Consider the following 56,100-nt stretch of genomic DNA (forward strand, 5'->3'; position numbering starts at 1 on the left):
GCATACGGCAGGCCGCCATCGCCGGCTGACGGCGCGGCGGCTGCCACGCTGGCATCACTGGCCGCCGGCGTGGCTTCGGCGGCAACAGTGGGGCGCGGCGCGCGGCGCGGCGGCGGCGGCGGTGCCGCGGGCTTGGGCGCCGCGCCGAACAGGCGCTGGTACCAGCCGCGCACGGTGCCGGTGAGCGTGTCCCAGAATCCCGTCTGCTCCTGTTCGACGAAGCGCACGTTGGCGTCGATCACGCGGGCGCGCAGCGAGCGCTGGAAGAAATCGCCCACCATGGGCAGTGCGCTGTGCGCGCCCTGCCCCCAGTAGTCGCTGCGCAGCGTCACGCGGCTGTCGTTGAAGCCGACCCAGGCGCCCGCCACCAGTTGCGGGTGCATCAGGATGAACCAGCCGTCGGCGTTGTCCTGCGTGGTGCCGGTCTTGCCCGCCACGTCGGCGCGGATGCCAAAGCGCGTGCGGATGCTGCTGCCGGTGCCGCGATCGATCACGCCGCGCATGACATCGAGCAGCGTCTGCACGGTGGCGACCGGCAGCGCCTGCTCGGGCGAAGCGTGGCGGAAGGTCTCGAGCACTTCGCCCTTGCGGTCTTCGATGCGGGTGACCATCACCGGCTCTAGATAGGCGCCCTGGTTGGCGATGGTGCCGTAGGCCGCGACCATTTCCTTGAGCGTGACGGGGCTGGTACCGAGCGCCAGCGACGGCACGGTTTCGAGCCGGCTTTGCCGCACGCCCATGGCGCGCGCGAGCCTGGCCACCTTGTCCGGCCCGACGGTCTGCATCAGTTGCGCGGTGATGGTGTTCTTGGAGTACACCAGGCCGTCGCGCAGGCTCATGGCGCGCCCGCTCGGCGGGCCGTCGTCGGAGGGCCGCCACACTTCGCCGCCGGCCAGCGGGATTGCCACGGCCTGGTCGACAAAGGTGTCGTCGGGGCTGGCGCCCTGCTGGAAGGCTGCGCCGTAGACGAAGGGCTTGAAGGTGGAGCCCGGCTGGCGCTGGGCCTGCTGCACGTGGTCGAAGGCGTCCTGGCTGAAATCGCGGCTGCCCACCCAGGCCTTGATCTCGCCGCTGCGCGGGTCCAGCGCCAGGAAACCGGCCTGGACGCGGGTCTTGGTCTGGCGCAGCGCCTGCATGAACGCGCTGTCCGCCAACAGGGTCTTCATGGCCGCGTCGGCGGGCTGCCCGGCCTCGCGCGCGGCGCGGTATTCCGGCGTTTCGCGCACGAAGGCCTGCACCAGCTCGCGGTTGGCGGCCCAGCCCGAGCGGGGCGCCCAGGCGGCATCGGCGATGCCCTGCAGCTGGTTGCCCTGGCGCGTCACGGCCTGGCTGGCCAGCGCCTGCAGGCGCGAATCGATGGTGGTGCGCACCACCAGCCCGTCGGTATAGATGTTGTAGTCGTTGCGGTCGGCCCAGTTGATCAGCCATTTGCGCAGCTGCTGGGCGAAGTGCGGGGCCGGGCCGGGCGGCTCGGTCTGCCGTTCGAAATCGATGCGCAGCGGCCGCTTCTTCAGCTGCTCGAACCGGGCCGGCTCCAGCTTCTCGTACTTGACCATCTGCGCCAGCACGATATTGCGCCGCTGCAGCGCCCGCTCGGGATTGATGACCGGGTTGTAGTAGCTATTGCCCTTGAGCATGCCGATCAGCGTGGCGCTTTCCAGCACGTCGAGCTTGCCCGCCGACTTGTCGAAATACGTGCGCGCCGCCATCTCGATGCCGTAGGCGTTGTAGAGAAACGGCACGGTGTTGAGATAGGTCTCGAGGATCTCGTCCTTGGTATAGAGGGCTTCGATCTTCAGCGCGGTGACGGCTTCCTTGAGCTTGCGCGTGAGCGTGGGGGCACGGCCGATCTCGTCGGGATAGAGATTGCGCGCGAGCTGCTGGGTGATGGTGGAGCCGCCCTGGCGGTCGCCGGAGAACGTGTGCAGCGCGGCCGAGCCGAGCCGCCGCCAGTCCAGCCCGAAATGCTGGTAGAAGCGATGATCCTCGGTGGCGATCAGCGCGGTGGTCACATTGGGCGAGATATCGGCCAGGCGGACCCATTCGCGGTTGGCCCACCGGTACACGGCCAGCTCCTTGCCATCGGCGGACAGCACCTGCGCGGGCTGGTCGGACTTGGCCTTGCGGATATCGCTGATGCCCGGCGTGAACGGCACCAGCACCAGCACGTACAACAGGAACAGCAGCGGCACGGCGGCAATTGCCTTGAGCACGCCGCGCCGCGTGGGGCGGCGCAGTCGGGCAAGGCGCTCGGCGGCAAAGGTTTTGATCTGGTCCGGATTCATGAAGCAAGCAGCATTGGACGGCGGCGCGGCCCGGCGCGCGGCCGGCCCGCCGTCAATGGAAAGGCCTGCATCCTACCAAAAACGCATGGCGCCGCAGCGGCGTGGCGTTGGCGGCGCATGGCGCCGGCGTGCCGCTCAGTCGAAACGATGATCGAGCAGCACCAGGCTTTCGTCCACCTTGTCCCAGCGCGCCACGTAGCTGGCATCGAAGCGCACCACGCGCTTGAGCTCGGGCGCATACCACGCCACCGCCGTGTAGGGCACCGAACTTTGCGAGCCGCCGCCGGAGAAACCGTAGAAGGGGCGCATCACGTACCCCTTGTAATCAATGCGCAGCACGCGGAAGCTGCCCGCGGGCACGGTGATGGTGGACTCGCCGGTGGCTTCGCCGCTGAGCTCCGTGGGCAGGTCGGTGCCGGGCTGCTTGTAGCTGTACTTCCAGCGCATGCCCGGCTTGACGTTCTCCGGCACCCAGCCGCGCGGCGGCGAGACGGCATCGAAGTCGCCGCCGGCAGGCGTGGCGATCTCGACGCGGCCATCCCGGCTCTCGATGCGCGCGCCCTGGTTGAAGCTCACGCGCTCGGCCTCGACCTTGTCGACGCGGTAGACCACCGGGCGGCGCTTGTGGGTCAGCTTGTCGACCAGCTCGTAGCGCCAGACCTCGCCCACCGCCGGCGACTGTTTCCCGGCTGCGATCCCACCTGCCTCGTCGGTGGCAACGGGAGCCGCGGCTGCGGGCGCGGGTGCGGCTGCCGGCGCCAGCAGCGATGGCTTGTAGCTGGCCATCGCCGCCGTGCCGCGTTCCCTGGCTGCCGCGATCCAGTTCGCGGGCACAGCCTTGAGCAGCTTGTCGCCCGCATCGGCGCGTCCCGCCAGCACGCCCACCAGCCGGCCGCTGTCGTCGAAGACGCCGCCGCCGCTGGCCGCGCTCGGCATCTGCACCGTGATCTCGATGCGGTCCAGCTTGCCGTCCGCGCCGGCGCGCAGGCCCGCCACGCTGCCTTCCTGCAGCGCGACGCCCGCGGCTTCCGGGCTGGCGGCGGCCACGATCTTCTGGCCGAAGGATGGCGCCGCCGCGGCGGTTATGACCACCGCCGGCGCGCTGAAATTGGCCACGCGCAGCAGGCACAGGTCGCGCTCGACGTCGGGCGCTTCCAGCGTGGCGTCATAGCTCACGTTGTCGCGCCGCACGGCGATGCCGCTCGCGCCGGCCAGCACGTGGCAGGCCGTGACGAGCTGCCCGCGGCCCCGACCACTACGGCCGAGCCCGAAGACAGCGGCGCGTTGTTCTGGCCCATCGTGCGCACGCCGTAGACGCTGGGCGTGATCTTGGCGAGCAGCTGTGCGCTGTCGAGCGCGTGGGCGCTGGCGGCGGCGAGTGCAAAGGCCGCGGGAAACGCGGACAGCACGGTACGGCGCATGCGGTGCGATGGCGTGGTCATAGGGTGGGACTGGAAGTGGAAAGCAGGGATACCCGGATGCGGGAAAGCCGGGATGCACGGACAGGGAGCGTGGCGATTGCCTCGGCGCGGCCGCATCGGACAGCGTGCGGCTGCAACCGGGCGCCGCACCGCTGCGCCTGCAAGGCAGCCGCAAGCCCGGCCGGCAAGCCCTGTGATTCCCATCCCTGTAACCCCGCCCGTTCTTGTTGTCTGTCTTCGTTGTGGCCGTATTCTGCAGTGGCCATGCGGATTGGACAAGGGCGCGGTGCCGGCGGCCTTCAGCCGCCCTGTTGCTCCCGCGCATCCGCGAACGCGGCTTCGGCGCGCTGCCGGAGATAATCGCGCAGGTCGGCCGGCCACAAGGCGACCAGTTCGTCGAAGCGCGCGCGCTCTCCCGCGAACAAGGCACGTGCCACCTCTTCGAAGTTGGCGCCGCCGCCGGCCGCCGCCGCCATGAAGCGGTAGCTTGCCTCCTGCGCCCTGCGGATACGGTCCTTGCCCGCGCCGGCCCTGCGCGCGTCCTCCACCAGCTTGCGCAGCGCCACCGACGCCCCGCCGGGTTGCGCGGCAAGCCAGTCCCAGTGGCGCGGCAGCAGCGTGACCTCGCGCGCCACCACGCCCAGCCGCGGCCGGCCGGGACCGCGCGGCGTTTCGGCTTCGGGCGCCTGCTGCGCGTCGGGGAAGGGCGCGGCCTGCTCCATGGCGGCGATGCGCGCGGCCACCTCGTCGGCCGTGCCGCGGAAATCGACCTCCACCTGATGGCAGTCGTCATCGCCGAAGATCAGCACGCCGGCGACGGGCTCGTCGGCAAAGCGCTCCCTGACCTGCCGCGCCACCAGCGCGAGCGCGCCCGCGGCGATGCGCCTGCTGCCTTCGAAGGCGGTGTATTGCGCTGGCTGGATCTCACTCATGACGGTCTGGCGTTGCCGCGAAAGATGAACAATGACGCCGATAATACCCGGGTAAAATAGCCCAGTCAATATTACCCGGGTAAAAATGCGGCGGCCCGTCCGGGACCGGCGGACGAAACATCACAGGCGGCGGAGCGCCCGCTGTGGCCTTACCTATACTGGAAGCCTCGGTCCTGGCGCCGGCTTGCATCCCGGAGCCCGCCGCGAGGCCACGTAACCGAAGACCTGAAGATCCGCTGGGGGGACTGCCATGCAACGTTCCATCGTCGTCGCGCTCTTGCTGCCGCTTATGCTGGCCGGTTGCATATCGTTCAGCAGCAGCGACCCCAATCCGCCCAACAAGACGCCCGTGGTAGTGCCGCCGCCCGGCTCCTCCGTCTACTGCAGCCCCGCGCCCTGCTAACGGCGCGCGGCCGGCTACGGCGCGTCCCTGCCCTGCGCGGCAGCGGCTGCGCGCGCCTGCCGCATGATGCCGCCCGCGAATAACGCGCCGCCCACGGGCAACCCGGCGGACCGCAAGGCGTCCGCCGTCCACGTATTGCAGGTATAGAGGCCGTCGTAGGAGCCGGTCGCGCCGAAGAACAGGCTGCCCGGATAGGGCCCCTGGCCGAGCCTCACAGGCAAGCCCGCGCCGTCCTTCTCCACCGCATCGCGCAGATAGCCGCGCAGGCCCCGCAGGCCGGCTTCGTCCACCCCGAGGCTGACCACGTCGCCGGCGCCGAACGCGGCCGCCGGCGTGTCGCGCAGCACCGTCATCAACAGCGCGCCCGGGCCCGGGAACATGGCCGAGAACATCGCTGTCCAGCTATGGTCGTGCGTGATGACGTAGCGCCGGTCGCCAAAGCCGAAGCAGAGGAAGCGCGCGCCATCGAAACCCCGCGCCAGCGCGCCCACCCACTCGCCGGCATCCTCGCTGCGCAGGCAGATATCGGTATGCCAGCCGCGCGCCACCACGGCGATGGCGGTAACGGCCGGACCCGGCGGCTTGCCCGCGGGCGCGGGCGTGGTGGCGCAGCCGGCCAGCACGAACGGCAAGAGCAGCGCCGCGGCGCGGGCCGGGATACTTGATCGGGGGCAGGGCAAGGGCGGATACCGGGACTCACTGGATCCGCGCCGCGGCGTGCGGCGAGGAAATCGCACTCTTGATGGTAGGCGACGGCCGGCGTGGCGCCGGCCGCATAGACGCGCAAGCGCACAAAACCGGCACCGCGCGTGACGCGCACTGCCTTTGGCCGCGCTGCTGTGTGCTCGCCGCCAGTTGCCGGCAGCGATATTCAAAATAATTCAACAACTTATTGATTTTGCGGCCACTCGCGCGCGCTCGCACTGCCTAAACTTGCTTTCACAGGCAGGCACTGAAGCCAACCAAAGCAAGACTCCCAAGATTCAAAATTTCGCAATCATCGAGGAAAACATCATGCACGCCACCGCCACCCAGCTCGCCATCGTCTACCACAGCGGCTACGGCCACACCGCCAGGCAAGCGCAGGCCGTCGCCCGCGGCGCCGCCAGCGTGGACGGCGTGGAAAGCCTGCTGATCAGCGTCGACGAGATCGATCAGCACTGGGACACGCTGGAAAACGTCGACGGCATCATCTTCGGCGCGCCCACCTACATGGGCAGCGCGTCGGCGCAGTTCAAGGGCTTCATGGATGCCACCTCGCGCAACGTCTTCGCCAAGGGCGGCAAGTGGGCCAACAAGGTGGCGGCAGGCTTCACCAACGCCGCCTCGCGCTCCGGCGACAAGCTGGCCACCCTGCAGCAGATGGCGATCTTCGCCGCGCAGCACGGCATGCACTGGGTGAACCTGGGCCTGCCCCCGGGCCACAACAACTCCAAGTCGACCGAAGACTCGCTGAACCGCCACGGCTTCTTCCTGGGCGCGGCCGCGCAATCGAACGCCGATGAAAGCGCCGAGGTGGTGCCGCCGCTGGCCGATCTGCGCACCGCCGAACACCTGGGCGCGCGCGTGGCCGAAGTCGCGCACCAGCTGGCCGCCGGGCGCCGCGCGCTGGCTACGCTCAAGCAGGCGGCCTGAGGCCGGGCAAGCCCGGCTGCCCCGCATCCGGGGCAGCTGGCCCGAGGCAACCATGCAACGACGCAGCCGCGAGGCTGCGTCATCGCATTTCAGCGCACCAGGAAGCCCGCGCCGACCGGGTCGTCGCGGTCGATCATCCAGCGCGCCGTGCCCAGGATGCTGGCGGTGCCCTTGACGGTCGGGCGCACCGCGCGCGTGCCGTTCAGGTCCACCTCGCCCAGCAGGCAGCCTTCGAAGGTACCGCTGCCCAGCAGCCCTTCGGACAGGATGGGCTGGTTCAGGCCCAGCTTCCCGCGCGCCTCGAACATCGCCATCATGGCGCTGGTGCCGGTGCCGCCGGGCGAGCGGTCGAGCTGCCCCGCGCTGAACACGTGCACGTTCTTGTAGAACGCGCCCTCGATGGTGGGCTGGTGCCAGAACGTGATGAAGTTCAGGTTGTTGATATGCGCCTCGGTCGGATGCTGGATGCGCATCTGCTGCCTGATCTGGTCGCGCACCATCACGCCGAGCCGCGACAGCTCACTGCCGTTGTCCGGCGAGATGCGCAGCGCGCAATCGCTCAGGTCGACGATGCCGAAGTAGTTGCCGCCCCACACCAGGTCGGCCTTGAGGTCGCCGTAGCCGGGCAGATGCACCGGGATATCGCGCGCGGCAACGTAGGCCGGCACGTTCTCGAAGCGCGTCCACAGCACGTTGTCGCCTTCGGAGGCCACTTCCGAGACCACCAGGCCCGCGGTGGTCTCGAAGCGGATGCGGGTCATGCCGTTGCTGCCTCGCGGCACCAGGCCCAGCGCCACCATCGCCATGCTCACGGCAATCGTGCCATGGCCGCACATATGCGAATACTCGGTGCCGTCGATGTAGATCAGGCCGGCATCGTATTCCGGGCTGGACGGCGGCGTGAGGAACACCCCGAACATGTCCTTGTGGCCACGCGGCTCGCGCATCAGCGCCATGCGCAGCCAGTCATAGTGCTGCTCCAGAAAGGCGCGCTTCTCCAGGATGGTGGACCCGGGGGGATAGGGAATCCCGCTGTGCACGATGCAAAGCGGCTCCCCTTCGGTGTGGGTGTAGATGACGTCGAACGCGTCTTGCTTGCGCATGGCTGGAGCTCCTTGCTGAAGGGTTGCGGAGTGGGTCATTTGCGGTCGGACAGCATGTCCAGGCCGATGGTCAAATCGAGGATCGCGATGGCCACCACGGCCACCACGATGGTCGCGCCCGAGACTGCGGCGATGGTCGGGTCGATGGTGTACTGCACGTAGTTGAAGAGCTTGACCGGGATTGTGTTGAGGTCCGCCGTGGTGTTGAAGATGGACAGCTCGACATTGATCCACGAGGAAATGAAGGCAAAGATGGCGCCCGTGACGATGCCCGGGCGGATCTGCGGCAGCACCACCAGGAAGAACGTGGTCCAGGGATTGGCGCCGAGGTCGTAGGACGCTTCTTCCAGCGCGCGCTGCTCGGGCGTCATCAGCGACAGCGTCGACCTCAGCACGAAGGGCGCGATGATGACGGTGTGCCCGATCAGCAGGGACAGGAAGCTGCGCGTGAGGCCGAAATAGCCGCCGAACTGCAGCAGCGCCGCGCCCAGCACGATGTGCGGCAGCACCAGCGGCGACATCAGCACGGCCGCGATGGCGCGCTTGCCGGGAAAGTCATGGCGCCCCAACGCCAGTGCCGCGGGCACGGTCAGCAGCAGCGCGCCGAGCGTGGCGGCCAGCGCGAGCGCCGTGCTGGTCGAGAACGCCGACACGTAGCTCGGATCGGACAGCATCGTGCGGTACCACTGCAGCGTCCAGCCCTGCGGCGGGAAGGCGAGGAAAGAGGAGGCCGTCAGCGAGCTGCCCAGGATCACCGCCAGCGGCAGCACCAGGTAGGCGAGCACGGCCCACGACACCAGCCGGATCAGGGTCCTGGCGATCATCGCCCACCTCCGCGGATTTCCCCGGCGCGGCCGGCAAGCGCGACCATGGCGAGGGTGAAGACCAGCAGGACGATGCTGAGCGCGCCGCCGTAGTGGACATCGAAGGTCGAGCTGTATTGCTGGAAGATCAGCATGGAGAGCACCGAGATGCGGCCGCCGGACAGCAGCGCCGGCGTGACGTAGGCGCTGACCGCCAGCGTGAAGACCATGATCGCGCCGGCCACCACGCCCGGCAGCGTGAGCGGGAAGGTGACATGGCGGAAGGTCGCGGCGGGGCCTGCGCCGAGGTCCGCCGAGGCCTGTTCGCAGCCGGGATCGACCCGCGCCAGCGCGTTGCCCACCGCCAGCACCACGAACGGCAGCAGCACATAGACCATGCCGATGATGATGCCGAGCTCGGTGCCGAGAAAACGCACCGGACGCTCCGCCAGGCCCGTCGCCAGCAGGCTCTGGTTGACCAGCCCGTTGCGCCCGAGCAGCACCATCCAGCCAAATGAACGCACGATATTGCTGGTGAACATCGGCACCACCAGCAGGATCACGCACACCCGGCGCCACGCACGCCAGCGCACCATGCGCACCAGGTACCAGGCCAGCGGATAGCCCAGCGCGACGCAGGCAAGCGTGGTCACGCAGGCAATGCGGAAGGTGACCAGGATCACGTCCCAGTGGTAGCTGTCCGCCAGCACGCGCACATAGTTGGCCAGCGTCCAGGCGTGAGGCTCGCCACTGGCAAGGCTCGCGGTCAGCACCACGGCCAGGGGCGCAAGGAAGAATGCCGCGAAGAACGCCAGCGGCGCCGCCAGCATCAGCCCGAGCATCGCGTGCGGGTGCCTCATGCCGGCTCCCCGATCAGATGCAGGTGCGCGGGATGAAAGCCCAGCCGCACCTCGCCGCCCGGGCGCAGGCCCGCGGCGGGCAAGCCCGCTGCGCGCGCCACCATGAGATGCCCGCCCACATCGGCGCGGATCATGGTGTGGCTGCCCACGCTGGCGACATCGGCCAGCACGCCGGACCAGGCGCACAGTTGCGCATCGCCGGCGCCGGTGCCGTCCAGCAATTGCAGATGCTCGGGGCGCAGCACGGCCACGCCGCGCGGCGCCATGCCCGGCTGCATGGCGGGCACGGTGCGCCCGGCCACGGCAAGCCGGATCTCCTGGCTGCCGGAGGCCTCGTAGCCGATCAGGTTGGCGTCGCCGATGAACTCGGCGACGAAGCGCGTGGCGGGCGCGCGGTAGATCTCGGTGCCGGCGCCGATCTGCTCGATGCGCCCCGCGTGCATGACCACGATGCGGTCGGCCATGGTCATGGCTTCTTCCTGGTCATGCGTGACGAACACGAAGGCGATGCCCAGCTTTTCCTGGAGCTGCTTGAGCTCCAGCTGCATATGCTTGCGCAGCTTCATGTCCAGCGCGGAGAGCGGCTCGTCGAGCAGCAGCAGCTTGGGCCGGTTGACGATGGCGCGCGCCAGCGCCACGCGTTGCTGCTGCCCGCCGGACATCTCGCGCGGATAGCGCTCGCCGAGCGCCGCCAGGCCCACCATCTCCAGGGCCTGCATGGCGCGCGTGCGCGCCTCGGCGCGCGGCGCGCCCTGGCGGCGCGGGCCGTAGGCCACGTTGTCCAGCACGCTCATGTGCGGGAACAGCGCATAGTTCTGGAACACCGTGTTGAGCGGGCGCCGGTAAGGCGGCAGCTGCGTGACGTCCTGGCCATCGATCAGGATGCGCCCGCTGTCCGGCGCCAGGAAGCCCGCGATGGAGCGCAGCAGCGTGGTCTTGCCGCAGCCGCTGGGGCCCAGCAGGGCGACGAACTCGCCCTGCCGGATATCCAGGCGGATATGGTCCAGCGCCGTATAGGCGCCGAAGCGCTTGCAGACGGCATCGATGCTCAGCAGATCAGACATCACTCGCTCCCACCCTAGCGCTTGCGCGCGACCTGCCGGTTCCACGCATCGGTGATCTCGGCGCGCCGCGCGTTGATGACGCTCCAGTCGAACAGGCTCAGGCTGTCCACCGAACCGTTGACGCCCCACGGCAGCTTGCGCGCCACGTCGGCCGGTACCGTGACGCCCTGCACGGCCGGTCCCAGATAGAGCTTGGTCGCCAGGCAGGTAGCCGCTTGCGGCGTCAGCGCGGTGTCGATGAACTTCTCGGCGGCGACCTTGTTGCGCGAGCCCTTGACCAGGTGCAGGCGCGCATCGGTTGCCCATGCGCCCTCCTTCGGCACCACGAAGCCGATGGGCACGCCCTTGTCGATCAGGTCCCAGGCGCCTACGTTGAAATGCGCGCCGATCACGGCTTCGCCGCTCTGGAAGGCATTGGTGGCCGCGCCCGAGCTGTCGAAGAACAGGGCGGTATCGAGCGCCGCCAGCTTGGCGTAGACCGGCGCCAGGTTGGCCGCGTCCGCGCCCCACACCTTCGCCATGAACACCACGAACGGCACCCCGGACGAATTGGCCGGCGACGGCACGGCCACCGCGCCCGCGTACTCCGGCTTCCACATGTCCTTCCAGCTGGTGGGTGCCGGCCTGACCGACTTGGTGCTGTAGGTCAGTCCCAGCGAGTAGTAGCCGGAGCCCACGGCATAGCTGGTGCCGCCGTTGCGATACACAGCCTTGGGCAGCACGTTCTTCAGGTTGGGGATCGCCGCGGGATCGAGGTTGTCCAGCACGCCGGCCTGGTAGGCCAGCTCACTGATGCCGCCGTCCATCCACGCGACATCGATGGCGGGCGCGGCCTTTTGCTGCTGCAGCTTGGCCAGGGTCGTGGTGGAGGTGCCGATCTCCGGCGTCACCGCGATCCCGGTGGCCTTCGTAAATGGCTCCGCCACGCAGCTGCGGAACGCGTCGCCCCAGTTGCCGCCGTACATGGCGACGGTCAGTTTCGCCGGCTGCGCGGCCGCGCCCGGCGACCACGCCGTGGCGGTTGCCGCTGCGGCGACGGCCAGCGCGGCGCGGATGGTACGGTAGGTCTCGGATCCCATGTCATGTCCCCAGAAAGGTTCTTGCGTTGCGACCACAGATGCATGTTGCGCGTTGGCAGCCCGTCCGAGCTTGCAAGCCGTGGCCATAAAGTTGAATAATTGCGTCATGCCAATCCCGCCTTCCGCCAGTACCGGCGCCAGCACCGGCGCCAGCACCGGCCCACACGAACCGGATCCCCCCGCGCCCGTCGGGCAAGGGGGTAAACCCGAGCTGAACGTCGGCTTCGTCCTGCTGCACCAGTTCACGCTCGCGGCCTTCTCCGGACTGATCGACGTGCTGCGCCTGGCCGCCGACCACGGCGGGCGCAGCCGCCAGATCCACACCAGCTGGCGCGTGATGAGCATGGACGGCCTGCCGCGCACCTCGAGCGCCGGCGTGACCGTGCAGGTCAACGGCGCCCTCAGCGCCGACCCCGGCGAGTTCGACTACGTGGCGGTATGCGGCGGCAACGACTACCCCAACACCTACATGCCGCCCGCGCTGCGCGACTGGCTGCGGCTGGCGGCGGCCAGCCGGGTGCGCATGCTGGGCATCTGTACCGGGACATTCGCGCTGGCGCAGGCCGACCTGATCGGATCGCGCTCGGTCTGCGTGCACTGGAACGTGCTCGACGCCTTTCGCGATCGCTATCCGCGCACGCGCGCCGTGGTGGACCATCTCTTCGTCGATGAGGGCGACCTGATCACCTGCGCCGGCTCGACCGCCGCGATCGATCTCGGGCTGTACCTCGTATCCCGCCATTGCGGCAGGGAGAAGACCCAGCAGGCGGTGCGCCACATGATGCTGCAGGGCATGCGGCCGGCCAAGCTGCCGCAGGCGCATTTCTATGCCGACCTGGCGCACATCAAGGACATCCGCGTACGCCAGGCCGCCCACTATATCGAGCAGCGCATCGACAACCCGCCTTCGCTGGATGCCATCGCCCGCTACGTGGGCGTGGGGCGGCGGCAGCTCGAACGCGCCTTCCACGAGGCCATCGGCGTCTCGCCGATGGCGTTCCAGCGCACGCTGCGGCTGGAGTATGGCAGCTGGCTGCTGCGCAACAACCCGGCCAGCATCACGCAGATCGCACTGGATTGCGGCTTCGCCGACGGCGCGCATTTCTCGCGCGACTTCCGCGCGCGGTTTGGCGTCTCGCCGCGCCAGTTCCTGCAGCAGGGGCAGGACGGCGCAGCGCCGGCGCCGGCGCTCGCCGAGCCCGGCATATGAAACGTTTCAGGCGAGTGCCGCACTGTCGCGGGCAGGACACCGGCCGCGCGATTCGCGTGCGCATGGCGGCGCCCTTCGTGTGCGCGCCGGGCAGGGGCAAGATCCTCCGCGGGCGGGCGTGTTTCGGCCAGGGCGCGAAGCCGCGTTCGCCGGGCCTGGCGACGGCCTGAGATTCCCGCGGCCCCTCGCCGCTGGCGGGCGAGGGGCAGCCAGCATCAGCGATGCGGGCGTTGCGGGCAGGCCGGGCGCGCGCGCCGCAATGGCTTTCAGAACAGCTTGGTAAACACCCAGAACAAAGACCCCGACAGCAAGATCGCCGCCGGCAGCGTCAGCACCCAGGCCATCGCCAGGTTGCGGATGGTGGACATCTGCAAACCCGAGCGGTTTGCCGCCATGGTGCCGGCCACGCCTGACGAAAGCACGTGAGTGGTGGACACCGGCAGGCCGAAGGCGTCGGCCGCGCCGATGGTGGCCATGGCCACGAGTTCGGCGCAAGCCCCCTGCGCATAGGTCAGGTGGGTCTTGCCGATCTTCTCGCCCACGGTGACCACGATGCGCTTCCACCCGACCATGGTGCCGAGGCCGAGCGCGATGGCCACGGCCACCTTGACCCACAGCGGGATGAACTTGGTGGCGGTGTCGATTTCCCGCTTGAAGGCGCCCAGGTTTTCCCTGGTGGCGGCATCGAACCTCACCGTGCTTTCCTTCTCCAGCAGACGGATGGCTTCGGACGCGAGGTACATTTCGTTGCGGACGTTGGCCACCGAGGTCGCCGGCACGCCAGCCAGGCTGTCGTGCGCGCGCACCTGGTCGCCGATCTTGCCGGCGATGCTGGCGAGGGCGGGCACCACGTCGGCGTTGAATGCGCGCGTACGCAGGTAGTCCGACAGCACGCCATGCGGATCGGCGGGTGCCGCCACCGGTGCCGGCAAGCTGCGTTGCAGGGCGTCGCTGGTGACCTGCGCCACTGCCGCGAAACGGGTGGTCTCGTCCACGGGCATGGCGCGGTTCAGGGCATAGGAGATCGGCACGGTGCCGACCAGGATCAGCATGATCAGGCCCATGCCCTTCTGTCCATCGTTGGAGCCGTGCGCGAACGACACGCCGGTGCAGGTGAGCACCAGCAAGCCACGGATCCACCAGGGCGGAGCCTTGTTGCCCTGGGGCTCGGCGTACAACTCAGGGCGCCTGACCAGCGCGCGCAGCAGCAGCAACAGCAGTGCCGCGCAGCCGAAGCCGACCAGCGGCGAGAGCAGCAACGAATAGCCTACCTTGATGGCCTGCGGCCAGTCCACGCCGCTGGTGCCGTCCCGCCCGTGCATCAGCGCATTGGCCACGCCCACGCCGATGATGGAGCCGATCAGCGTATGGGACGACGAAGCCGGCAGGCCGAGCCACCATGTGCCGAGGTTCCAGATGATGGCGGCGATCAGTAACGCGAACACCATCGCGAAACCGGCCGAGGAACCCACCTGCAATATCAGTTCCACCGGCAGCAGCGAGATGATGCCGAACGCCACCGCGCCGCTCGACACCAGCACGCCGAGGAAATTGAACAAGCCGGACCACACCACCGCGAAGTGCGGCGGCAGGGAGTTGGTGTAGATCACGGTGGCCACGGCGTTGGCCGTGTCGTGGAAGCCGTTGACGAACTCGAAGCCCAGGGCGATCAGCAAGGCCACGCCGAGCAGCAGGATAGGCAGCCAGGTCGACGGCATGGACTGCGCCGAGGACACATCGTGCACCAGGCTCACGCCCGTGTAGGCGATGCCTCCCGCCAGCAGCAACAGGAAAGCCAGGCCGGCGAGCTTGCCGGGGCGGTGGTCCAGGTTGGGGCGCAGGCGCCGGGCGCCGGCATCGGGCGTCGCTTCGATGTTGTTCATGTTCCGCTCCCTCAAGGACGAAGCGCCATCGTCCTGCCGGAACATGACATTTCCGTGACACGAGTCACGCACGAATCACAAAGCCACCGGACAATTTCGCGCCACGCCGGGCACGCGGATGCCAGCGCGGGCGCCTAGGATTCCAGCGCCAGGCGCAGACGCTCCAGCGCGTGATCCCATTGGCGCGCGATCAGTTCGAGCGAGCGGCGCGCGGCTTCGATCTGTGCCGGATCGAAGGCCCACTGGCGCTCGCGCCCGACCTTGATGTCGTGGACCAGGCCCACCTGCGCCAGCGCGTGCAGGTGCTTGGTGATGGCCTGCCGCGAGATGTCGCTGCCGGCGGTCAGCTGGGCGATGGACATGGCGCCGCCGGCACACAGCGCGGCCACTAGGCGCAGGCGGGTTTCGTCGCCGAGCGCGGCGAAGACCGACGCGGACTTGCGCAAGTCCGCGCCCACCGCGCCCACCGCGCTGACGTCACTGCGCGGCAACATGCTTTTCGATATTGCGCATCTGTCCCTCCCAGCCGTTGCTGTTCATACGGAACGCTTCCAGGCGGCGCCCCGGCGGCACGTTATCGAAGCCCGATTCCACCACGCGCAGCAGCGTGCCACCTGGCACGGGCTCCAGTTCGAAGACGACCAGCGTGGTCGGCTCCGCCGAGTAATCGCGCCCCGCTTCCACCGCGGCCGGATGCCAGCGCCAGGCAAACAGGCGCTCAGGCTCCATGCGCTCGATCCAGGCTTCGAACACCACATGCTCGAAGCCCGGGTAAGTGATCTGGCCCCGCACCGGCTGCCCGACGACAAAGGACTTGCCGCGCAGGTCCACGCAGAACCACTTGCCGAATTCCTCGGCATCGGACAAGGCTTGCCAGACGCGCGCGGGCGACGCCTTGAGCAGGATCTGACGTTCAATGCGATCAGTGGATGAGTCCATCATGCAATCTCCGATTGGGCCGGCCCGGGCGCCAGGCGGACATCCGCCGTATCCGCGAATGGTTGCGGATAACCGCCCTCATGCAACCCAGTGGTTGCATATTAGGTGACGCCCACGCAAAGCGCAATCGAACGGCTGCATTTCTCGCAGCGTGGACTTACATCGGCTCGAGCACCGACAGGATATTGCCGGCCGGGTCCTTGAACCAGGCGATGACCGGGCCGCCCTCGCCACGCGAGATGCCGCGCGCGTCGGTCTTGACGCCGGGCAGGTCGTAGCTCTCGAACCGCACGCCGCGCTGGGCGAGCTTGTCCACTGCGCGCTCCACGCTCTCCACGGGGAAGTTGAGCACGGTGAAGGTCGCCGCCACATGGCCGGGCTTCGGGTAGAGCAGCACGGAGTTGCCACCCGCCAGGTTCAAGGTCAGCAGGCCGCCGGATTGGGACACCTCGAGTCCGAGCACGCCACCGTAGAAATCCACGGCCTTGGCAATGTCGTCGACGGAATACCCGCTGAATGCATGGCTGTCTCGCAGCATGGTCCGCTCCTTGGAGAACACCCTTGGCCCAGTATTGTTCAATGCGGCAGCGGACTCAAGGCGCGCCGGTGGCGCGAAGGCGGCGATAGAATGCGGCTTCTCAACGAAGGGACGCGAGGAGCGCGACGATGTCATCTGCCCTGCTGGTAATCGACGTTCAGGAAGGCCTGTTCGGGCCTGCGCCGCAGCCGGCGTCGGCCGACGCTGTCATCGGCAATATCAACGCGCTGATCGCGCGTGCGCGCGGCAAGGACGTCCCGGTCATATTCATCCAGCACGAAACCCGCGAGGACGAGCTGCGCTTCGATACGCCGGGGTGGCAGCTTGTGGCGGCGCTCGATGCGCGGGCTCACGATCATTTCATCCGCAAGACCACGCCGGATTCCTTCCTTCGCACCGAACTGGGCGCCTTGCTGTCCACGCTGGCGGTTTCGCACGTGGTGCTGTGCGGCTATGCCACGGAGTTCTGCGTCGACACCACGGCGCGACGCGCCGCGGCGCTGGGTCTCGATGTCACGCTGGCGGCGGACGCGCACACGACCCACGACAAGCCGCATGCGAGCGCGGAGATGATCCGCGTGCACCACAACGCCACGCTACCGTCGATTTCCAGCTTCGGCAGCAAGATCGCCGCGCACGCGGCGGCGCAAGTGGATCTTCGCGCCTGAGCGGCGGCGCGCCGCCGCTCAGGGTTTTGCCAGCAACCGGATCAGCGCGTCGATCTCGCCCGCGCAGGCCTTGGCGGCGAGCGTCTCGGCGGCCCGGTAGAGGCGGACCACTTCCTCTCCCACGGGAGTCAGCACCGTGCCGCCGCCCTGCGAGCCGCCGTGCTCGGAATCCACGGCGGGCTGCGCCAGCGCGCGGTTGATCTCGTTGAGCAGGTCCCAGGCCCGCTTGTAGGACATGTCCAGGCGCCTGGCGGCGGCGGAGATGGAGCCGCATTCGCGGATCGCCTCGAGCAAGGCGATCTTGCCGGGGCCGATGGCGATGGTGTCGCCCAGCATGATGCGCATGCGCAGGAGTGCCTGCGGTTTGTCCGGGCTGACGGATGTGCGGGAGCGGGCAAGTTTGACCATGGCGGCATGGTAACTCGCCCGGGCCTTGCGGCGAAACAGGCGCGTGGCGCGAGTCCATCCGCTCGCGCCCCCCGGACTGCCTTCGCCGCAACCAGCCGGACCTGATCGCCTATGAGATGGATGGCGCGCCGCTGGGCGCCAGCGGCTTTGCCCGACTGGTGGTGCCTAATGCCTAATGACGGCAAGGCCGGCCGCTACGTCTCCAGGCTGACCAGCCTGGAGGTGTTCGCGGCGCCGCCCGCCCGCTGACGCTGCGCGCCGGCGGTCTCAGGCGCGCGTGGCCAGCAGCACGCTGGAAGCCTTGAAGATGGCGACGGCTGCGCCGCCCTGCTTCAGGCCGAGGCTGGTGACGCTGTCGTTGGTGATGATGGCCACGATCTCGCCGCCCTGCGGCAGGCCGATGGCAACCTCGGAATTGACGGCGCCGGTCTTGATGCCCGACACCGTGCCCGCGAGCTGGTTGCGGGCGGACAGCAGCATGCCCGGATCGGCCACGCCGACGATCACGGACGAAGCCTTGATCAGGGCGATGGCCTCCTTGCCGACGGCCAGGCCCAGCCGCTTGGTGCTCGCCCCGGTGATGGTGGCGACGATGCGTACCCCGCCGGCGACCTCCAGTTCGATTTCGTCGTTGACCGCACCATTGTGAATGGCGCTGACCTTGCCGCTCAGCTGGTTTCTTGCGCTGGTGTTCATATTCACCTCTCTCTTCGCATTGTTATGACGGCCGCGCCGGGGCGCTGGCGGGGAGCGCGCACTCCACCTTGCCGATCATACCGCCTTTGCAAACGCGATCTGCCGCCACGCAATGCTCGTTATATTCAATGGTATATTTCGCCGATACGGCAGTGTTTCCGCGCCTGGCTGGCGGCGCGGCACCCGGCCTTTCTTCTTCCACGCGAGGTTCCGCATGCACGCTCCCCCGTTTCGCCTGGCCCGCGCCAATGGCATCGAGGCGGCGCTCGGCAACAAGCCAGCCGCCGCCTGCTGCACGCCGTCGGCGCCGCACGCGGCTGGCGGAACTGGACTCGCACCTGCACTGCTCGATCATCGGCACCTGCATGACCACCGGCGAGCTGCGCAAGCTGGTGCCGCGCTTTGCCGCGCTGGAGCGCCAGCGCACGACCGACCTGGAGATCCATCACGAGGCGGTCAAGCTCGCCGGCGCCGGCGGCGAGGGCTGCAAGGCCCTGCAAAAGGCACTGGACGAGCGCTATGCGCTGGCGCTGCGCCGCTTCAGCGCCGCCAGGGGTGCCCAGGCCGTGCTGGGACTCTGGCAGGATGCGGTGGCCAGCGGCGATATTCCGCCGGCCTACTGGGCCGTGATGACCCATCCGGAGGCCAGCGTCGCGGTGCGCCAGGCCGCCTTCGGCGAGGTGCATATGCTGTCGCACCTGGTGGGCGCCGCCAACCGCGCCGATATCCGGCGGCTGATGGCGCTGGAAGCGGAGAACGGGGCGCTGCGCGACAAGCTCGAGCGCCAGCAGGAACGCCTGCAGGAGATGAGCGCACGGCACGATGCGGCAACGCGCCAGACCGCCGAGCTTGGCGACAGGCTCACCCAGCTGGCCGCGCGCGAGCCGGCGCATGCCGAACTCCACGCGCTGCGTGAAACGCTGGCCGCGCGCGCAGACGATGCCGCGCTGCAGGCCAGCCGCCGCGAAGCCGCGGAGCAACGCGTGCTGCAAGAGCAGGACGCGGCGCGGGAGCTGCGCGCGCAGCTCGAAGACGCGCTGGCCCAGCTCAAGATCAGCCGCGCCGAGGCGCTGGCCATGGAACATGCCGTGCTGTCGGCCGATGGCAACGGCGAGCAGGCGCAGGATCGCCATCCGGGACTGCGCCTGCTGCAAGGCAAGCGCATCGTCTACGTGGGCGGGCGCCCCGGCTCCAACAACACACTGAAATCGCTGGTGGAATCGACCGGCGGCCAGCTGGTGCTGCACGACGGCGGCATCGAAGACCGCAAGGGCCTGCTGGCCGCGACGGTAGCGCGCGCCGACATGGTGGTGTTCCCGGTCGACTGTATCGACCACGATTCCATGAGCACGATCAAGCGTGTCTGCGACCGCCATCAGGTCGCCTACTATCCCCTGCGCACCGCCAGCGTCGCCAGCTTCGTGGAACTGGCGAGCCGCGTGGCAATGCCGCCATCCGGCCTTCCGGATGCGGCCGCCACCGCGCGCATGCCGTCGCCGGTGCCAGAGCGGGCAGCGTAGCCGCGGCCGCCTGCCGGCGGCACCGCCTTCCTGCGTTCCTAAGCCTTGCGCTTCCTGCCTTGCGCGGCAGATCCCATGTCGAGTTCCACCCAGGCCGGCGCATGGTCGCTTGCCTGCGGCTCGCCGCGCACCCAGCGGTCTACGCCCGCCGCGCGCAAGCGCGGCGCGAGGCCGGCACTGAGCAAGAGATGATCGATGCGCAGTCCCGAGTCGGTCTGCCAGTGCTGGCGAAAGTAATCCCAGAACGTATAGACCCGCGTCTCGCCGAAGTACGCGCGCAGGGCGTCGGTCCAGCCTTGCTCCAGCAGGCGCTGGTAGCAGGCGCGGGTCTGCGGCTGCAGCAAGGCATCCTTGCGCCATGAGCGCGGATTGTAGATGTCCGCGTCGGTCGGCACCACGTTGAAGTCGCCGGCGATGACCACCGGCAGGCCGCTCTCATGGAGGCTGGCCGCATGGGTGATCAGGCGCTCGAACCAGGCGAGCTTGTAGTCGAACTTCGGTCCAGGCTGCGGGTTGCCGTTGGGCAGGTACAGACAGGCCACCAGTACGCCCTGCACCGCGGCTTCCAGGTAGCGGCTGTGGGCGTCGTCAGCATCGCCGGGCAAGCCGCGCCGGCATTCGACGGGATCTACGCCCCTGGCAAGGATCGCTACGCCGTTCCACGATTTCTGGCCATGCCAGACCGCGCCGTACCCCGCCGCATGGATCTCGCCGACCGGGAATGCCGCGTCGTCCGCCTTCAGCTCCTGCAGGCAGGCCACGTCCGGCGCCTCGCGCGCCAGCCACGCCAGCAAGGCGGGGAGCCGGGCGCGGATGCCATTGATGTTGAAGGTGGCGATCGTGAGCCGGGCCATCGGATGAACCTCCGCACAGGCTGTGCAAGGGCGCGCTGCGCCATGCTTTCTTCGTGCCTGGCGGCCTCAGAAAATTCCTACGCGCGTTCGATCTGTTTGGGAAATTTCCCCACTTACATTGGGAAATTTCCCAAAATCATGCGGGAAAAGGCGGGATAAAGTCCAGCCTGTTATCAGCAAGTTCCACCCAGAATCGTTCGCGCTTTTTGTTGGCGCCTCCCCGCATGACAACCCACCCACGCCTGACCGCGCCAGGCCGCCGCAAGGCACGGCGCGGGTCTCCGGCATGCCCGTCCGCCCAGGCCCGGCCGGATGGGCAAGCCAGCCTCGCATGATCAACCGGGGGCGCGCCAGGGACCGCCCCGGAATTTCGCCAGCACCTTGTACCGTCCCGGCCACGTCATTGCCGCCGGCTGTGACGCGATTGCCCGGATGCGCCGTCGACACGAGCACATAACCGCACCTGAAACAACACAATGCGAATAGATCGACGCTTCCGGCTGCTTGCCGCCTTTATCTTCGCCACCACGGTAGGGCTCGCGGGTTACCTGCTGCTGCTGGGATGGCAGAGCTATAACGCCGCGCAAGAGACCGAACCGGTGCTGAACCTGTTCAACTCGGTGCTGGTCGCGGCAGAAAAGGCTTCTGCGGAGCGCGGGCCTTCGAACGCCGTGATGGGCAGCGATTCGCCCGTGCCGGCCAGCAAGCAGGAAGCGCTCACCCGTGCACGCGCGGAGACCGACCGCGCGCTGGGCGCCGCGGTCTCGCATCTCGACGCCATGCCGTGCGCGCACTGCCCGGCCAGCGCCAAGCTCCTGAGGGAGATCCACGCGCAACTGCGCGACGCGCGCGCGGGTGTCGACCGGATTGCGCAGACGCCGCGCCCGGGACGCACCACCGACGGACTGTGCACCGTGCTGGGCACCATGTTCACCGCCACCGCCGACATCATGCGGATTTCCGACGAAGTCATGTTCGACCTGATCCGCGCGGAGCCGCTGACCGCCGAGCACGCAGGCATTGCGCGCCTGTCCGCCGAGCTGCGCGAGCAGGCCGGACGCGCCGGCTCCGTGTTCACTCCGGCACTCACCGCGCACCGGGCGCTGTCCGCGGAGGAGCGGCGCGAACTGTGGACCGAGACTGGCAGGATTCGCGCGCTGGGCGAGCTGATCACGATGCGCGCCCGCGACGACAAGGCCACGCGCCGCCCCTCCGTGATGGCCATCCACGAAATGGCATCGAGCTACTTCACCGACGGCGTTGCCTATCTCAACGAGGTCGCCGCGCTGCCGCCGCACGACCTGCGCTACCCGTCGACCGCGGCCTTTGCCGAGCGCTACGTCCCGACCATGGCCGCCATCATCCGCGTGCGCGATGCGGAGATCGCCTCCGCCATGCATATCGTGCGCCAGCAGGAAGCCGCCGCCGGCGCCAAGCTGCGCCTGCTGTGCGGCATCATCGGCATGGCGCTGCTGGCGCTCGGCGTCATCATCGTCATGTTCGCGCGCCGCATCATCCGCCCGCTGTCCGGGGCCACGGAGGCCATACGAAGCATCGCCGGGGGCGACTACAACCTCACGCTGCCGTCGGCGCGGCGCGGCACCCAGATCGGCGCCCTGCTGCATTCCGTGCAGGTGCTGCGGCGCGCGGCGATCGCCAGGGAGGAACTGGAGGCCGACCGCAACCTGCTGATCAGGCAGTTGCAGGACGCCGCCGCGCAGGAGCGCGCCCAGGCCGAGGCCCTGATGCAGGCCAGGGATGCCGCGGAGGCGGCGCTACACGCCAAGGACAGTTTCCTGGCCATGATGAGCCATGAGATCCGCACGCCGATGCACGGCATGCTGGGCCTGCTGGAGATGCTGATCGATACCGGGCTGGACGACCACCAGCGGCATCTGGCCCAGGTGGCCAACAGCTCCGGCGAGGCCCTGCTGCAGATCCTCAACGACATCCTCGACTATGCCAAGATCGGCGCCGGCAAGATGAAGATCGTCGAGACCGGGACCGATCTGCGCGAGCTGATCGAGGGCGCGGTATTCCTGCTGTCCGGCAACGCCTGCGAGAAGGGCCTGCGGATGAACATCTGCATCGATTCCGGCATCGCGGCACGCTATCTCGCCGATGCCGTGCGCATCCGCCAGATCCTGCTCAACCTGATCTCCAACGCCATCAAGTTCACGGTGCAAGGCAGCATCAGCGTGAGCGCCGCGCAGGTGGAAAGCGCGCACGGGCACGAGATGATCGAGATCACCGTGAGCGACACCGGCATCGGCATCCCGGCCGGGGCGCTGCACATGCTGTTCGAGCCGTTCGAGCAGGTCGACGGCCACTCGACCCGGCGCTTCAGCGGCACCGGGCTCGGGCTGACGATCTGCCGGCAACTGGCCGAACTCATGGGCGGCCAGCTCGAGATCAGCAGCACCGAAGGCAACGGCACCTCGGTGACGCTGCGGCTGACGATGCAGGTGGATTGCGACAACTACGAGTTCCCGCAACTGGCCAACAGGAAGATTGCGATTGCCGTGGACGAGCCCGCCGCGGTGATGGCGCTCAAGCACTACGCCCGCGCCGCCGGCATGCGCCCCTTCGTGGTGGGCGCCCAGGACGAATACCATGCGCCGCTGCGCATCGTGGGGGCGGCCGGAGCGCATCATCCCGGCGATATCCTGCTGGTGCGCAAGGGCGGCCGGCCGGCCGGCACGGGTAGCGGCAGCCCGGTCGTGCTGCACGACAATCCCATCGCCTGGAGCGCCTTCATCGGCGCCTGCCAGGAGGCGCTGCCGAGCGGCCACGGCGGCAATCCCGGCGCGGAGGTCGCACCGTCCGGCGAGCCGGCGCCGGCGGACAGGAAGGCGGCGCGCATCGTGGTGGCGGAGGATCACCGCGTCAACCAGCTGCTGCTCAAGACCCAGCTGCGGCAGCTCGGCTACGACAACGTGGTGATCTGCGACAACGGCGAAGGCGCCTGGAAGGCGCTGCACGCGGCGCCGACGGACCTGCTGATCACCGACCTCTACATGCCGGGCATGGATGGCTTTGCCCTGGCCAGGCAGTTGCGCGCGAGCAAGGATGGCAGGCACACCCCGATCATCGCGGTGTCGGCATCGACGCTCGCCGAAGAGGAGCATCGCAGCCGCGCCGCGGGCATCGACGTCTTCCTGGGCAAGCCCGCGTCGATGCAGGAGCTCAAGCAGGCACTGCGGCAGGTCCTGGCGCAGCGCTGAGGCCCGCGCCTCCGTGCGGCCGGCCTACTCCTGCTGCGTCGCGGTGCCGGACAGGCTTGCCGGCCGGATCCAGCGTTCCAGGCACGCCTGCAATATGTGCAGCTGCGCGGGCTTGAACAGGCATTCGTCCATGCCGGCGTCCAGGCAACGCTGCATTTCCGCGGCTTCGGTGCTTGCGGTGATGGCGACGATCGGCAGATGGGGCCGCCCCTTGCCGGCTTCGCCCGCTCTCGCGGCCTCCCGCGCACGCACTTGCGCAGCCAGTTCGTAGCCGTTCATCACCGGCATGTGGCAATCCGTGATCAGCAGGGCGTAGTCCGTCTCGCCCAGCGCCGCCAGCGCCTGGCCGCCATCGACGACAGCGTCGCTGGCATAGCCGAGCACCTTGAGCTGGCGCTGCAGCAGGATGCGGTTGGTGGGATGATCCTCGGCGACCAGGATCAGCCGTCCTTGGGCAAGCGCCGCCTCGCGCGAGAGCGCCGGCACGCCGGCCGGCCCTGTGGTGGCGCGCTCGGCGCCGCGCGCGGCGCTCCCGCCCGGCGCGGCCAGCGAGGCCGCCTTGAGGCCCCGCCAGGTCAGCGGATTGACGCTCAGGCGCACATCGCCTCGCGTCAGGCGGTAGCCGGCCAGCTTGGGCTTGTCGGTGATGTGGATCACCGCGGGCGCGGCGGCGCCAGCCTGTACGGGTAGCGGCGCGCCGTCGTCGAGGAAGAGCAGGTCAAAACCCGCGCGCGCTTGCCTGCCCGTCGGTTGCGCGCCGCTAACCGGGTCGCTATCCGGGCCGCTATCCGGGTCGCTATCCGGGCCGCTATCAGCGCTGTTATCCGCACCGTTATCCGCATCCGCGCCGGCCGCCCGCAGCAGATGCGCCAGGGCATGCGCGACCCCGGCATCGCTCACCCGGATCGCGGCGCGGCGCCCGGCCAGCGGGCGGTCCGCATAGGCCTTTTCCCTGACCGGCAGCGTCAGCCGGACTTCCACCTGCGTGCCGACGCCCGGCTCGCTCTCCAGCGTGATCTCGCCGTGCATCAGCACCAGCAGCCTGCGGCAGATCGACAGCCCCAGGCCGGTGCCGCCGAAACGCCGCGTGGTGGAGGAGTCCGCCTGCATGAAGGGCTCGAACAGCCGCGCCCGCTGGTCCGGCGCGATGCCGACGCCGGTGTCGCTGATGCGGCAGACGATGGTCTGCGCGCCATTGCGCTCGCCGGCTACCTCGACGGCGAAACTGACCGTGCCGCGCTCGGTGAACTTGATCGCATTGCTGAGCAGGTTGAAGAATATCTGGCGCAGGCGCACGCTGTCGCCGAGCACCACGGCGGCCACATCCTCGCTAACATCGAGCCGCATCAGCAGGCCCTTGTCGTGCGCGCGCGTGGCAAGCAGTCCCAGCGCATTGTCGCAAAGCTCGCGCAGGTCCAGCGGCAGCCACTCGATGTCGATGCGGCCGGCTTCGATCTTGGAGTAGTCGAGGATATCGTCCAGGATCTGCAGCAAGGCCCCGGCCGAGTCCTCGATCATGCCGACGGTGGACGCCTGTTCACGGCTCAGCTCGGTATGGCCGAGCAGTTCGACCAGCCCCAGCACCCCGCTCATGGGCGTGCGGATCTCGTGGCTCATCATGGCCAGGAAGTTGTCCTTGGCGCGGGAAGCCGCCTCGGCGGTGTCGCGCGCGCTGCCCAGCGCGGCGGCGCGCGCGTGTTCTTCGGTGGTGTCGGTCCAGTAGCCGTTCCACAACGTGCTGCCGTCGTCCTCGCGGCGTGGCACCGCGTGCAGCCGCGCCCACTGCAAGCCGCCCCTGCCAAGCAGGCGCACCTCGTGATTGACCGGCTGCAGGATCTCGCCCGCGCGGGTGACCGCTTCGCGCAGGGGCCCGGCGTGCTCCGGATGGATGCAGGCCCGCACGCGCGCGGTGTCGGCAACGATTTCCTCGGCATCGAGCCCGAACAGCTCCTGCGTATTGCCGCTGACCCACACGAAGGCAAAGTCCTCGCCCTGTGCCTGGCGCATCTGGAACACCGTGGCCGGCAGGTGCCGCGTGACGTCGATCAGCCGCGCTTCGGCCTTGCGCGCCTTGAGCTCGGCCAGGCGGATCTCCGAAACCTCCACCGCCGAGCAGATGATGCCGCCGGCATCCGCCTCGTTCGGGGCGAATGGCTGCAGCCAGCAAATAAAGTGCCGCGCGTGCCCGGCCGTGCCCTGGAAATCGAGCGCGATATGGCGCATCTCCCCGGCCAGCAATGCTTCGCGGATCGCGCGGTCCAGCGTCGCGCTGATCTCGGCGCCCCACACCTCGGCCTCGTTCTGCAGGCGGCCGACCAGATCCTCCTGCTTCACGTCCAGCAAGGACGCAAACGCCGCATTGACCGCCAGGTAGCGGCCCTGCTTGTCCATCACCGCAAGGGGCACGGGCACGGCATCGATCAGCGTCGACTGGAAGCGCTGCTGCACGGAGACCTTGCGCTCGACTTCGCGCCGGCCCGCCACCTCCCTGCGCAACAGGTACTGCGAGCGCAGGAGGATGGCGACAACGCACAGCAGCGCCGCGAACGGCAGCCCGGCACGCTCCAGTATCTGCCGCCACGATGGCTCGAGCACGTAGCTGGCCGCCATGTAGCGCTGCTGGATATCGAGCCGGCGCTGGTCCGGCAGCGCCGAGAGGGCCCGGTTGACCAGCGGCAGCAGGCGTGCCGACAGCGCCGGCGACACGGCGAAGCCGATATCCAGCAGACGCTCCCCGGAGCCGATGACGCGCAACTTGCCGGCGAAACTGCGCTGCAGCTCGACATCGGCCGAGGCCAGGTCGTCGACATAGACATCGGCATTGCCGCTCGCCACGCTGTCCAGGGCCGCATGGACGCTCGCGGCCGTCGACAGGCGCGCGCCGGGGACTTCCGTGCGGACCATGTCGCCCACGCCGCCCGCGGCGGTGACGACAACGCGCAGCCCTTCGATGTCCTTGAGATGCCCGATCGCCGGCGCCGACTGCCGGCCCACGATCACCACGGGAAATGCCGCATACGGACGCGAAACCGGCAGAGCGCGCAAGCCGGAATCGTGCGGGGCGGCCACGGCCATCAGGTCCAGGCCACCGCTGTGCATGGCCTCCACGGTCTTGCCGAAGCTCGCCGAAGGCACACGCTGGAAGCGCAGGCCAAGCGCCTCGCCCAGGTAGCCCAGGTAGTCGAGCGCAATCCCGCTTGGACGGCCGCTTTCATCGAGATAACTGTACGGCGCCAGCCCGACGTCGAAGCCTACCCGCAGGGGCGGCAGCGCGCTCAGGAAGGCGCGTTCCTCGGGCGCCAGGAAAAACTGTTCCGCGGGCTCCTGCTGCACCAGCCGCGCATTGATCCATCTGGCCAGCAGCGCCAGGCGGCGCTCGCTGCTTATCCGCGCCAGCCCAGCATTCACCTGGGCCCGGAAGGCGGTGGATGCGGGCGGGAATGCGAAATACACCTCGCTGCCGGGCTCGCGGTAGGTATTGACCACCGAGAGCGTGTCGAACTCGCGCCTGGCAAGCGTGTATTCCGCCACCGGCTGCAATGCCGAATAGAAATCCGCCCTGCCCGTTGCGACGGCGCGCAGGCCGTCCGTGACGTCGCCCGCCGGCACCAGCGTGGCGCGGGGATACCTGGCACGCACCACGCCTTCCATATAGAAGCCCGGTTCGACGGCGAAGCGGGCGCCCGTGGAGCCGGGCGACAGCGTCCCGGCCACCTGATCCGCGCGGCGCCCCACCACGACCGTGTCGCCGTTGAAGTAGGGCTCGGAATAGATCAGGCAATTCTTGCGCGCATCCGTCTTCGCCATGCTGATCAGGATGTCGATCTCGCCCTTGCAGGTGGCCGCGATCAAGGCAGGAATGTCGGGATACTCGCGCTCCGTGAAGCGCGTCGTCGCGCCGCCGAGCGCTTCGCGCAGCATGTCGATGCCGTATCCGCTAGGCTGCGGCCCCCGCGCGAACAGAAATGGCGGCAACCCCTGCTTCACGATGCCGATCCTGATGACGACCGGTGCGGACGCCGCCGCCACAGGTGACGCCTGCCCCGCCCCGGCAGGCAGCGCGCCGGCGCAAAAGAGCAGCAATGCGAGATGAACCAGCCACCCTTGCCAGGCCTCGCGCGAGGTCCAGGTTTTGCTCATGAGTCGGTTGTCCTATGTCGCTGCGATACGTTGCGTTCCGGCGCGGCCGCCCGCTGCCTGCGTTCGGTGCCGGCGCATTGTGCAACGCGCGCTGGCTGCCGGGCGCCCGGTGTTCGATGGCTGAGCATGATAGCGCCTCCACGGCCAGGCTGGCTGTCCTCTGCCGCACCGCGCGGCGTGTCGTCGTGCCGCTTGCGCAACGCCGGCGCGGGTGCCCCCCCCTCCCGCCAATTGATCTGGCGCAAAACGCGGGGGCGAAACCGAAGTATTCCGTCTTTCTTGGGGAATTTTCCCGGTTCCGGCAGGGGGCGTTGGGGCTATGTTGTATTTCCGCTCGCCAGGCGTCGTCACGCATCGATGCCACTTGCGCGCGGACAGACTCTGAGGTCGATCTATGAAAGTCGCATTACTGGATGCCAACCCGGCGAGTTCCCTGTCGGTCGCCGATCTCGTCACCGGCGCCGGGTTCCCTTGCCATCGTTACGCCGCGCGCGCCGGGCTGCTGCGCGACCTGCGCGAGCAGGTCTTCGACATGATCCTGATTGCCGGCGACCAGCCGGACGGACAAGGCGCCGAGGTAGTCAGGATGATCCGCTGCACGTTCGCATTCCAGACCCCCGTCATCGTGGTGTCCGCCAAGGCAAATCACCATGAAATCATGGAGGCGTTCGCCGCGGGCGCCGACGACCATTGCTCGACGTTGCGCCCGGCCGAACTGCTGGCGCGGATGGTGTCGCATTGCCGCCGTCACGACACTGCCCCGACCGCACGCCGGCGCCTGATCCACCTCGGCGCCTATGTGCTGAACGTCGACAGGTACTGCGCCAGCCTGCACGGCAGGGATATCCATCTTACGCCCAAGGAATTCAGCCTGGCCTGGCTGCTGTTCTCGTCGCCGTCGCAGGTACTGCCCCGCAACCATATCGAAATCATGGTGTGGGGCCGGGTGCTGCCCGCCATGTCGCGCGCGCTCGCCGCGCTGATTGCCCGCCTGCGGCGCGTGCTGGAGCTGCGGCCCGTCAATGGCATCACCATCGCGTCGATCCACGCGCTTGGCTATCGCCTGGACGTCCAGGAGACGCCGCGCGCCGACTGGCCCGCGGAGGCACGCACAGAACGGCTCCCGGCCGACGGGGTGCCGCTGCGGATGCACCTTCCGGCAATCGCCGCCGACGAGTGCGCGGTCCCCGCGGACCTCGGCATGTCCCGGTAGCGGGCGGGCGCTCGCCAGGTTTCACCCTGGGCGAGGGAAAGACCAGAATTTCTTAACCGAGGAAATCAGATATGAAGAAGACAATGGTTGCATCAGCTGCCCTGATCCTGGCGAGCGGCGCCTGGGCGCAAAGCGCCGTCACCCTGTACGGCGTGGCGGATGCCGGACTGGAATTCGTCAACAGGCAGCCCGGCAACGGCGACAAGGTCTATCGCATGCAGTCCGGTGGCGGGCTGACCGGCTCGCGCTGGGGCCTGCGCGGCGTCGAGGACCTCGGCGGCGGGCTGAAAGGCATCTTTGTGCTGGAAAGCGGATTTTCCATCGACGATGGCAAGACCGATGGGCGCCTGTTCGGCCGGCAGTCATACGTCGGGCTGGAAACGCCGGGAGGTACCGTGACGCTTGGCCGCCAACAGACGCCGATGTACGATTTCGCGCTGCGGTATGATCCGATGGCCACCGCGAGCAGCTACTCCATCTATGCAATGGACAATGATTTCGGCTCGCGCGCCGACAACGCCATCAAGTACCGCGGAAGCTTCGGCGGCCTGACCGCGTCCGGGCTCTACAGCTTCGGTCATGACGGTGTCAGCGGAACGAATGGAGAAGTCCCGGGACAATGGAAGGTCGGCCGCGAATATGCATTCGGCCTGAACTACGCCACGGGCGCATTCGCGGTCGGTGCTGTCTTCGACCAGAAGAACGGCGACACCATTGCCAGCCGCAACCGCCATGACCAGCGCGCCAGCATCGCCGGCAGCTACGCCTTCGGACCCGCCAAGGTCTTCGGCGGCTATCGCTGGCAACACCTGGGCTTCACGCCCGCCACGGGCAGCGGCATCGCTCACCTGGGCTGGGCCGGCATTAGCTATCAGCTGACGGCCGCGACCTCGTTCAGTGGCGCCCTGTACTACCAGGACTACCGGGGCACCAGCGCGGATCCGTGGCTGTTCTCGCTCGGCGCCAACTACGCCGTGTCCAAGCGCACCGAACTCTATATGAACATGGCCTATGCGCTGAACAAGACCGACAACGCGCGCGGTTTCATGTCGCAGACCAGCGTGAACGGCGATGGCCAGGTGTTGCCCGGCGAAAACCAGTTTGGCGCCAGCGTCGGCATGCGTCACCGCTTCTGACAATCCCTGCCCGGCCGGCACTTTCCGGCTTGTCGGGCTTGCCGCGGATGTCCCGGTGCAAGGTGCAAGCCTGCACCGGGGCATCCGCTTTTTATTCCCGGCCGGGCCCGCTATCGGGCCTCCAGGCAATTGTTCAGACGCTCCACGGTCGGCTCGAACAGCGCCAGCAGCGCGCTGACACCGTCGGCGTCGCGCGCGCGGGCCGCCGCTTCCAGGCGCGCGCAGAGCGCAACCACCGAACTGCACTCCAGGATCCTGGCCGCGCCCTTGAAACGGTGTGCCAGCGAGGCCGCCTCGTCCCAGTCGGCGGCAGCACAGGCATTGCGCAGGAGCACGAGATCCGCGCGGTTGGTATCGACCAGGCTGGCAACCAGTTCCGCGATCATGTCGGGATCGCCATCGGACAGTGTTTCGATGGCCGGCCAGAATGCCGCTTCCTCCTGCGCGCTGATCGGCAGGACGCCATGCCGAGCAAGCTCCCGCGCCAGGTCATGCTCGCGTACCGGCTCCGTCAGCATGCCACCGAAGCGCGTGTCCACGGAAGCCGCGGTAGCGGATGAAACCGCGAGCCACAGCGTCGGCCCGGCGCCGTCGGAATCCGGCACCACCCTGGCCGGCAGTGCGCCGTCTGCCGGAAGCCGCACAAGCACCAGGCGCCAGCCTCGCCCCGGCGCCCCGGGCGATTCCACCGCATGTGCCGTCGCCTCGAAGCCCAGGCCCTCCAGCAGCGCGGCGACGCCGCTGTCTTCGGCCCAGTCCGCGGTGTCACCGATGATCAATGCGCGATGCATGATTGTTGTCCTCCGGACGATTCACAATGAAGATTCTGCCGCCGTCACGGCGCGATATGGCAGCGACGGGCAAAGTCTACCAACTCCACCAGCGTGGCGACGCCGAGCTTGGCCATGATGTGGATCTTATGACTACTCACCGTCTTGTTGCTGATGAATTGCAGCTTGCCGATGGCTGCATTGGACATCCCTCTGGCCAGCATCTGCAGGATAACGATCTCCCTGTCGGTCAGCCGCCGGAGCCGGTCTCTGTCGTCGCGCATGTCAGGAGGCACCGACTCGGCGTCGCCGACTTCGGGCGGGAACAGCGTGTAGCCGGCCATCACCGCGTCCACGCAGCGCATGATCTCGCCCATTTCCTGCTGCTTGCTTACGAAGCCCCGCGCGCCAAGCTGCATGGCACGGGGCGCGAACGTCAGCGTATCCTGGCCGGACAGCACCAGGATCCGCACTTGCGGCTGCATCATCCGCAGCCGGGGAATGACTTCCAGTCCATTGACCTTGGGCAGGTCGAGGTCCAGGATGACCAGGTCGGCCGGACACTCGTTCATGATGTCCAGCGCTGACTGACCATTGCCGGCTTCGAGGACGCGGCTTACGCCGAGCACCTGCAACAACCGCGTGCGCATGACCATGCGCATCGCCGGATGATCGTCAACTATCAACACCGTTGTCATTTTTGCGCAGCCTCCATCTGAAAATATTGCGCCATTTGCTGCTAGCGCGCGCGGGGCGCGATTTCTGTTCCGGGATTCTCCGATAGTTCCCTCGTGGCGCGCATGGGAAAGCCCTGAATTGGCCGCGGAAAGGTCGCCATTACCGATGGCGCCATGGCATTCGTCCTGCCGACCCGGGACGCCACCGGCGCAAGTCAGGATGCGGGCAATGCCATCACGGCCGCCGCGCAGAATCCGCCGCAATCGGCTCGGGAAAAGTCCGCATCCGCCCGGGCGCGCACGGCGCCATACTTCTTGCCTCTACTTTTCACCGCTACGGCGTCGCCCTGCCCCGGCACCACCACCGGGCGTCCGCCGGCCAACAGGATCAGGAGCGAGATGAAAAAGAACAAACGCATCATGCCGGCAAGCTCTGGCGCCGATCCGCTCCATGCCGTCAGCGACAGCCTTTCCCACCCGCGCATGGTGGTGACGCTGCGTGCCGATCAGGAAATGACCATAAACAGCCTGGCCGACGCCCTGCGGCACAACGGCGAATGGCTGGCGCGCGCCAATATCTGCCTGGCCGCGCTGCGCGATGAGGGCGCCACTCCGGTCCGGGCGGTGGTTTCGGATGTCAGGAAAAGCGCGGTCGCGCTCGACTTCTATATCAGCGACGATATCGCGAGCTGTGCCCGGCTCACGCACACGATCCACGCCGTGCTTGCCAGGGAATTCAACCGGGTGCTGCCGCCATCGCTGCTGGTCGCGGTGCGGCCGCTGCAGGCGGCCGCACCCGAGCGGCGGCGTACGCGCAGCCGCCCGGACGAGCTCGCGGCATCCGCGGTCATGCTGGCCGAATCGGCCTCCGAGGCCAACCGGCGCATGTCGGCCATCTGCGCCTACCTGGTGGCGTTTCATGAAGCCAGGCAGGTCGGCGAGATCGCCTGCCCGCCGCACCAGAACCTGCTCGCCGACCATCACGAAGCGGTGGACTGGCGGCTACGCCTGCATCAGTCCGAACAGGCACGCTCGCTGGCCGAGTCGCTGGCATTCCTGCAACGCACCTACAACGATGCGGCCTTCGATCTCGACACGCCGTTCCGCGAGTATCAGTCCTTGCTGCAGAAGGAGGTCATGCTGACCTTCCGCCAGGAACTCGCGACGTTCTGCGCAGAGCACGAGGCGTAACGCGTATCGGCCTGGCCGTGCAAGCGGCTTCGATCGCCGCAATCCGATCGCTGGCGGCCACCCGCCCTTCCAGCCCGTCGACGACGCCACCGCCAGTGCCGACTTCGGCGAGCAGCGCCTCGAGATGACGCGGTTCATCCAGCGCCAGCCTCACGGCGGATTCCCTGGCGTCTCCTCCTGCCTGCGCCGGAAGCAGATGCCCCCTCGCCGCGCCACTCCCGCGCCCGGATTTTACTGGCCACGCCCGCGATCGCACTTGCGCCGCACGAGCCACTACGACGCGCCCGCACGGTACCTGCATCACTTTCGTACTTGTCCTATCTATTCGCCATGAATTTCGTTCAGGTCAGATAGAAACAAAAAAGGGTTTACCCGAAACTTGCTTCTGAAGCCTGCATCAACACAGCAGCACTTCGAAAGTAGCAACCCCCTCCAACTACTGCTATCTGAATCATGAAAAAGAACCTGATCGCTTCCGCCATCGCCACCGCTGCCTGCGCTGCCGCTTTCGCGCCCGCCGCGCACGCCGCTGACGGCACCATCGAATTCACCGGCAGCGTGGTCGCCACGACCTGCACGATCAATGGCGGCGGTGGCGCCAACATGATGACCGTGGCGCTGCCGCCGGTCTCGACGTCGGCCCTGAGCCAACCAGGCGCCGTCGCGGGTCGCACGCCCTTCACCATCAAGCTGGACGGCTGCGCGGGTTCGAGCACCAAGGTTGCCACCGCATTCGAGGCCGGCTCGACCGTCAATTCCGAAGGTCGCCTGACCGTGGACGCCGGCGGCGCCTCGGGCGTCGATATCCGCCTGCTGAACGCCAGCTACAACCCGATCAAGGCCGGCGCCGCGCAGAACGACCAGAACTCGCCCGCCGTGGATCTCGTCACGGGCGGTATCACCACCCTGCACTACTACGCTGAGTACGTGTCGACCGGCACGGTCCAGGCCGGCGCCGCCAACTCGCGCGTCCAGTACTCGCTGGTCTATCAATAAGCGCTTCGCGGGAGACGGCTCCGCCCGAGCCGCTCCCGCAGCGATGCGCAGCCTTCCAAGCCGTTTCTGCGTTTTCGAGACGGCTTCCGAGGAAACGCAATCTCCCAGGAATCCAACGCATCGGAAGTGAAGATGAAACACACCATTCTCAAGCCGCTCATGGCGGTGGCCTTCGTGGCCAGTCTGCTTGCGGCCCAGGCACACGCGAGCGTCGTCATCGCCGGCACCCGGATCATCTTTCCGGCGCAGGAGCGCGAAGTCACGGTCAGCCTCACCAACGACGGCCAGACGCCGGCGCTGGTCCAGACCTGGCTCGACAAGGGCGACGCCAACGAGTCGCCCGAGAAGATCGACGTGCCGTTCACGCTGACGCCCGCGATGTTCCGCCTCGAACCCGGCAAGGGCCAGATGCTGCGCGTGATCTATAGCAAGGAGCCGATGCCACAGGACAAGGAATCCCTGTTCTGGCTCAATGTGCTCGAAGTCCCGCCGAAGGCCGAGATCGGTGAAGATGCCAACCGCCTGCAACTCGCCTTCCGTACCCGCATCAAGATGATGTTCCGCCCGCCAGCCCTGCCCGGCCGCGCCGACGAAGCGCCCGCGAAGATCGTGTGGGAAATCGTCCAGGCCGACAGCGGCAAGGGATATGCGCTGAAGGCAAGCAACCCTACCCCCTTTGTCGTGAACCTGGGCAGCATCGCGCTGAAGGTCGAAGGCAAGAACTTCAATGCCGGCATGGGCTACGTACTGCCCGGCACCTCGCATCTGTTCCCGATCGAAGGCCTCGCGTCCGCGCCGGCATCGGCCGCGCAAGTCGACTTCAGCAGCATCAACGACTGGGGCGGCATCGTGCAAGGCAAGCCTGTCGCCCCCTTCAAGCCGGGAGGCTGATCGTAGCAACAGGGTAGCAGCGCCATGGCCCCTGAGCGCGGCACCCTGGGCAATCACCCGCCCCCACGCCGTTCCTTCCCGAATCCAGTACAGGTCCCCATCCGCTTCGCCAGCCTGAGGCTTTCCTGAAAAGCCTTGCGCCGGGAAGCGTGTGGCCAGGTCCCCCGGCGGGACGCTGGAGGACCCCGTTCGGCCTCGCATCCGCCATGCGCGGATGTCCCGGCAGCCCATAACAAGGAGCAACCCGCAATGACCCCGGCCCAACGTCCGGCCCAGGATGGCAACCCTCTTTTCCGCCTCAAGCCGTTGTGTGCGCTGGTGCTGTCGAGCCTGGCCGCCTGGCAGTCCGAGGCATTGGCCGAGGCGGCCGCGCCCGCAACCAGGCAGGTCGCGCAAGTCGAGTTCGACAGCGGATTCCTGGCAACGGGCAGCAGCCGGCGCGTGGACCTGTCGCGTTTCGAGCGGGGCAATGTCGTTCTGCCCGGCACCTACAACATCGATATGTACGTCAATGGCAACCGGGTCAGCCGCACCGACGTGCCGTTCCGGGCTCTCGGCGCGGATGACAGCGACGCACAGGCGTGCTTCGACGCCGGACTGCTGCAAAAGGCCGGCGTCGATCTCCGGAAGCTGGCACCCGGGATGGCTACGCGGCTTGCGGCCTCAGGCGAATGCCTGCCCATCACCGAGGTGATTCCCGGGGCAAGCGCGAGTTTCGATTTCGGCGACCAGCGCCTGGAACTTGGCATCCCGCAGGTTTCCCTGAGCCGCAGCGCACGCGGCTCCGTGAGTCCCGAACTGCTGGACTCCGGCGTGACGACGGGCATCCTCGGCTACCAGTTCAATGTCTACAGCTTCAAGGGCCACGGCAGCAATGGCGTGCAGACGCAGGGCTACCTTGGCCTGAACGCCGGCTTCAACGCGGGCGACTGGCATTTCCGCCACAACGGCTCGTACAACTGGAGCGGGAGCGGCCACAGCGATTACCAGAACATCTCGACTTACGTTCAGCGCGACCTGCTCAAGCTGGCTTCTCAGCTAACCCTGGGCGAAGCGTACACAAGCGGTGAACTGTTCGATTCGACGGCCTTCCGCGGCGTGCGCCTGGCCACCGACGACCGCATGCTTCCCGATTCGCTGCGCGGCTATGCGCCCACGGTGCGCGGCGTCGCCACCAGCAACGCAAGGGTGACGATCCGCCAGGCCGGCATGACGATCTACGAGACCACGGTGGCGCCCGGGGCGTTCGAGATCGACGACCTCTACGCCACCGGATATGGCGGCGACCTGAACGTCACGGTAACCGAGGCGGATGGCACCGTGCGCTCGTTCTCGGTGCCGTATGCCGCCGTGCCGCTGTCCCTGCGGCCCGGCGTCAACCGCTACAGCGTCGTGGCCGGCGCGGTGCGCGATGCCCAGAACAGCAAGAACCCGCTGTTCGTCCAGGGTACCTGGCAGCGCGGCCTCAACAACCTGGTCACCGGCTATGGTGGCGTGACGCTGGCGCAAGGCTATGCTTCGGCCATGCTCGGCGGCGCCTTCAACACGCCGGTCGGCGCGGTCGGCGCGGACGTGACGCAGGCCCACACCTCGGTGTCGGGCGTCGGGACCTTCAACGGCACCAGTACGCGGCTCAGCTACTCCAAGTCGGTCCTGCAAACCGGAACCGATCTGTCGATCGCCGCCTACCGCTATTCCACCGGCGGCTACTTCGGTCTCAACGAAGCCATGCGCGCACGCGCACAGGCGGATCAAGGCCACACCATCGACAGCGTATGGCGCCAGCGCAACCGCGCATCGGTCACGCTCGGCCAGCGGCTCGGCGAACGGGGCGGGCGGCTCAACGTCACCGCCTCCACGGCCAACTACTGGAACCGCGACGGCTCGGACATCAACTATTCGGTCGGCTACAACAACGTCTACAAGAATATTTCCTTCGGTGTCTCGGCCACGCGCCAGCGCGGCGCCGACGGCCGTATGGGCACGATGTACTTCGCGAGCGTCACGATCCCGCTGGGCAAGCAGAACCCGCTGACCCTGACCGGCAACGTCTCGCGCAACAGCAATGGCAGCATGCAGGCGCAGACCACCTTGTCGGGCTCCGCGGGGGCCGACAACGAACTCTCCTACAGCCTGAGCGCGAACCACACCTCGGGTGCCGGACAAAGCAGCACCGACGGCGGCGCCAACGTGCTGTACCGCAGCCCGTATGCGGATCTCAACGCCAGCGTGAGCGGCGGCTCCGACTACCAGCAAGCCGCGATCGGCGTGCGCGGCGCGGCGGTCTTGCACCGCGGCGGCGTCACGCTGTCGCAGCCGCTGTCCGACACCTTCGCGATTGTCGAGGCGCCCAACGCCGAGGGCGCGCGCGTGACCAATGCGTCGGGCGTGCGTATCGACAGCCGCGGCTATGCGGTCGTGCCGTACCTGACGCCGTACAGCATGAATACGGTGTCGCTGGATCCCAAGGGCCTGTCCACCGACGTGGAACTGCGCGAGACCAGCCAGCAAGTCGCCCCGCGCGCCGGCTCGGTGCCGATGCTCAAGTTCGAGACCGTCTCGGGACGCTCGGCAATGATCCGGGCGCGCCGGTCCAACGACATGGCGCTGCCGTTCGGCGCGGCGGTCCACGACGAGGGTGGGCAGGAAGTCGGCGTGGTCGGCCAGGCCAGCAAGATCTTTGCGCGCGGCCTCCAGGACAAGGGCGAACTGAAGGTGACCTGGGGCAACGACGAAGCCTCGGCCTGCCGCATCGCGTACGAGTTGCCGGAACGCAAGAAGGCAGGAAAGGGCAGCGGCTATCAACAGATCGAGGCCATCTGCGCGCCCGTCACGAACGTGACCACCGGCTTGCCGCAGGCCCCGGGGATGAGCATGCAGAGATCTCCCTCCCCCGGTCCGGTGCATATCGGGCCGGGCTTGTGAACGGTTCACCATCTTCCCGGCTTGTCATATTCCAAACCTTGGCAAAATGATCATGCGAAAACTAATCCTGTTATTGGCGTTGCTGGCTTCCACTCCGGCGCTGGCCAGTTGCGACCAGTTCCCGACCACCGACGGCAAGCCGTTCCGCTACAGGCTGACCGGCTTCAACCCACCAACGTTCAATCCGCTTGTGGCAGACGGCACCGTTCTCTACTCCGGGGATTTCATCTTTCACGCCGAAAACAGCGGGCCCGTAGACTACCAGTGCCAGCCCTTCATGCTGATCGTTGGCAGGCTCGAGGCGCCGGGTCCGTACCACACCATGTCAACTCCCATCAACGGCGTGGGGATCAGGATGCAATACACCGACAACCCGGGCTGGTGGCCGTGGAGCCATTTCAGTATGGCTGTTTCGGTCCAGGAAGCCACGGAGCTGCGGCTGACCATTCAACTCGTCAAGACCGGACCGATTACCGCAGGTGGCATCCTGAGCGGCGAGGTGGCCGCCAAATGGTATCGGGGCGGCGAGCTGAAATCCACGCAGTACATGATCGACGGCATGTTGGCCATCAAGCCGCTTGTTCCTACCTGCAAGCTGTCGAGCGCCCACATCTCGGTGCCGATGAGGAATGTCCCCATCGGCGACTTCAAGGGGGTGGGGTCGACAGCGAACGAAAACCCGTTCGAAGTCGCGCTTTCCTGCGCGGACGGGATCTCGGGCGCCACGACCAACGTCTATGCGACCTTGACCGACATGACAGATCCGGCCAATCGCGGGGACGTACTCACGCTTTCGCCGGGTTCGACCGCCCAAGGCGTCGGGATCCAGGTGCTCAAGGATTCGACACCGCTCAGGTACGGTGCCGATTCCAGTGCTGCCGGCAACCTGAACCAGTGGTTTGCCGGTTCCGCGTCAAATGGCTTGTTCAATATTCCACTGCGCGCGCGGTATGTGCAGACCCTGCCTGACGTCGCGGCAGGCACGGCGAACGGGCGCGCGACGATCACGATGAGTTACCAATGAACCCAGCAGGGCTGGCGAGGTCCCCCGGTGCGCGCCGCCCGGGGCGCCGGCTTGCCGGTGCGCAACGACACCGCGGTGGCCCGGCGCGGCGGCTCTCCCGGATCGCCTGGCATGCCGGCCTGACAGTCAACGGCATACGCCCTGCTCCCCTGGCCGCGCGCTGAGTGCAAGGGCTTGCGCCATTGCACCCGGCGACGAGCACACGCGCACGACATTCACTATGAGCCCCCAATAGCTGCGATGTCACCATGAAGAAACCCGATACGAACACACGTTCTTCACGCCAGGCCCGCCGGCTCTTGCTTGAATTCGCTGAGCTGAGCCACATGGATCAACAATGCTTCATTGCATTGATGAACGACTTCCTGCTGACATCGCCCCAGCAGCGGCGGCGCCTTCTCGCGCAATGGGAAAGCGCGCTCGACTCCGCGTCCGACCCCGTTGCGGCGATGCCGGGAAGCAGGCCTGCCGGCTGAATGCAGAAGCGCCCGAACAACAGTGCCACACAAAGCACATTTCCATGAATAGGACGGCGCGCGCGGCGACACCTTTCTGCGCGCAGGCGAGGACTCCCACCCCAACTGAAGCCAGATTGTTTCTGCTCCGATCTGTCGGTATGATTTTCCATCCGGAATCCAGAATTCTCTGTTTCTTGCAAGGCATTCGCTTAAGATTTTTCCTGGTTGCTCACCCCCTTGTCGAGCGCCAACCCTGCGCCTGAATTCAAGCCCGTTCTTCTGCCGCGTTTCCGCGCCGTGCCCGGCCGGGCCAAGGAGTGAAGCAAGATGAAAGAGTTTTCGATGCGCGTGATCGTTGCCGACGACCACCCGGCCGTCGCGCTGGGCATCACCTACGAACTGCGCAAGCTCGACGCCGCGGAAATCGTCGCCACGGTCGGCAATTCGACGGAACTGATCGCGGCGCTCGACACGCACGCCTGCGACGTGCTGGTATCGGACTATGTGATGCCGGGGGGGCAATACGGCGACGGGCTGACGCTGGTGTCGTTCCTGCAGCGGCGCTATCCCGGGCTGCGGCTCGTGATTCTCACCATGATGGACAATCCCGGCGTCGTCCGCGCGATCCATCAGCAAGGCGTGAACTCCATCCTGAGCAAGTCGGATGCCATGTCGCACCTGCTGGCGGCTGTCCACGCTGCCTATGCGAACGGCAAGTATTTCTCGCCCACCATCAAGCGCATCCTGGACGAGAGCAAGCCGGCCGCGTCCATCCGGCCGCTGACCGCGCGCGAGGCCGAAGTCGTGCGGCTGTTCGGCTCGGGACAAACGGTCAACGAGATCGCCGCGCAATTGCATCGCAGCAAGCAGACGGTCAGTTCGCAAAAGGCCAGTGCGATGCGAAAGCTCGGCATCACGCGCGATGCCGACCTGATCCTCTATGCCTCCGACGGCAGCCTGGCCGGCCCGGGGAGCGCACTGGCGGGATAGACGGCACTGGCACGCCGGCGCTTTGCCCGCCCGGCGCGTGGCACTGCAACGCTCTAGTCCGCGGCCGGCTTGCCGGGCTTGTCGCGGAATCTGAAGGCAGGCTTGGCCGCCGCGGTGCAACGGCTCAGCGTGCTGGCGAAGGAAGCCGGAGCCGGGATACTGTTGGCCGCCGGGAATGGCGCGGGCGAGTGAGGGCCCGCGCCGCCGGGGCGGCGCGCCGTGACCGGGACTAGCCCGCCAGGGCCCGCCCGACGATCAGCGGATCGGTCGTGCCGATGGCCTCGACTTCACGGTTGGCGTAGGGAAAGCGCAGCAACACGTGCCGCATCGCGTTCAGGCGCGCCCGTTTCTTGCAATCGGAGCGGATCACGGTCCAGGGCGAATCGGCGGTGTCCGTGCGCGCGAACATCGTTTCCTTGGCCCGCGTATAGGCGTCCCACTTGTCGAGCGATGCGACGTCGACCGGGCTGAGCTTCCATTGCTTGAGTGGATGGATCTCGCGCTCGCGGAAACGCCGGCGCTGCTCCTTCTGGCTGACCGAGAACCAGAACTTGAACAGGTGGATGCCGCTGCGCACCAGGTGCCGCTCGAATTCCGGCACCTGCTGCAGGAAGTCCTGGTACTCCTGCGGCGTGCAGAACCCCATCACATGCTCCACCCCGGCGCGGTTGTACCAGGAGCGGTCGAACAGCACGATCTCGCCGGCCGAGGGCAGATGCTGGATATAGCGCTGGAAGTACCACTGGCCGCGCTCGGATTCGGTGGGCTTCTCCAGCGCCACCACGCGCGCGCCGCGCGGGTTCAGGTGCTCCATGAAGCGTTTGATGGCGCCGCCCTTGCCGGCCGCGTCGCGGCCTTCGAAGAGGATCACCACGCGCTGGCCGGTGTCCTTCACCCAGGCCTGCAGCTTGAGGAACTCCACCTGGAGCCGGTATTTCTGCTTCTCGTAATTGCGCCGCGACATCAGGTTCTGGTACGGATACTGGCCTTCGCGCCAGCCCTGCGACAGCTCATGGTCCGGATGCCTGCGCCTGCCCACCTGCCAGGCCGCCGGATCGCCTTCGAGGATGAGGCGGCGCAGCTGCGCCGCCTCGTCGGGAGACATGCCGTCCATCAAGGTCCTGACCACGCCGAGCATGCCTTCCTCGCCATCGGCGGCGCCGCTCGCCAGGATGTCCTGCATGCTGCTTGCCGCCAGCTGCGCGGCGGCGTCCACGGCGCTCTCCACGGTATTGCGTTCGGCCGAGCGTGGCGTATTGGTCGGCACCACGTCGCCCCTGGCGACGGGACGGCCGCCGCCTTGCTGCGGGCCGGTAGCGTGGTCAGACTGGGACGAACCGAGGTTATGCACGTGTGCTGCCATGTCGGATTTCGGAAAGGTTGCGCTGAACGTTGCGCGATCTCCCGTGAACCTGACGCCAGCGCCGGCGGGAATCGCGGATTTCATTATGCGCAGGCGCCTTCCGTCCACCCTTGATGCAGATCATCATCGCCCTAAGGGGTCCAGGGGTCCAGGGGGCCAGGGGTCCAGGGGGCCAGGGGTCTAAGGCATTTGCCGGCCCGCCACCGGCAGCTCGAAGCGGAACGCCGCGCCCGTGCCTTCGCGCTCGAGCAGGCGGATCTGGCTGCGATGCAGTTGCAGCATGCGCTGCACGATCAGCAGGCCGAGCCCGCCACCGCGATGCGCGCCGGCGCTGAACGGCCGCTGGAACAGGCGCTCGCGCAGCGCCGGCGCAATGCCGGGGCCGGTATCGCTGACCGTGACCGACACCTTGCCGTCGCCAACGGCAAGGTCGACGTCGACGGCGCCATGCGCCGGCGTATGGCGGATGGCGTTGTCCAGCAGGTTGGTCAGCACGCGCTCGATCATTCCCAGGTCCGCCGTCACGGCTGGCAGCCGCTGCGGGATACCCGCGCGCAGCTGCACCTGCCGCGCCTCGGCGGGCAGCTCGAACTTCTGGAATACATCCTGCACCAGGTCGACCAGCGAGAAGGCTTCCAGCGCGGGCTGCACGATGCCGTGCTCCAGCCGCGCCAGCTCGAACAGCGACTGGGCCAGACGGCCCACCTTCACGCTCTGCGCCAGCGCGATGGCAAGGTAGCGCTTGCGTTCAGCCTCGCCGAGCGTATCCGCCTTGAGCGACAGCGTTTCCAGGTAGCCCTGCAGCGAAGTCAGCGGCGTGCGCAGGTCATGCGAGATATTGGCCACCAGCTCGCGCCGCTCCTGGTCCTGCTTGGTCAGCGCGCGCCATTGCTCGGCGATGCGGTCGGCCATCTGGGCGAAGGCGGCCTCGAGCGCGGCGATCTCGTCGTGGCTGCCCGCGCTCGATACGCGCGGCAAGCGCGGCTGCGCCGCGGGCGCGGTCTCCGGGTCCGCGTCGGCGTTGAAGCGCCGCATGGCCTCGGTCAGGCGGCGCAGGGGCCGCGTGATCAGCCCGAACGCCACCAGCCCCGCCAGCAGACCCAGCAGCGCCACCAGCGCCATTGACCACAGCGTGGTGCGCAGCACCGAACTGGCCGATGCCCGCGCCGCCAGCTCGTCGTGGGTCTCGCCCAGCAGCACCACGTAGATATAGCCGCCCGAGCGCAGCGGCGCGGCGCTGAAAACCTTGCGGCCCGAGGCGCTGCGCGGGTCGTCGCCCAGGATCGGCAACGCATCGCCGGCCAGCAGGCGGCGCACCGGCTGCAGGTCCACCTGCTCGCGCTGCAGTCGCCCGGCGGGCGCGTCGTGGCCCATCACGCGCCCCTGGTTGTCCAGCAGGTACACCTCCACGCTCGGGTTCACCACCATCAGCTGGCCGAACAGCTGGCGCAGGGCTTCCGGCTTGAGGCCGTTGGCGTCCATCAGCACGGCGTTGCGCGCGATATGCGCGGCAAGCCCGCGGGAGAGATCCTGGATGACCTCCTTCTCGTGCATGTCGTTCGAGCGGACCTGCAGCCATGCCGAGGCGCCGCAGCAGGCCAGCAGCAGCACCGAGAACACCAGCGACAGGCGCTGCGTGAGCGTAAGCCCGAAGCGCGGCGCCCGGCGCGCGGGGCGGTCCTGCATGGCTTCGGTGCCAGCCTCGGTGCGGGCGTTCATGTCGCATCTCCCGGCGCGCCGGATGTTCCGGCCGCCAGCTTGTAGCCATGTCCCCAGACCGTGAGGATGCGGCTGGGTTGCGCCGGATCGGCCTCGATCTTGGTGCGCAGCCGGTTGATATGGGTGTTGACGGTGTGCTCGTAGCCCTCGTGCTGGTAACCCCAGACGGCATTGAGCAGGTCCATGCGCGAGAACACCTTGCCGGGGTGGCGGGCGAAGAAATAGAGCAGGTCGAACTCGCGCGGGGTCAGTTCGATGCGGCGCCCGTCCACGCTGGCCTCGCGCGTGATCGGGTCGATCGACAGCCCGCCCAGCACCAGGCTGCCGGCATCCACGCGCAGGTCCCTGGCCAGCGCGTCCACGCGCCGCAGCAGCGCCTTCACGCGCGCCACCAGTTCCAGCACCGAGAACGGCTTGGCGAGGTAGTCGTCGGCGCCCAGTTCCAGCCCCAGGATGCGGTGCACCTCGCTGGAGCGCGCGCTGGTGATGATGATGGGCGTGTAGCGCGCCATGGCGCGGGCGCGCCGGCAGATCTCCAGTCCGTCCACGCCGGGCAGCATCAGGTCCAGGATCAGCGCGTCCCAGCTGCCTTGCTCCAGCAGGCGCAGGCCTTCGTTGCCGTCCGCGCTGTGCACGACTTCATAGCGCTCGTCGCGCAGGTGCAGGCTCAGCACATTGGCGATGTCGACGTCGTCTTCGACGATCAGGATGCGCTTGGGATGGTCCGTTGGCATGGGCGATGGGGACGGTGGAGTGAGGACGGTGGAGTGAGGGTCGGGGCCCGCGCAGTCATTGTGCAGAATTCTGCGCCGCCGAGTTATCACATTTAATTTAACCTTTCGTGAGGACTCCGGGATCGCACCGGCCATACGATGCGCCCATTGATTCGTGGAACCCACGCAAGGAGCACATCATGCGGAGCAGAAGGCGCTTTCTGATCTCGGGCGGCGCGGCCGTGGCGGCCATTGCCACGGTGAGCGGCTGGCGCGCGCTGGCGGCCGGGCCGTCCGGCGGCGGCAAGCCCGCCGAGGTCTTCGAGGTGGTGAAGTCCGACGAACAGTGGCGCCAGCTGCTGACCCCCGCCCAGTACAACGTGCTGCGCCAGGAAGGCACCGAACGGCCCTACAGCAGCCCGCTGAACGACGAACACCGCGCCGGCGTGTTCGCCTGCGCCGGCTGCCAGCTCGACCTGTTCTCCTCGCGCACCAAGTTCGACAGCCGCACCGGCTGGCCCAGCTTCTGGGCGCCGCTGGAGCGGGCCGTGGGCACGACGCAAGACCGCAGCTTCGGCATGACGCGCACGGAAGTGCACTGCCGGCGCTGTGGCGGCCACCTGGGCCATGTGTTCGACGACGGCCCCAAGCCCACCGGCCTGCGCTACTGCATGAACGGCCTGGCGATGACCTTCCGCCCGCAGGCCGCCTGACGACCGCGGGCCCGCGCCCGGCAGACAACCATACCAAGACAACGCCATGCTCCTTATCGTACTCGCCTACCTGGGCGGCGCGCTCACCATCCTGAGCCCGTGCATCCTGCCCGTGCTCCCGTTCGTGTTCTCGCGCGCGGACCAGCCCTTCGTGCGCAGCGGCCTGCCACTGCTGGCCGGGATGGCGCTGACCTTCGCCGGCGTGGCCACGCTGGCGGCGGTGGGCGGCGGCTGGGTGGCGCAGGCCAACCAGTACGGCCGCTGGCTGGCCATCGCCCTGCTTGCCGTGTTCGGCCTGACGCTGCTGCTGCCGCGCCTGGCTGAGCGCCTCATGCATCCGCTGGTGAGCGCGGGCAGCCGTCTCTCCGCCTTCGCGCAAGCCGACGGGCAGGTGCGGCCTGGCTCCTCCTTCCTGCTCGGCATCGCCACCGGCCTGCTGTGGGCGCCGTGCGCGGGCCCCATCCTCGGCCTGGTGCTGACCGGTGCCGCGCTGCGCGGCGCCAGCGTGGGCACCACCTTGCTGCTGGTGGCCTATGCCGCCGGCGCCGCCACCTCGCTGGCGGTGGCCCTGCTGATCGGCGGGCGCGTGTTCACCGCGATGAAGCGCTCGCTGGGCGCCGGCGAATGGGTGCGGCGCGGCATCGGCGCGGCCATGCTGGCCGGCGTCGCCGCGATCGCGCTGGGGCTGGACACGGGTGTGCTGGCGCGGGTCTCGACGGTCGCCACCGGCGGCATCGAGCAGCACCTGCTGGACCGCCTGGGAGGCAATGCCGCGAACGCCACGCCCACGCCTGCCGCGGCCAGTGGCACGACAGAGGCCAATGGCGACGGCCCGGCCATGATGGCGGCATCCGGCTCGATGATGCGCGCCGTCAATGCCGGCGCCCCCGCCGCGCTGCCGGTCGAAGGCCAGCTGCCCGCGCTGGCCGGCGCGGTGCAGTGGCTGAACTCGCCGCCGCTCACCGCCGAAGGCCTGCGCGGCAAGGTGGTGCTGGTGGATTTCTGGACCTACTCCTGCATCAACTGCCTGCGTGCCCTGCCTTATGTGAAAGCATGGGCGCAGAAATACCGTGACCAGGGCCTGGTGGTGATCGGCGTGCACGCGCCGGAATTTGCCTTCGAACGCAATGTGGACAATGTGCAGAAGGCCGTGCGTGACCTCGGCATCGACTACCCGGTGGCGGTCGACAATAACTACGCGATCTGGCGCGCCTTCAACAACCAGTACTGGCCGGCGCACTATTTCATCGATGCCAGGGGCCAGATCCGCTTCCACCATTTCGGCGAAGGCGAATACGCCCACTCCGAGCAGGTGATCCAGCAACTGCTGGCCGAGGCCGGCCACGCCGGCGCGGCCAAGGTTGCCACCGGCCTGGGCACGGCCACGGAGCAGGGCGTGCAGATGGCCTCCGACAACGCCGACGTGCAGTCAGGCGAGACCTACCTCGGCTACGAGCGCGCGGAGAACTTTGCCTCGCCGGGCGGCCAGGCGCAGGACAAGGTCCGCAGCTATGCGGCACCGGCCACGCCCGCGCTCAATGACTGGGCCCTGGCCGGCAACTGGAAAGTCGGCGCGGAGCACGCCACGCTCGAGAGCAAGGACGGACGCATCGTCTACCGCTTCCATGCCCGCGACCTGCACCTCGTGCTGGGCCCGGGCAAGGACGGCAAGCCGGTACGTTTCCGCGTCAGCATCGACGGCGCAGCCCCTGGCGACGCGCACGGCACCGACGTGGATGCCGACGGCAGCGGCACCGTCACCGGACAGCGCCTGTACCAGCTCGTGCGCCAGGCCGGCAAGATCGCGGACCACACCTTCGCCATCGAATTCCTTGACCCCGGCGTGGAGGCCTATGCCTTCACCTTCGGCTGATCTTCCGCGGCACGCATCCACGCAACGCCGCCTCACTTCATTGCAGCTATCCAAGGACAGGCAATCATGAGCATCCAATCGACAACCCTCTTCTCCCGGCTGACGCGCTCGAGCGCCGCCAGGATCGCCGGCGCGGCCATGGTGGCGGTGAGCCTGCTGGCATGGCAGAGCGCCAATTCGGCCGAGCAGGCCGTCAAGATCCCGCCGCCCGCGCAGGACGAAAAGAACGCGGCGCAAACCGAGACCGCGGTCTTCGCCGGCGGCTGCTTCTGGGGCGTGCAGGGCGTATTCCAGCATGTCCGCGGCGTCAAGCAGGTCACCTCGGGCTATGCCGGCGGCGCGGCGAACACCGCGCAGTACGAAGCCGTAAGCGGCGGCGACACGGGACACGCGGAATCGGTGCAGGTCACCTTCGATCCGTCGCAGGTCAGCTACGGCCGCCTGCTGCAGGTCTTCTTCTCGGTGGCGCACAACCCGACCCAGCTCAACTTCCAGGGCCCTGACCACGGCACGCAATACCGCTCGGCCGTGTTCCCGCTCACGGCCGAGCAGCGCAGCGTGGCGCAGGCCTATATCGCGCAGCTCGGCAAGGCGCATGTCTTCTCCGGCCCGATCGTCACCCGCGTGGAAGACTACAAGGCCTTCTACCCGGCCGAGGCCTACCACCAGAATTTCCTCACGCGGCATCCGGCCCACCCGTACATCGTCGTCAACGACCTGCCCAAGATCGGCTACCTCAAGGAGATCTTCCCCGACCTGTACCGCAACGACCCGGTGCTGCTGAAGGTGGCGGGCACCTGATGCGCCCCTGATCCGCGGCGCCGCCCGCTCAGCCTGCTGGCTTGACGACGGCGGCGCCCGCATAGCGCGCCCGCGCGCCCAGCGCGCGCTCGATGCGGATCAGCCGGTTGTACTTGGCGGTGCGGTCCGAGCGCGAGACCGAGCCGGTCTTGATCTGTCCGCAGCCGGTCGCCACCGCCAGGTCGGCGATGCTGGTGTCCTCGGTCTCGCCGGAACGATGCGACATCACCGCGGCATAGCCGGCCGCGTGCGCCACGTCCACGGTGTCCAGCGTCTCGCTCAGGGTGCCGATCTGGTTGGCCTTGACCAGGATCGAATTGGCGATCCCTTGCTCGATGCCTAACCGCAGCAGCGCGGGGTTGGTGCAGAACACATCGTCGCCCACCAGCTGGCACCGGCGCCCGAGCCGCGCCGTCAGCAGCTGCCACCCGTGCGCGTCATCCTCGGCCATGCCGTCCTCGATGGAGACGATGGGGTAGCGCGACACCAGAGCGGCCAGGTAGTCCACCTGGGCCTCCGCGCTGCGCGTCACGCCCTCGCCGCGATAGACGTAGCTGCCGTTCTCGTGGAACTCGCTGGCGGCGGGGTCGATGGCCAGCACCACGTCCGTGCCGGCGCGGTAGCCGGCGCGCTCCACCGCGCGCAGGATGAACGCCAGCGCCTCGTCGGCGCAGCGCAGGTCCGGCGCGAAGCCGCCCTCGTCACCCACATTGGTGTTGAAGCCCGCCGCCTTCAGGTCCACCCGCAACGTATGGAAGATCTCCGATGCCATGCGCACGCCTTCGGCAAAGCCCGGCGCGCCCACCGGCATGATCATGAATTCCTGGAAATCGATGGCGTTGTCCGCGTGCGCGCCGCCGTTGATGATGTTGATCATCGGCACCGGCAGCACGACCGCTTGCGCCCCGCCAAGGTGGGCGAACAGCGTGGTGCCGCCCGAAGCCGCCGCCGCATGCGCCACCGCCAGCGACACGCCCAGCAATGCGTTGGCGCCGAGCCTGCCCTTGTCCGGCGTGCCGTCCAGTTCGATCATGATGCCGTCCACCCGCCGCTGGTCGCGCGCGTCCACGCCAGCCAGCGCGGCGCGCAGCCCGGTGTTCACGGCCGCAACCGCGCGGCTGACGCCCCTGCCGAGATAGCGCGCGGGATCGCCATCGCGCAACTCCACCGCCTCGCGCGCACCGGTGGATGCGCCCGACGGCACCGTGGCCCGGCCCACCGCGCCATCGGCCAGCGTGACCTCCACCTCCACGGTGGGATTGCCGCGGCTGTCCAGCACTTCATATCCCTGCACCTGCCTGATCTCGCTCATCCTGCCGCTCCGTTTGCTCGCTTGAAAACGCTTCCCGTCGCCGCGCCTTCGTGAATATTCTTCACGCCGAAGGCAATCCGCCCTGCGGGAAAGATTTCCTGTCCCGGCCACGACGCGCTTGACGTAGGGAATAGTAGAGCCCGCTCGCCGTCGGCAAAACCGAGTTATTCTTCCGGCTTCGTCAGTTTTTTGCACATTTGCGCATCTGCAGCGAAGGAAGGATCGCCATGCGGACCCTGCCCCCGATGTCCACGCTGCGCGCCTTCGAGGCCACCGCGCGCACCGGCTCCATTACCCGCGCCGCCGAGGAGCTTTGCCGCACGCACGGCGCGGTCAGCCGGCAATTGCGGCAATTGCAGGAGCACGCGGGCACCGCGCTGTTCGAGAAGGACGGCACCGGCGTGCGCCTCAACGAGCGTGGCCAGGCCATGTACGACGTGGTGCGCGCCGTGTTCGACCAGCTCGAACAGGGCTATGGCCGCCTGCTGGACCAGGCGCGCGGGCCAAGCCTGCATGTGGCCTGCAGCGCCACCTTCGCCATGCGCTGGCTGGTGCCGCACATGGTGGACTTCTATCGCCTGCGGTCCGATATCCGCATCCGGCTGTCCATGACCTCCGCCCGCGAAATGCGCACCGAAGGGGCCGACGTGGTGATTGCCTGGGATCTCAGTTCGTACGCGGAGGCTGATCGCAAGCGCGCGCTGTACCTGGCGCCGGTGGCCTTCGGGCCGGTGTGCGCACCGGCGTACGCGGGCTCGGTGCGCAACGGCGTGCGCATCGCGCATGACTTCACCTCCAGCGCCTGGGACCAGTGGCAGGCACTGTCCGGCAAGCCGGTCGCGCGCGGTGGCGAGCTGACCTTCCCGCATACCCACCTGTGCATCGAGGCGGCGCTCTCGGGCGCCGGCGTGGCGCTGGTCGAGCAGCGCCTGATCCGCAAGGAACTGCGGGACGGGCAACTCGTTGCGCCGCACGGCTTCGTGCGCTTCCAGGGCGGGCTGATGGCGTTGCCGGCCGCCCGCGAACTGCCCGCCGATACCGAAGTGTTCATCGGCTGGCTGCGGCAGACGCTGGCCGGCGAAGCAGGGCTGCCTGCCTAGGACGCAGGAGTGAGACAATGGAGGCCGCATTCTCCTGCTGTCACTGGAATCCGCCATGTTCGAACTTTCCACCGGCCCCGCCCCGCAGTCCAAGGCCGCGCAATACCAGGAGCTGGCCGCGCAGGCCCGCTCGCTGCTGGCCGGCGAGACCGACCGCATCGCCAACGCCGCCAACTTCTCGGCGCTGGTCTACCACTCGCTGCCGGACCTGAACTGGGCGGGTTTCTATTTCCACGACGGCACGGAACTGGTGGTCGGGCCGTTCCAGGGCAAGCCGGCCTGCGTGCGCATCGCCCTGGGCCGGGGCGTGTGCGGCACCGCCGCGCAGACCCGCGCCACCCAGGTCGTGCCTGACGTGCATGCGTTCCCGGGGCATATCGCCTGCGATGCCGCCTCGCAATCGGAAGTCGTGGTGCCGCTCATCGCCGCCGACGGCAGCCTGATCGGCGTGTGGGACGTGGACAGCCCCGTGGCCGGACGCTTCGACGACGAAGACGCCGCCGGCATGGAAGCCCTGTGCAAGGTGTTCGTGGAACTGGGCTGGCCGCGCGGCTGACCAGCCGCGCCGGCGCGGCGGGCGGTACGGGCCGCGCCATCACCAATAACAAGAACCTCTCCGGCATCCACCCGTGACCACCGCCTTTGGCGCCCGCCGCGCCGTCGCTTCGTTCTACCTCTACTACATCGCGCTGTATGCGCCCGTCGCCATCGCCATCAGCTTTTTTCCGCTGTGGATCCGCGCGCAGGGCCTGGACGAACAGCAGACCGGGCTGGTGATGGCGCTCGGCGCCGCGCTGGCCGTGCTGGTCAATCCGGCGGTGGGCGCCATCGCCGACCAGTATCGCAGCCGCAAGGCCATCCTGCTGGCACTGGTGGGCGGCTCGGTCCTCAGCGCCGGGCTGCTGTTCAGCGCCGAGGGCTTCGTCGGCGTGCTGCTGGTGTTCCTGGCGACCAAGGCGTTCTCGGCCAGCCTGATTCCCCTGAGCGAATCGATGGCGCTGGCGGGCGTGCCGCGCTATGGCTTCGATTTCGGGCGGCTGCGCAGCGCGGGCTCGATGTCGGTGGTGGCAGTGTCGGTGGCGCTGGGCTGGCTGGTGGACCGCGCCGGCACCGGGGTGATCGCGGTGGCCTTCCTGGTGGCGTACCTCGGGCAAGGGATGCTTGCGCTGATGCTGCCCAACGACAGCGTGGCCGTGCGCCACGCGGTGAAGGCGCCGCTGTTGCAGGTATTGCAAGTGCCCGGTTTTTCCCTGTTCCTGGCCAGCGCGGCGGTATCGCAGGCGTGCCACGGCTTCTTCTACAGCTACAGCGCGCTCTACTGGAAGAGCGTGGGATTCTCCGCCTCGACCATCGGCTACCTGTGGGCGCTGGGCGTGCTGGCCGAGATCACGGCGTTCGCCTTCGGCTCGCTGCTGGCGGCGCGCATCTCGGCGCCGGCGCTGATCGCGCTGGCCTGCGCGGCGGGCATCCTGCGCTGGTCGCTGATCGGACTGGCGCCGACGCCCGGGGTGGCCATGCTGGCTCAGCTGCTGCAAGGGGCCACCCTCGGCTTTACCCAGCTTGGCGCGGCCCAGTATGTTCGCACGCGGGTGCCGGCGCCGGTGCTCTCCAGCGGCACCGGCCTGTATTCCGCCTGTGCCGGCTTGCTGACGGCGGCCAGCGTGTTCCTGGGGAGCTACCTGTTCGCCCGCGTGGGCGGGCGCGCCTTCCTGCTGACGGCCGTGCTGTGCGTGCTCGGCCTGGGCGCCGCGCTGGCCCTGCAGGCACAGGAAGCGCGCCGGGCGAAAGTGCCGGGCCTGCGCTAATTCCGGCAAGCCAGGGTCGGTCGGCGGATCTGACCCTCTCCGCGCGGGAACGCCGCCGCGACATGGGCCCGAATGGCCAGGCCAGAGAGGCCCGAACCTCGCGGCCCGCCGTCACCAGGCCATCACGCAGCCCGCTGAGGCGCCGGCGAAAAGACAGCAACGTCGTTACGCCACCAGCCCCTGCCAGAGCAGCGCGCCGTTGAGGAACAGGATCACGCCGGCGCTCAGCCAGGCCAGCGCCAGGGGCACGCCGCGCACGCGCCACGCGCCCATCAGCTCGCGGCTGGAGCCGAACAGGATCAGCGGCACCACCGCGAGCGGCAGGCTCAGGCTCAGCACCACCTGGCTGGCCACCAGCAGCTCGGCCGAGCCGTGCTGGCCGAACACGCCGACCGCCGCCAGCGCCGGCACGATGGCCAGGCCGCGCGTGAGCAGCGCGCGCCGGGTGCGGGAGATGCGCAGCTTGAGGAAGCCTTCCATCACCGCCTGGCCGGCCAGCGTGCCGGTCAGCGTGGAATTGAGGCCGCATGCCAGCAGCGCGCCGGCGAACAACAGGCTGGCCCAGTTCGAGTGGAGCAGCGGGTCCAGCAGGCGGTGGGCATCGGCCAGGTCGGTGACCTCGGTCCTGCCGCTGGCGTGGAACACGGCCGCCGCCAGGATCAGCAGTGCGGCGTTGATGAGAAAGGCGAAGGCCAGCGAGCCGAAGGTGTCCAGGTTGACGCCGCGCAGCGCGGCGGCCACGTCCGGCGTGCCGGCCTGGGGCACAGGCGCCGTCCTTGCCTGCGCCGCCTGCGGGCCAGGCCCGAACTTGCGCACCAGCGCCGAATGCAGGTAGAGGTTGTGCGGCATCACGGTGGCGCCCACGATCCCCGCGGCCAGCCACAGCATGCCCGCGTCGCGCACCAGTTGCGCCGAGGGCGCGAAGCCGCCCGCTACCGCCGCCCAGTCGGGCTGCGCCATGGCCAGCTGCGCGGCGAAGCACAACGCCACCATCAGTATCAGGGCGGCCACCAGCGCTTCGAGCGTGCGCCGGCCCTGGCGCTGCACGGCCAGCATCGCCACCGTGCCGACTGCCGAGAGCAGCACGCCTACCCACAGGTTCACATGCAGCAGCAATTGCAGCGCCACGGCGGTGCCGACCACTTCGGCCACGTCGCAGGCGATGATGGCGATCTCGCTGGCAATCCACAGCCCGATCACCGTGCGCCGCCCGAAGCGTTCGCGGCTCAGCTGCGCCAGGTCGCGCCCGGTGACCACGCCGATGCGCGCCGCGATCCACTGCAGGAGCATGGCAACGACACTGGCCGCGGCCACCACCGCGAGCAAGCCATAACCGTACTTGGCGCCGCCGGAAATCGCGGTAGCCCAGTTGCCCGGGTCCATGTAGCCGACCGCCACCAGGGCGCCGGCGCCGAGGAAAGCCAGGCGCCGCGGCTGGGCAGCCTGCGCGGACGGGGCCGGCCGCGTTGCTTCGACCGCGGCGAGCGGGGCGGGCGGGCCGGGCAGGGTGAGCTGGTCGAGAGGCGGTGGCATGGCTGGTGCTCGGGTGATACAGCGTGAAGCCGGCGGCCCGCGAATGGTGGTGCCGCGCGACGGATGATTCATTGTCGGCAATACGATGAGGAGCCGCCAATTGTAAATGCCAATCACTCTCATTTGCCGAATGAAATGTGCGGCAAATAACGCGCGTAAAGTGCGTCATGGGATTCTTTGAGCGGTCGCCATACGACCCGCCAGTCCGACACGACAGCATCCGGCGCCATGGATCATGCCGATGCGCCATCCGTGCGCAGTTGGACCACCGGCGCCGTGCCACAGCGGCCGCGCCGCGAATGCCCCGCGGCCGCATGCCGGCAGCCCGGCGTGCCGGTCATGGACGAGCAGTTGCCGGGCCTTGCCTGTGCCTATTGCCTGTGCCTATTGCCTGTGCCTATTGCCTGTACCTATTGCCTGATAAAGGCGAGCAGGTCTTCGTTGATGATGTCCGGGTGGGTGGTGCACATGCCGTGCGGGAAGCCCTTGTAGACCTTGAGGGTGCCGTTGCGGACCAGCTTGATGGACAGCAGCGCCGCATCGGCGATGGGCACGATCTGGTCGTCATCGCCGTGCATGATCAGGACCGGCACTTCGATCTGCTTGAGGTCTTCGGTGAAATCCGTCTCGGAGAACGCCTTGATGCAGTCGTAGTGGGCCTTTGTCCCGCCCATCATGCCCTGGCGCCACCAGTTCTCCTTGATGCCTTCCGAAACCGCCGCACCGTCGCGGTTATAGCCATAGAAGGGAATCGGCACATCCTTGTAGAACTGGGCGCGGTTGGCGGCGACCTGGGCGCGGAAGCCGTCGAATACCTCGAGCGGCAGGCCACCGGGATTGGCGTCGCTCTTGACCATGATGGGCGGTACCGCGCCGATCAGCACCGCCTTGGCGACACGGCCGGTGCCGTGCCTGGCCACGTAGCGGGCGACTTCGCCGCCACCGGTGGAATGGCCGACATGCACGGCGTTGCGCAGGTCGAGGTGGGCCGCCAGCGCCGCCACGTCGGCTGCGTAGGTGTCCATGTCATTACCCGTCGCGGTCTGGGTGGAGCGGCCGTGCCCGCGGCGATCGTGCGCGATCACGCGGTATCCCCTGGACAGGAAGAAGAGCATCTGTGCATCCCAGTCGTCGGCGCTGAGCGGCCAGCCATGATGGAACACGACAGGCTGGCCCGTGCCCCAGTCCTTGTAGTAGATCTTGGTTCCGTCCCTGGTGGTGATGGTGTTCATGAGATGACTCCTTGCGGCGGGGTCATGCCGGCTGCGCGAGGAAGGCGGACCCCTGCGTTCATGGCGACCGACGTGCTGCGGCCGGCGAGAGTGACATCGTGGACAACCTTAGGAGAATAGACGGCGAAACCGGCCGGCGCGAGGCCGGCCTGCACGGGGAACGCTCCGGCACTGTCCTGTGCCGCTCCCGCACCGAAGCCGGCCGCCCTACTGCTTGCGCGGCACCAGCAGCAGTGCGCCCTCCGGCTGCCCGTAGTAGCGCCGGCCGCTGCCTGCGCCGGGACCGGGAGGCTTTGGGCGCGCCGCGCCGGTAATCGAACAAATAGAAGCACTGAAACGGCGCAAGCCCGGCCGCGCCCGCCGCACCGGGCGAGAGGCGGCGTAGAATTGGCCGCTTCCGGGCCTCGCCGCCGCGGTCGCGGGCCCGGGCCCTGCGGGAGGCTGCGCACAAGAAAGAGGCGCTATCGAGAACAGGCGAAGCGGTCCTGGCCAGACGCGCGGCTGCGGACAGTGCGCCAGGTACGGCAAGACCGCGCACCGACGCCAGGATCCCTTCGATAGATAGTGCCGCCAGAAAAACGGACCTGGTTCCATCGTGAAGAAATCCCAAGCCGCGCATGGCGGCGAGTTGTCGGCGCAATTGCACGCTTCCCCGGACACATCGAATCCCTCCAGCCGCGCGCTGCACGGCATCCTGCTGCTGACGTTCGCCTTTGCGCTCAGCCAGTTCTACCGCAGTTGCCTTGCCGTGATGGCGCCGGAACTCCAGCACGACTTCGGGCTTTCGGCCGCCGGCTTCGGCACCCTGTCCTCGAGCTTCTTCCTGGCCTTCGCGGTGGCGCAGATCCCGTGTGGCATTGCCTTTGACCGCTACGGCGTGGGCAGGCCCACCGCCTTGCTGCTGGCCATCGGCGCGGTGTCTTCCCTGCTGTTCATCGTGGCGCCGAACGGCACCGTGGCCATGCTTGCGCAGGCAGGCCTGGGCCTGGCCTGCGCGCCGGTATTCATGGGGCTGCTGCATTTCGCCTCGGAGCAGTTGTCCGAGCGGGACTACACGCGCGTGGTCAGCAAATCCAACGCGACCGGCATGATCGGCGCGCTGTGTGCCACGGCGCCGCTGGGATGGGCCTCGCAGTGGCTCGGCTGGCGCGTGGCGATGGCCTTTGCGGCCCTGTGCATGGGGGCCGCCTGCTACGGCGTATGGCGCTTCGTGCGCGACGAAGGGCATGTCGAGGCGCGCAACACGCCATGGGGCTCGATGCTGCTGCAAAGCGCCCGGCTGCTGGGCCTTGCCCCCTTGTGGACGCTGATCCCGCTGTGCGTGGCGATGGCCGCCGGCACCGCCTTCCGCAATGCCTGGAGCGGCCCCTACCTGGCCAGCGTCTACCACCTGCAGGCCGGTCCGCGCGGCGTGGCGCTGACGCTGCTGAGCCTGGCCGGTTTCGCCACCGCGTTCTTCCTGCCGGTGCTGGTGCGCCACAGCACGCTCAAGGCCACCATCGGCGGCTGGTCCTGCTTCGCGCTGGCGGGGGCGGTGCTCCTGGCCATCTGGCCCGATAGCGGCGTGGCGTCGGGCGTGGCCATGATGGCCTTGTTGTCCACCATCGGCATGCTGCATCCGCTGGTCATGGCGCAGGGCCGCGGCCTGATCCCGCCGGCGGCGCGCGGGCGCGGCCTGGGCCTGCTCAACACCTTTGTCTTCCTCGGTTCCGCGCTGACGTCCTGGGGCTACGGCATGATCGCCAGCCTGGGCGATGCCGCGCACTGGCCGGTGTCGCGTACCTACGCGGCCATCTTCCTCGCGGCAGGGGTGCTGGTGGCGGCGGCCGTGGTGGTGTATCTGTTCAGCCCGCCGGCGGAGAAAAGCTGAAGCGTGACCGGCGCGTGGCGGCTATCGGCTATCCTCCATAACGCAGCAGGCGCGACTTGCACCGCACACCAGGGGGCCCCGATGCAGATGGACTGGAAGACGATCCGGAACGGCAGTGCCGATGCGCACG

General features: G+C 68.2%; 50 protein-coding genes (1 of these 50 only partly in view). 23 read left to right on the top strand and 27 right to left on the bottom strand.

Annotated features, from left to right (window positions below; all coding sequences use genetic code 11):
- From AC1DKV_RS20455 to AC1DKV_RS20470, 4 genes are all read right to left on the bottom strand, one after another.
- Positions 1–2,285, bottom strand: a 2,285-nt coding sequence (locus tag AC1DKV_RS20455; RefSeq protein ID WP_477137883.1) for a penicillin-binding protein 1A, incomplete at its 3' end; no start/stop codon positions are given.
- Between the two features lie 135 nt (positions 2,286–2,420).
- On the bottom strand, positions 2,421–3,503 hold the full coding sequence (locus AC1DKV_RS20460; RefSeq protein WP_441643124.1) for a S1 family peptidase: 1,083 nt from the start codon (positions 3,501–3,503) through the stop codon (positions 2,421–2,423).
- Positions 3,458–3,727, bottom strand: a complete 270-nt coding sequence (locus AC1DKV_RS20465; RefSeq protein ID WP_441612047.1) for a hypothetical protein — start codon at positions 3,725–3,727, stop codon at positions 3,458–3,460. The genes AC1DKV_RS20460 and AC1DKV_RS20465 overlap by 46 nt, the downstream gene beginning before the upstream one ends.
- A 278-nt stretch (positions 3,728–4,005) precedes the next feature.
- Positions 4,006–4,638: a DUF2239 family protein gene (locus tag AC1DKV_RS20470; RefSeq protein WP_441612046.1), complete on the bottom strand. Its 633-nt coding sequence runs from the start codon at positions 4,636–4,638 to the stop codon at positions 4,006–4,008.
- Between the two features lie 250 nt (positions 4,639–4,888).
- On the opposite strand from AC1DKV_RS20470, the gene AC1DKV_RS20475 reads away from it, so the two are divergent.
- Positions 4,889–5,041 (top strand): hypothetical protein, encoded by a 153-nt coding sequence (locus AC1DKV_RS20475; protein WP_441612045.1) that lies wholly within the window; start codon positions 4,889–4,891, stop codon positions 5,039–5,041.
- 14 nt (positions 5,042–5,055) lie between these two features.
- On the opposite strand, the gene AC1DKV_RS20480 is transcribed toward AC1DKV_RS20475, so the two are convergent.
- On the bottom strand, positions 5,056–5,664 hold the full coding sequence (locus AC1DKV_RS20480) for a DUF2459 domain-containing protein (RefSeq protein WP_441612274.1): 609 nt from the start codon (positions 5,662–5,664) through the stop codon (positions 5,056–5,058).
- A gap of 391 nt (positions 5,665–6,055) precedes the next feature.
- Here AC1DKV_RS20480 and AC1DKV_RS20485 point away from each other — a divergent pair, with 391 nt between their 5' ends.
- Positions 6,056–6,676, top strand: a complete 621-nt coding sequence (locus tag AC1DKV_RS20485; RefSeq protein WP_441612044.1) for a flavodoxin family protein — start codon at positions 6,056–6,058, stop codon at positions 6,674–6,676.
- 89 nt (positions 6,677–6,765) lie between these two features.
- On the opposite strand, the gene AC1DKV_RS20490 is transcribed toward AC1DKV_RS20485, so the two are convergent.
- The 5 genes from AC1DKV_RS20490 to AC1DKV_RS20510 are packed head-to-tail and all read right to left on the bottom strand — an operon-like array spanning position 6,766 to position 11,585.
- Positions 6,766–7,779, bottom strand: coding sequence for a proline racemase family protein (locus AC1DKV_RS20490; RefSeq protein ID WP_441612043.1), 1,014 nt, complete (start codon positions 7,777–7,779; stop codon positions 6,766–6,768).
- Positions 7,780–7,814: 35 nt separating this feature from the next.
- A complete protein-coding gene (locus AC1DKV_RS20495; RefSeq protein WP_441612042.1) occupies positions 7,815–8,603 on the bottom strand; it encodes an ABC transporter permease in 789 nt (262 codons plus the stop codon).
- Complete coding sequence (locus tag AC1DKV_RS20500) at positions 8,600–9,442, bottom strand: ABC transporter permease (protein ID WP_441612041.1); 843 nt, start codon at positions 9,440–9,442, stop codon at positions 8,600–8,602. The genes AC1DKV_RS20495 and AC1DKV_RS20500 overlap by 4 nt, the downstream gene beginning before the upstream one ends.
- Positions 9,439–10,506, bottom strand: coding sequence for an ABC transporter ATP-binding protein (locus AC1DKV_RS20505; protein ID WP_441612040.1), 1,068 nt, complete (start codon positions 10,504–10,506; stop codon positions 9,439–9,441). Before AC1DKV_RS20505 ends, AC1DKV_RS20500 begins: the two co-directional genes overlap by 4 nt.
- A 14-nt stretch (positions 10,507–10,520) precedes the next feature.
- The gene (locus tag AC1DKV_RS20510) at positions 10,521–11,585 is read right to left on the bottom strand and encodes an ABC transporter substrate-binding protein (RefSeq protein ID WP_441612039.1); all 1,065 of its coding nucleotides are present in this window, start codon (positions 11,583–11,585) and stop codon (positions 10,521–10,523) included.
- A gap of 106 nt (positions 11,586–11,691) precedes the next feature.
- Between AC1DKV_RS20510 and AC1DKV_RS20515 the strand changes: the two genes are divergently transcribed.
- A complete protein-coding gene (locus tag AC1DKV_RS20515) occupies positions 11,692–12,795 on the top strand; it encodes a GlxA family transcriptional regulator (RefSeq protein WP_441612037.1) in 1,104 nt (367 codons plus the stop codon).
- A 266-nt stretch (positions 12,796–13,061) separates the two neighbouring features.
- On the opposite strand, the gene AC1DKV_RS20520 is transcribed toward AC1DKV_RS20515, so the two are convergent.
- The 4 genes from AC1DKV_RS20520 to AC1DKV_RS20535 all read right to left on the bottom strand — a co-directional run bounded on the left by AC1DKV_RS20520 (position 13,062) and on the right by AC1DKV_RS20535 (position 16,155).
- Positions 13,062–14,678, bottom strand: coding sequence for an inorganic phosphate transporter (locus tag AC1DKV_RS20520; protein WP_441612036.1), 1,617 nt, complete (start codon positions 14,676–14,678; stop codon positions 13,062–13,064).
- A gap of 134 nt (positions 14,679–14,812) precedes the next feature.
- Entirely contained in the window at positions 14,813–15,172 is a 360-nt protein-coding gene (locus AC1DKV_RS20525; RefSeq protein ID WP_441643123.1) for an ArsR/SmtB family transcription factor, read from the bottom strand.
- On the bottom strand, positions 15,156–15,617 hold the full coding sequence (locus AC1DKV_RS20530; RefSeq protein ID WP_441612273.1) for an SRPBCC family protein: 462 nt from the start codon (positions 15,615–15,617) through the stop codon (positions 15,156–15,158). Before AC1DKV_RS20530 ends, AC1DKV_RS20525 begins: the two co-directional genes overlap by 17 nt.
- A 157-nt stretch (positions 15,618–15,774) precedes the next feature.
- Positions 15,775–16,155, bottom strand: a complete 381-nt coding sequence (locus AC1DKV_RS20535) for a VOC family protein (RefSeq protein WP_441612034.1) — start codon at positions 16,153–16,155, stop codon at positions 15,775–15,777.
- A gap of 128 nt (positions 16,156–16,283) precedes the next feature.
- On the opposite strand from AC1DKV_RS20535, the gene AC1DKV_RS20540 reads away from it, so the two are divergent.
- On the top strand, positions 16,284–16,823 hold the full coding sequence (locus tag AC1DKV_RS20540; RefSeq protein ID WP_441612033.1) for a cysteine hydrolase family protein: 540 nt from the start codon (positions 16,284–16,286) through the stop codon (positions 16,821–16,823).
- 18 nt (positions 16,824–16,841) lie between these two features.
- Here AC1DKV_RS20540 and AC1DKV_RS20545 read toward each other — a convergent pair whose 3' ends face one another.
- The gene (locus AC1DKV_RS20545) at positions 16,842–17,168 is read right to left on the bottom strand and encodes a winged helix-turn-helix domain-containing protein (protein ID WP_477137884.1); all 327 of its coding nucleotides are present in this window, start codon (positions 17,166–17,168) and stop codon (positions 16,842–16,844) included.
- A gap of 330 nt (positions 17,169–17,498) precedes the next feature.
- A complete protein-coding gene (locus AC1DKV_RS20550) occupies positions 17,499–17,927 on the bottom strand; it encodes a TOBE domain-containing protein (RefSeq protein WP_441612032.1) in 429 nt (142 codons plus the stop codon).
- Between the two features lie 248 nt (positions 17,928–18,175).
- Between AC1DKV_RS20550 and AC1DKV_RS20555 the strand changes: the two genes are divergently transcribed.
- Positions 18,176–19,447, top strand: a complete 1,272-nt coding sequence (locus AC1DKV_RS20555; RefSeq protein ID WP_441612031.1) for a DUF2325 domain-containing protein — start codon at positions 18,176–18,178, stop codon at positions 19,445–19,447.
- 38 nt (positions 19,448–19,485) lie between these two features.
- On the opposite strand, the gene xth is transcribed toward AC1DKV_RS20555, so the two are convergent.
- Positions 19,486–20,301, bottom strand: coding sequence for an exodeoxyribonuclease III (gene xth, locus AC1DKV_RS20560; protein WP_441612030.1), 816 nt, complete (start codon positions 20,299–20,301; stop codon positions 19,486–19,488).
- A gap of 476 nt (positions 20,302–20,777) precedes the next feature.
- Between xth and AC1DKV_RS20565 the strand changes: the two genes are divergently transcribed.
- The gene (locus tag AC1DKV_RS20565) at positions 20,778–23,525 is read left to right on the top strand and encodes an ATP-binding protein (RefSeq protein ID WP_441612028.1); all 2,748 of its coding nucleotides are present in this window, start codon (positions 20,778–20,780) and stop codon (positions 23,523–23,525) included.
- Positions 23,526–23,549: 24 nt separating this feature from the next.
- Here the strand turns inward: AC1DKV_RS20565 and AC1DKV_RS20570 are convergent, their stop codons facing one another.
- Positions 23,550–27,665 (bottom strand): ATP-binding protein, encoded by a 4,116-nt coding sequence (locus AC1DKV_RS20570; protein WP_441612027.1) that lies wholly within the window; start codon positions 27,663–27,665, stop codon positions 23,550–23,552.
- Between the two features lie 394 nt (positions 27,666–28,059).
- On the opposite strand from AC1DKV_RS20570, the gene AC1DKV_RS20575 reads away from it, so the two are divergent.
- Both AC1DKV_RS20575 and AC1DKV_RS20580 read left to right on the top strand, forming a co-directional pair.
- Positions 28,060–28,878: a response regulator transcription factor gene (locus AC1DKV_RS20575; protein ID WP_441612026.1), complete on the top strand. Its 819-nt coding sequence runs from the start codon at positions 28,060–28,062 to the stop codon at positions 28,876–28,878.
- A gap of 71 nt (positions 28,879–28,949) precedes the next feature.
- The gene (locus tag AC1DKV_RS20580) at positions 28,950–30,014 is read left to right on the top strand and encodes a porin (RefSeq protein ID WP_441612025.1); all 1,065 of its coding nucleotides are present in this window, start codon (positions 28,950–28,952) and stop codon (positions 30,012–30,014) included.
- A gap of 110 nt (positions 30,015–30,124) precedes the next feature.
- On the opposite strand, the gene AC1DKV_RS20585 is transcribed toward AC1DKV_RS20580, so the two are convergent.
- Genes AC1DKV_RS20585 through AC1DKV_RS20595 form a run of 3 tightly spaced genes read right to left on the bottom strand, consistent with a single transcriptional unit; the run spans position 30,125 to position 31,883 of the window.
- Positions 30,125–30,805, bottom strand: a complete 681-nt coding sequence (locus tag AC1DKV_RS20585; RefSeq protein ID WP_441612024.1) for an Hpt domain-containing protein — start codon at positions 30,803–30,805, stop codon at positions 30,125–30,127.
- Positions 30,806–30,849: 44 nt separating this feature from the next.
- Positions 30,850–31,725 (bottom strand): response regulator, encoded by an 876-nt coding sequence (locus tag AC1DKV_RS20590; protein ID WP_441643122.1) that lies wholly within the window; start codon positions 31,723–31,725, stop codon positions 30,850–30,852.
- On the bottom strand, positions 31,677–31,883 hold the full coding sequence (locus tag AC1DKV_RS20595) for a hypothetical protein (RefSeq protein ID WP_441612023.1): 207 nt from the start codon (positions 31,881–31,883) through the stop codon (positions 31,677–31,679). The genes AC1DKV_RS20590 and AC1DKV_RS20595 overlap by 49 nt, the downstream gene beginning before the upstream one ends.
- On the opposite strand from AC1DKV_RS20595, the gene AC1DKV_RS20600 reads away from it, so the two are divergent.
- The 7 genes from AC1DKV_RS20600 (at position 31,861) to AC1DKV_RS20630 (ending at position 39,936) form a co-directional block, all read left to right on the top strand.
- Positions 31,861–32,652: a hypothetical protein gene (locus AC1DKV_RS20600; protein ID WP_441612022.1), complete on the top strand. Its 792-nt coding sequence runs from the start codon at positions 31,861–31,863 to the stop codon at positions 32,650–32,652. The two genes, AC1DKV_RS20595 and AC1DKV_RS20600, sit on opposite strands and share 23 nt — an antisense overlap.
- A 453-nt stretch (positions 32,653–33,105) precedes the next feature.
- On the top strand, positions 33,106–33,648 hold the full coding sequence (locus tag AC1DKV_RS20605) for a fimbrial protein (protein WP_441612021.1): 543 nt from the start codon (positions 33,106–33,108) through the stop codon (positions 33,646–33,648).
- 132 nt (positions 33,649–33,780) lie between these two features.
- Entirely contained in the window at positions 33,781–34,539 is a 759-nt protein-coding gene (locus AC1DKV_RS20610) for a fimbrial biogenesis chaperone (protein ID WP_441612020.1), read from the top strand.
- A 249-nt stretch (positions 34,540–34,788) separates the two neighbouring features.
- Positions 34,789–37,464, top strand: coding sequence for a fimbria/pilus outer membrane usher protein (locus AC1DKV_RS20615; RefSeq protein WP_441612019.1), 2,676 nt, complete (start codon positions 34,789–34,791; stop codon positions 37,462–37,464).
- A 52-nt stretch (positions 37,465–37,516) separates the two neighbouring features.
- Positions 37,517–38,488, top strand: a complete 972-nt coding sequence (locus AC1DKV_RS20620) for a fimbrial protein (RefSeq protein ID WP_441612018.1) — start codon at positions 37,517–37,519, stop codon at positions 38,486–38,488.
- 248 nt (positions 38,489–38,736) lie between these two features.
- Complete coding sequence (locus AC1DKV_RS20625) at positions 38,737–38,964, top strand: hypothetical protein (RefSeq protein WP_441612017.1); 228 nt, start codon at positions 38,737–38,739, stop codon at positions 38,962–38,964.
- A gap of 309 nt (positions 38,965–39,273) precedes the next feature.
- Positions 39,274–39,936, top strand: a complete 663-nt coding sequence (locus AC1DKV_RS20630) for a response regulator (protein ID WP_441612016.1) — start codon at positions 39,274–39,276, stop codon at positions 39,934–39,936.
- 229 nt (positions 39,937–40,165) lie between these two features.
- Here the strand turns inward: AC1DKV_RS20630 and ppk2 are convergent, their stop codons facing one another.
- The 3 genes from ppk2 to AC1DKV_RS20645 form a co-directional block, all read right to left on the bottom strand.
- A complete protein-coding gene (gene ppk2, locus AC1DKV_RS20635; RefSeq protein ID WP_441612015.1) occupies positions 40,166–41,299 on the bottom strand; it encodes a polyphosphate kinase 2 in 1,134 nt (377 codons plus the stop codon).
- A gap of 180 nt (positions 41,300–41,479) precedes the next feature.
- Positions 41,480–42,985 carry a HAMP domain-containing sensor histidine kinase gene (locus AC1DKV_RS20640; RefSeq protein ID WP_441612270.1) on the bottom strand — a complete coding sequence of 502 codons (1,506 nt, stop codon included), beginning with the start codon at positions 42,983–42,985 and terminating at the stop codon, positions 41,480–41,482.
- Positions 42,986–43,014: 29 nt separating this feature from the next.
- On the bottom strand, positions 43,015–43,752 hold the full coding sequence (locus tag AC1DKV_RS20645) for a response regulator transcription factor (RefSeq protein ID WP_441612013.1): 738 nt from the start codon (positions 43,750–43,752) through the stop codon (positions 43,015–43,017).
- Between the two features lie 179 nt (positions 43,753–43,931).
- On the opposite strand from AC1DKV_RS20645, the gene msrB reads away from it, so the two are divergent.
- The 3 genes from msrB to msrA all read left to right on the top strand — a co-directional run bounded on the left by msrB (position 43,932) and on the right by msrA (position 47,118).
- Positions 43,932–44,444: a peptide-methionine (R)-S-oxide reductase MsrB gene (msrB, locus tag AC1DKV_RS20650; protein ID WP_441612012.1), complete on the top strand. Its 513-nt coding sequence runs from the start codon at positions 43,932–43,934 to the stop codon at positions 44,442–44,444.
- A gap of 46 nt (positions 44,445–44,490) precedes the next feature.
- Positions 44,491–46,317 carry a cytochrome c biogenesis protein DipZ gene (locus AC1DKV_RS20655; RefSeq protein ID WP_441612011.1) on the top strand — a complete coding sequence of 609 codons (1,827 nt, stop codon included), beginning with the start codon at positions 44,491–44,493 and terminating at the stop codon, positions 46,315–46,317.
- Positions 46,318–46,383: 66 nt separating this feature from the next.
- Complete coding sequence (gene msrA, locus AC1DKV_RS20660) at positions 46,384–47,118, top strand: peptide-methionine (S)-S-oxide reductase MsrA (RefSeq protein ID WP_441612010.1); 735 nt, start codon at positions 46,384–46,386, stop codon at positions 47,116–47,118.
- 28 nt (positions 47,119–47,146) lie between these two features.
- On the opposite strand, the gene eno is transcribed toward msrA, so the two are convergent.
- Complete coding sequence (eno, locus tag AC1DKV_RS20665; protein ID WP_441612009.1) at positions 47,147–48,430, bottom strand: phosphopyruvate hydratase; 1,284 nt, start codon at positions 48,428–48,430, stop codon at positions 47,147–47,149.
- Positions 48,431–48,657: 227 nt separating this feature from the next.
- Here eno and AC1DKV_RS20670 point away from each other — a divergent pair, with 227 nt between their 5' ends.
- The 3 genes from AC1DKV_RS20670 (at position 48,658) to AC1DKV_RS20680 (ending at position 51,335) form a co-directional block, all read left to right on the top strand.
- Positions 48,658–49,530, top strand: a complete 873-nt coding sequence (locus AC1DKV_RS20670; RefSeq protein WP_441612008.1) for a LysR family transcriptional regulator — start codon at positions 48,658–48,660, stop codon at positions 49,528–49,530.
- 55 nt (positions 49,531–49,585) lie between these two features.
- Positions 49,586–50,086, top strand: a complete 501-nt coding sequence (locus AC1DKV_RS20675; RefSeq protein WP_441612007.1) for a GAF domain-containing protein — start codon at positions 49,586–49,588, stop codon at positions 50,084–50,086.
- Between the two features lie 73 nt (positions 50,087–50,159).
- Positions 50,160–51,335 carry an MFS transporter gene (locus tag AC1DKV_RS20680; protein ID WP_441612006.1) on the top strand — a complete coding sequence of 392 codons (1,176 nt, stop codon included), beginning with the start codon at positions 50,160–50,162 and terminating at the stop codon, positions 51,333–51,335.
- Between the two features lie 165 nt (positions 51,336–51,500).
- On the opposite strand, the gene AC1DKV_RS20685 is transcribed toward AC1DKV_RS20680, so the two are convergent.
- Complete coding sequence (locus AC1DKV_RS20685; protein ID WP_441612004.1) at positions 51,501–52,868, bottom strand: Nramp family divalent metal transporter; 1,368 nt, start codon at positions 52,866–52,868, stop codon at positions 51,501–51,503.
- A 410-nt stretch (positions 52,869–53,278) separates the two neighbouring features.
- Complete coding sequence (locus AC1DKV_RS20690) at positions 53,279–54,100, bottom strand: alpha/beta fold hydrolase (protein WP_441612003.1); 822 nt, start codon at positions 54,098–54,100, stop codon at positions 53,279–53,281.
- 628 nt (positions 54,101–54,728) lie between these two features.
- On the opposite strand from AC1DKV_RS20690, the gene AC1DKV_RS20695 reads away from it, so the two are divergent.
- Both AC1DKV_RS20695 and AC1DKV_RS20700 read left to right on the top strand, forming a co-directional pair.
- Positions 54,729–55,970, top strand: coding sequence for an MFS transporter (locus AC1DKV_RS20695; RefSeq protein WP_441612269.1), 1,242 nt, complete (start codon positions 54,729–54,731; stop codon positions 55,968–55,970).
- 81 nt (positions 55,971–56,051) lie between these two features.
- Positions 56,052–56,100 carry the 5' portion of a dipeptidase gene (locus tag AC1DKV_RS20700; RefSeq protein ID WP_441612002.1) on the top strand. 1,418 nt of this gene lie beyond the right edge of the window, so 49 of the gene's 1,467 nt are visible here — the first part of the coding sequence; the start codon lies at positions 56,052–56,054; the stop codon falls past the right edge of the window.

The sequence above is a fragment of the Cupriavidus sp. 05T41 genome, from assembly GCF_056396525.1.

What these genes read in the sequence shown, in the direction of transcription:
- AC1DKV_RS20465 (WP_441612047.1), bottom strand. Translation starts at nt 3,727, where the DNA reads ATGACCACGCCATCGCACCGCATGCGCCGTACCGTGCTGTCCGCGTTT.
- AC1DKV_RS20470 (WP_441612046.1), bottom strand. Translation starts at nt 4,638, where the DNA reads ATGAGTGAGATCCAGCCAGCGCAATACACCGCCTTCGAAGGCAGCAGG.
- AC1DKV_RS20475 (WP_441612045.1), top strand. Translation starts at nt 4,889, where the DNA reads ATGCAACGTTCCATCGTCGTCGCGCTCTTGCTGCCGCTTATGCTGGCC.
- AC1DKV_RS20485 (WP_441612044.1), top strand. Translation starts at nt 6,056, where the DNA reads ATGCACGCCACCGCCACCCAGCTCGCCATCGTCTACCACAGCGGCTAC.
- AC1DKV_RS20490 (WP_441612043.1), bottom strand. Translation starts at nt 7,779, where the DNA reads ATGCGCAAGCAAGACGCGTTCGACGTCATCTACACCCACACCGAAGGG.
- AC1DKV_RS20495 (WP_441612042.1), bottom strand. Translation starts at nt 8,603, where the DNA reads ATGATCGCCAGGACCCTGATCCGGCTGGTGTCGTGGGCCGTGCTCGCC.
- AC1DKV_RS20500 (WP_441612041.1), bottom strand. Translation starts at nt 9,442, where the DNA reads ATGAGGCACCCGCACGCGATGCTCGGGCTGATGCTGGCGGCGCCGCTG.
- AC1DKV_RS20505 (WP_441612040.1), bottom strand. Translation starts at nt 10,506, where the DNA reads ATGTCTGATCTGCTGAGCATCGATGCCGTCTGCAAGCGCTTCGGCGCC.
- AC1DKV_RS20510 (WP_441612039.1), bottom strand. Translation starts at nt 11,585, where the DNA reads ATGGGATCCGAGACCTACCGTACCATCCGCGCCGCGCTGGCCGTCGCC.
- AC1DKV_RS20515 (WP_441612037.1), top strand. Translation starts at nt 11,692, where the DNA reads ATGCCAATCCCGCCTTCCGCCAGTACCGGCGCCAGCACCGGCGCCAGC.
- AC1DKV_RS20520 (WP_441612036.1), bottom strand. Translation starts at nt 14,678, where the DNA reads ATGAACAACATCGAAGCGACGCCCGATGCCGGCGCCCGGCGCCTGCGC.
- AC1DKV_RS20525 (WP_441643123.1), bottom strand. Translation starts at nt 15,172, where the DNA reads ATGTTGCCGCGCAGTGACGTCAGCGCGGTGGGCGCGGTGGGCGCGGAC.
- AC1DKV_RS20530 (WP_441612273.1), bottom strand. Translation starts at nt 15,617, where the DNA reads ATGGACTCATCCACTGATCGCATTGAACGTCAGATCCTGCTCAAGGCG.
- AC1DKV_RS20535 (WP_441612034.1), bottom strand. Translation starts at nt 16,155, where the DNA reads ATGCTGCGAGACAGCCATGCATTCAGCGGGTATTCCGTCGACGACATT.
- AC1DKV_RS20540 (WP_441612033.1), top strand. Translation starts at nt 16,284, where the DNA reads ATGTCATCTGCCCTGCTGGTAATCGACGTTCAGGAAGGCCTGTTCGGG.
- AC1DKV_RS20545 (WP_477137884.1), bottom strand. Translation starts at nt 17,168, where the DNA reads ATGCGCATCATGCTGGGCGACACCATCGCCATCGGCCCCGGCAAGATC.
- AC1DKV_RS20550 (WP_441612032.1), bottom strand. Translation starts at nt 17,927, where the DNA reads ATGAACACCAGCGCAAGAAACCAGCTGAGCGGCAAGGTCAGCGCCATT.
- AC1DKV_RS20555 (WP_441612031.1), top strand. Translation starts at nt 18,176, where the DNA reads ATGGCATCGAGGCGGCGCTCGGCAACAAGCCAGCCGCCGCCTGCTGCA.
- xth (WP_441612030.1), bottom strand. Translation starts at nt 20,301, where the DNA reads ATGGCCCGGCTCACGATCGCCACCTTCAACATCAATGGCATCCGCGCC.
- AC1DKV_RS20565 (WP_441612028.1), top strand. Translation starts at nt 20,778, where the DNA reads ATGCGAATAGATCGACGCTTCCGGCTGCTTGCCGCCTTTATCTTCGCC.
- AC1DKV_RS20570 (WP_441612027.1), bottom strand. Translation starts at nt 27,665, where the DNA reads ATGAGCAAAACCTGGACCTCGCGCGAGGCCTGGCAAGGGTGGCTGGTT.
- AC1DKV_RS20575 (WP_441612026.1), top strand. Translation starts at nt 28,060, where the DNA reads ATGAAAGTCGCATTACTGGATGCCAACCCGGCGAGTTCCCTGTCGGTC.
- AC1DKV_RS20580 (WP_441612025.1), top strand. Translation starts at nt 28,950, where the DNA reads ATGAAGAAGACAATGGTTGCATCAGCTGCCCTGATCCTGGCGAGCGGC.
- AC1DKV_RS20585 (WP_441612024.1), bottom strand. Translation starts at nt 30,805, where the DNA reads ATGCATCGCGCATTGATCATCGGTGACACCGCGGACTGGGCCGAAGAC.
- AC1DKV_RS20600 (WP_441612022.1), top strand. Translation starts at nt 31,861, where the DNA reads ATGAAAAAGAACAAACGCATCATGCCGGCAAGCTCTGGCGCCGATCCG.
- AC1DKV_RS20595 (WP_441612023.1), bottom strand. Translation starts at nt 31,883, where the DNA reads ATGATGCGTTTGTTCTTTTTCATCTCGCTCCTGATCCTGTTGGCCGGC.
- AC1DKV_RS20605 (WP_441612021.1), top strand. Translation starts at nt 33,106, where the DNA reads ATGAAAAAGAACCTGATCGCTTCCGCCATCGCCACCGCTGCCTGCGCT.
- AC1DKV_RS20610 (WP_441612020.1), top strand. Translation starts at nt 33,781, where the DNA reads ATGAAACACACCATTCTCAAGCCGCTCATGGCGGTGGCCTTCGTGGCC.
- AC1DKV_RS20615 (WP_441612019.1), top strand. Translation starts at nt 34,789, where the DNA reads ATGACCCCGGCCCAACGTCCGGCCCAGGATGGCAACCCTCTTTTCCGC.
- AC1DKV_RS20620 (WP_441612018.1), top strand. Translation starts at nt 37,517, where the DNA reads ATGCGAAAACTAATCCTGTTATTGGCGTTGCTGGCTTCCACTCCGGCG.
- AC1DKV_RS20625 (WP_441612017.1), top strand. Translation starts at nt 38,737, where the DNA reads ATGAAGAAACCCGATACGAACACACGTTCTTCACGCCAGGCCCGCCGG.
- AC1DKV_RS20630 (WP_441612016.1), top strand. Translation starts at nt 39,274, where the DNA reads ATGAAAGAGTTTTCGATGCGCGTGATCGTTGCCGACGACCACCCGGCC.
- ppk2 (WP_441612015.1), bottom strand. Translation starts at nt 41,299, where the DNA reads ATGGCAGCACACGTGCATAACCTCGGTTCGTCCCAGTCTGACCACGCT.
- AC1DKV_RS20640 (WP_441612270.1), bottom strand. Translation starts at nt 42,985, where the DNA reads ATGCAGGACCGCCCCGCGCGCCGGGCGCCGCGCTTCGGGCTTACGCTC.
- AC1DKV_RS20645 (WP_441612013.1), bottom strand. Translation starts at nt 43,752, where the DNA reads ATGCCAACGGACCATCCCAAGCGCATCCTGATCGTCGAAGACGACGTC.
- msrB (WP_441612012.1), top strand. Translation starts at nt 43,932, where the DNA reads ATGCGGAGCAGAAGGCGCTTTCTGATCTCGGGCGGCGCGGCCGTGGCG.
- AC1DKV_RS20655 (WP_441612011.1), top strand. Translation starts at nt 44,491, where the DNA reads ATGCTCCTTATCGTACTCGCCTACCTGGGCGGCGCGCTCACCATCCTG.
- msrA (WP_441612010.1), top strand. Translation starts at nt 46,384, where the DNA reads ATGAGCATCCAATCGACAACCCTCTTCTCCCGGCTGACGCGCTCGAGC.
- eno (WP_441612009.1), bottom strand. Translation starts at nt 48,430, where the DNA reads ATGAGCGAGATCAGGCAGGTGCAGGGATATGAAGTGCTGGACAGCCGC.
- AC1DKV_RS20670 (WP_441612008.1), top strand. Translation starts at nt 48,658, where the DNA reads ATGCGGACCCTGCCCCCGATGTCCACGCTGCGCGCCTTCGAGGCCACC.
- AC1DKV_RS20675 (WP_441612007.1), top strand. Translation starts at nt 49,586, where the DNA reads ATGTTCGAACTTTCCACCGGCCCCGCCCCGCAGTCCAAGGCCGCGCAA.
- AC1DKV_RS20685 (WP_441612004.1), bottom strand. Translation starts at nt 52,868, where the DNA reads ATGCCACCGCCTCTCGACCAGCTCACCCTGCCCGGCCCGCCCGCCCCG.
- AC1DKV_RS20690 (WP_441612003.1), bottom strand. Translation starts at nt 54,100, where the DNA reads ATGAACACCATCACCACCAGGGACGGAACCAAGATCTACTACAAGGAC.